The sequence below is a fragment of the Aggregatibacter sp. HK296 genome (assembly GCF_980469475.1).
The window spans coordinates 57,304-114,130 of the sequence record NZ_OZ413142.1; the positions used below are offsets into that span (position 1 = coordinate 57,304).

59 protein-coding genes, 4 tRNA genes and 4 pseudogenes (2 of these 67 running past the window's edge) are annotated in these 56,827 nt (G+C 43.0%); 43 read left to right on the top strand and 24 right to left on the bottom strand.

The window, feature by feature from the left end:
- The 3 genes in view from AC30SH_RS00320 to AC30SH_RS00330 are tightly spaced (at most 18 nt apart) and all read left to right on the top strand, a layout consistent with a single transcriptional unit that may run on beyond the window.
- Positions 1-115, top strand: partial view of an amino acid ABC transporter permease gene (locus AC30SH_RS00320; RefSeq protein WP_489581944.1) — the end only. 554 nt of this gene lie to the left of the window's left edge; the window shows 115 of its 669 coding nt (coding positions 555-669); its start codon lies off the left edge, out of view; its stop codon occupies positions 113-115.
- A gap of 18 nt (positions 116-133) precedes the next feature.
- On the top strand, positions 134-898 hold the full coding sequence (locus AC30SH_RS00325) for an amino acid ABC transporter ATP-binding protein (RefSeq protein ID WP_005699182.1): 765 nt from the start codon (positions 134-136) through the stop codon (positions 896-898).
- Positions 882-1,739 carry a cysteine ABC transporter substrate-binding protein gene (locus tag AC30SH_RS00330; RefSeq protein WP_479747212.1) on the top strand — a complete coding sequence of 286 codons (858 nt, stop codon included), beginning with the start codon at positions 882-884 and terminating at the stop codon, positions 1,737-1,739. The genes AC30SH_RS00325 and AC30SH_RS00330 overlap by 17 nt, the downstream gene beginning before the upstream one ends.
- Positions 1,740-1,877: 138 nt before the next feature.
- Here the strand turns inward: AC30SH_RS00330 and AC30SH_RS00335 are convergent.
- Positions 1,878-2,192: pseudogene (locus tag AC30SH_RS00335) on the bottom strand (pyrimidine dimer DNA glycosylase/endonuclease V); the annotation flags it as partial.
- Between the two features lie 266 nt (positions 2,193-2,458).
- Here AC30SH_RS00335 and AC30SH_RS00340 point away from each other — a divergent pair.
- The 10 genes and pseudogenes from AC30SH_RS00340 to AC30SH_RS00385 all read left to right on the top strand — a co-directional run.
- Entirely contained in the window at positions 2,459-2,857 is a 399-nt protein-coding gene (locus tag AC30SH_RS00340; protein WP_212510149.1) for a hypothetical protein, read from the top strand.
- A 295-nt stretch (positions 2,858-3,152) separates the two neighbouring features.
- On the top strand, positions 3,153-3,395 hold the full coding sequence (locus tag AC30SH_RS00345) for a DUF6636 domain-containing protein (protein WP_489581945.1): 243 nt from the start codon (positions 3,153-3,155) through the stop codon (positions 3,393-3,395).
- 88 nt (positions 3,396-3,483) lie between these two features.
- Complete coding sequence (locus tag AC30SH_RS00350) at positions 3,484-4,044, top strand: DUF4189 domain-containing protein (protein ID WP_489581946.1); 561 nt, start codon at positions 3,484-3,486, stop codon at positions 4,042-4,044.
- 129 nt (positions 4,045-4,173) lie between these two features.
- On the top strand, positions 4,174-5,172 hold the full coding sequence (locus AC30SH_RS00355; protein ID WP_489581947.1) for a DUF4424 family protein: 999 nt from the start codon (positions 4,174-4,176) through the stop codon (positions 5,170-5,172).
- 202 nt (positions 5,173-5,374) lie between these two features.
- Positions 5,375-5,779 (top strand): DUF4189 domain-containing protein, encoded by a 405-nt coding sequence (locus tag AC30SH_RS00360; protein ID WP_489581948.1) that lies wholly within the window; start codon positions 5,375-5,377, stop codon positions 5,777-5,779.
- Between the two features lie 195 nt (positions 5,780-5,974).
- Positions 5,975-6,265: pseudogene (locus AC30SH_RS00365) on the top strand (YqhA family protein); the annotation flags it as partial.
- Positions 6,266-6,482: 217 nt separating this feature from the next.
- Positions 6,483-7,301, top strand: a complete 819-nt coding sequence (locus AC30SH_RS00370) for a DUF4189 domain-containing protein (RefSeq protein WP_006719837.1) — start codon at positions 6,483-6,485, stop codon at positions 7,299-7,301.
- 87 nt (positions 7,302-7,388) lie between these two features.
- A complete protein-coding gene (locus AC30SH_RS00375; protein WP_489581949.1) occupies positions 7,389-7,754 on the top strand; it encodes a transposase in 366 nt (121 codons plus the stop codon).
- A gap of 236 nt (positions 7,755-7,990) precedes the next feature.
- Positions 7,991-8,206 (top strand): annotated as a pseudogene (locus AC30SH_RS00380) (DDE-type integrase/transposase/recombinase); the annotation flags it as partial.
- Positions 8,207-8,221: 15 nt separating this feature from the next.
- Positions 8,222-8,404, top strand: a pseudogene (locus AC30SH_RS00385) (IS3 family transposase); the annotation flags it as partial.
- Between the two features lie 51 nt (positions 8,405-8,455).
- Here AC30SH_RS00385 and AC30SH_RS00390 read toward each other — a convergent pair.
- Positions 8,456-9,073: a MarC family protein gene (locus AC30SH_RS00390; protein WP_048749193.1), complete on the bottom strand. Its 618-nt coding sequence runs from the start codon at positions 9,071-9,073 to the stop codon at positions 8,456-8,458.
- A 78-nt stretch (positions 9,074-9,151) separates the two neighbouring features.
- Here AC30SH_RS00390 and AC30SH_RS00395 point away from each other — a divergent pair, with 78 nt between their 5' ends.
- The 4 genes from AC30SH_RS00395 (at position 9,152) to AC30SH_RS00410 (ending at position 13,265) form a co-directional block, all read left to right on the top strand.
- Positions 9,152-11,077, top strand: coding sequence for an ABC transporter ATP-binding protein (locus AC30SH_RS00395; protein ID WP_489581950.1), 1,926 nt, complete (start codon positions 9,152-9,154; stop codon positions 11,075-11,077).
- A 130-nt stretch (positions 11,078-11,207) separates the two neighbouring features.
- Entirely contained in the window at positions 11,208-12,260 is a 1,053-nt protein-coding gene (gene recA / locus AC30SH_RS00400; RefSeq protein WP_314115857.1) for a recombinase RecA, read from the top strand.
- Positions 12,261-12,341: 81 nt separating this feature from the next.
- Positions 12,342-12,800 carry a recombination regulator RecX gene (recX, locus tag AC30SH_RS00405; protein ID WP_489581951.1) on the top strand — a complete coding sequence of 153 codons (459 nt, stop codon included), beginning with the start codon at positions 12,342-12,344 and terminating at the stop codon, positions 12,798-12,800.
- Positions 12,801-12,875: 75 nt separating this feature from the next.
- Positions 12,876-13,265, top strand: coding sequence for a RidA family protein (locus AC30SH_RS00410; RefSeq protein WP_048749199.1), 390 nt, complete (start codon positions 12,876-12,878; stop codon positions 13,263-13,265).
- Positions 13,266-13,336: 71 nt separating this feature from the next.
- Here the strand turns inward: AC30SH_RS00410 and lysA are convergent, their stop codons facing one another.
- Together lysA and lptM are read right to left on the bottom strand one after the other, a co-directional pair.
- Complete coding sequence (lysA, locus tag AC30SH_RS00415; protein WP_048749201.1) at positions 13,337-14,587, bottom strand: diaminopimelate decarboxylase; 1,251 nt, start codon at positions 14,585-14,587, stop codon at positions 13,337-13,339.
- An 18-nt stretch (positions 14,588-14,605) separates the two neighbouring features.
- Positions 14,606-14,725 carry an LPS translocon maturation chaperone LptM gene (gene lptM / locus AC30SH_RS00420; RefSeq protein WP_006719816.1) on the bottom strand — a complete coding sequence of 40 codons (120 nt, stop codon included), beginning with the start codon at positions 14,723-14,725 and terminating at the stop codon, positions 14,606-14,608.
- A gap of 121 nt (positions 14,726-14,846) precedes the next feature.
- Here lptM and cyaY point away from each other — a divergent pair, with 121 nt between their 5' ends.
- From cyaY to gyrB, 3 genes are all read left to right on the top strand, one after another.
- Positions 14,847-15,155 (top strand): iron donor protein CyaY, encoded by a 309-nt coding sequence (gene cyaY, locus AC30SH_RS00425; protein ID WP_021615942.1) that lies wholly within the window; start codon positions 14,847-14,849, stop codon positions 15,153-15,155.
- Positions 15,155-17,044, top strand: coding sequence for a DNA helicase RecQ (recQ, locus tag AC30SH_RS00430; protein WP_048749203.1), 1,890 nt, complete (start codon positions 15,155-15,157; stop codon positions 17,042-17,044). The genes cyaY and recQ overlap by 1 nt, the downstream gene beginning before the upstream one ends.
- Positions 17,045-17,140: 96 nt before the next feature.
- Positions 17,141-19,561: a DNA topoisomerase (ATP-hydrolyzing) subunit B gene (gene gyrB, locus AC30SH_RS00435; protein WP_048749205.1), complete on the top strand. Its 2,421-nt coding sequence runs from the start codon at positions 17,141-17,143 to the stop codon at positions 19,559-19,561.
- A gap of 55 nt (positions 19,562-19,616) precedes the next feature.
- Here gyrB and coaA read toward each other — a convergent pair whose 3' ends face one another.
- A complete protein-coding gene (coaA, locus tag AC30SH_RS00440) occupies positions 19,617-20,546 on the bottom strand; it encodes a type I pantothenate kinase (protein ID WP_048749206.1) in 930 nt (309 codons plus the stop codon).
- 241 nt (positions 20,547-20,787) lie between these two features.
- On the opposite strand from coaA, the gene AC30SH_RS00445 reads away from it, so the two are divergent.
- The 5 genes from AC30SH_RS00445 to tuf all read left to right on the top strand — a co-directional run bounded on the left by AC30SH_RS00445 (position 20,788) and on the right by tuf (position 22,446).
- Positions 20,788-20,863 (top strand) — tRNA-Thr (locus AC30SH_RS00445).
- 29 nt (positions 20,864-20,892) lie between these two features.
- Positions 20,893-20,977, top strand: a tRNA-Tyr gene (locus AC30SH_RS00450).
- Positions 20,978-21,014: 37 nt separating this feature from the next.
- Positions 21,015-21,089: transfer RNA gene (locus AC30SH_RS00455), tRNA-Gly, on the top strand.
- A gap of 3 nt (positions 21,090-21,092) precedes the next feature.
- Positions 21,093-21,168: transfer RNA gene (locus AC30SH_RS00460), tRNA-Thr, on the top strand.
- A 93-nt stretch (positions 21,169-21,261) separates the two neighbouring features.
- Positions 21,262-22,446: an elongation factor Tu gene (tuf, locus tag AC30SH_RS00465; protein WP_109092129.1), complete on the top strand. Its 1,185-nt coding sequence runs from the start codon at positions 21,262-21,264 to the stop codon at positions 22,444-22,446.
- 144 nt (positions 22,447-22,590) lie between these two features.
- On the opposite strand, the gene gpt is transcribed toward tuf, so the two are convergent.
- On the bottom strand, positions 22,591-23,055 hold the full coding sequence (gene gpt, locus AC30SH_RS00470) for a xanthine phosphoribosyltransferase (protein ID WP_032998038.1): 465 nt from the start codon (positions 23,053-23,055) through the stop codon (positions 22,591-22,593).
- A 113-nt stretch (positions 23,056-23,168) separates the two neighbouring features.
- Between gpt and AC30SH_RS00475 the strand changes: the two genes are divergently transcribed.
- Positions 23,169-24,629, top strand: coding sequence for an aminoacyl-histidine dipeptidase (locus AC30SH_RS00475; RefSeq protein WP_048750785.1), 1,461 nt, complete (start codon positions 23,169-23,171; stop codon positions 24,627-24,629).
- A 70-nt stretch (positions 24,630-24,699) separates the two neighbouring features.
- Here AC30SH_RS00475 and rpoH read toward each other — a convergent pair whose 3' ends face one another.
- From rpoH to narQ, 5 genes are all read right to left on the bottom strand, one after another.
- Positions 24,700-25,548 carry an RNA polymerase sigma factor RpoH gene (rpoH, locus tag AC30SH_RS00480; protein WP_489581952.1) on the bottom strand — a complete coding sequence of 283 codons (849 nt, stop codon included), beginning with the start codon at positions 25,546-25,548 and terminating at the stop codon, positions 24,700-24,702.
- Between the two features lie 141 nt (positions 25,549-25,689).
- Positions 25,690-26,643: a dicarboxylate transporter/tellurite-resistance protein TehA gene (tehA, locus tag AC30SH_RS00485; RefSeq protein ID WP_212510103.1), complete on the bottom strand. Its 954-nt coding sequence runs from the start codon at positions 26,641-26,643 to the stop codon at positions 25,690-25,692.
- Positions 26,643-26,951 (bottom strand): DUF2322 family protein, encoded by a 309-nt coding sequence (locus tag AC30SH_RS00490; RefSeq protein WP_212510102.1) that lies wholly within the window; start codon positions 26,949-26,951, stop codon positions 26,643-26,645. The genes tehA and AC30SH_RS00490 overlap by 1 nt, the downstream gene beginning before the upstream one ends.
- Before the next feature lie 13 nt (positions 26,952-26,964).
- Complete coding sequence (gene murB, locus AC30SH_RS00495; protein WP_212510101.1) at positions 26,965-27,990, bottom strand: UDP-N-acetylmuramate dehydrogenase; 1,026 nt, start codon at positions 27,988-27,990, stop codon at positions 26,965-26,967.
- A gap of 13 nt (positions 27,991-28,003) precedes the next feature.
- Positions 28,004-29,707 (bottom strand): nitrate/nitrite two-component system sensor histidine kinase NarQ, encoded by a 1,704-nt coding sequence (narQ, locus tag AC30SH_RS00500; protein WP_212510100.1) that lies wholly within the window; start codon positions 29,705-29,707, stop codon positions 28,004-28,006.
- Positions 29,708-29,926: 219 nt separating this feature from the next.
- Between narQ and napF the strand changes: the two genes are divergently transcribed.
- Genes napF through AC30SH_RS00535 form a run of 7 tightly spaced genes read left to right on the top strand, consistent with a single transcriptional unit; the run spans position 29,927 to position 36,145 of the window.
- A complete protein-coding gene (gene napF / locus AC30SH_RS00505) occupies positions 29,927-30,457 on the top strand; it encodes a ferredoxin-type protein NapF (RefSeq protein WP_109104117.1) in 531 nt (176 codons plus the stop codon).
- Positions 30,450-30,734, top strand: a complete 285-nt coding sequence (locus AC30SH_RS00510) for a chaperone NapD (RefSeq protein ID WP_006719794.1) — start codon at positions 30,450-30,452, stop codon at positions 30,732-30,734. The genes napF and AC30SH_RS00510 overlap by 8 nt, the downstream gene beginning before the upstream one ends.
- Before the next feature lie 31 nt (positions 30,735-30,765).
- Positions 30,766-33,246, top strand: a complete 2,481-nt coding sequence (gene napA / locus AC30SH_RS00515; RefSeq protein WP_489581953.1) for a nitrate reductase catalytic subunit NapA — start codon at positions 30,766-30,768, stop codon at positions 33,244-33,246.
- Between the two features lie 49 nt (positions 33,247-33,295).
- A complete protein-coding gene (napG, locus tag AC30SH_RS00520) occupies positions 33,296-34,129 on the top strand; it encodes a ferredoxin-type protein NapG (protein WP_109104115.1) in 834 nt (277 codons plus the stop codon).
- On the top strand, positions 34,129-35,010 hold the full coding sequence (gene napH / locus AC30SH_RS00525) for a quinol dehydrogenase ferredoxin subunit NapH (RefSeq protein WP_048750794.1): 882 nt from the start codon (positions 34,129-34,131) through the stop codon (positions 35,008-35,010). The genes napG and napH overlap by 1 nt, the downstream gene beginning before the upstream one ends.
- Before the next feature lie 37 nt (positions 35,011-35,047).
- Positions 35,048-35,497, top strand: coding sequence for a nitrate reductase cytochrome c-type subunit (locus AC30SH_RS00530; protein WP_109104114.1), 450 nt, complete (start codon positions 35,048-35,050; stop codon positions 35,495-35,497).
- Positions 35,498-35,509: 12 nt separating this feature from the next.
- Positions 35,510-36,145 carry a NapC/NirT family cytochrome c gene (locus tag AC30SH_RS00535; RefSeq protein WP_109104113.1) on the top strand — a complete coding sequence of 212 codons (636 nt, stop codon included), beginning with the start codon at positions 35,510-35,512 and terminating at the stop codon, positions 36,143-36,145.
- Between the two features lie 84 nt (positions 36,146-36,229).
- Here the strand turns inward: AC30SH_RS00535 and gss are convergent, their stop codons facing one another.
- The 6 genes from gss to oxyR form a co-directional block, all read right to left on the bottom strand.
- Positions 36,230-38,125, bottom strand: a complete 1,896-nt coding sequence (gene gss / locus AC30SH_RS00540) for a bifunctional glutathionylspermidine amidase/synthase (RefSeq protein ID WP_212510098.1) — start codon at positions 38,123-38,125, stop codon at positions 36,230-36,232.
- Positions 38,126-38,226: 101 nt separating this feature from the next.
- Complete coding sequence (waaF, locus tag AC30SH_RS00545) at positions 38,227-39,270, bottom strand: lipopolysaccharide heptosyltransferase II (RefSeq protein WP_212510097.1); 1,044 nt, start codon at positions 39,268-39,270, stop codon at positions 38,227-38,229.
- An 84-nt stretch (positions 39,271-39,354) separates the two neighbouring features.
- Positions 39,355-40,278 carry an ADP-glyceromanno-heptose 6-epimerase gene (gene rfaD, locus AC30SH_RS00550; RefSeq protein ID WP_212510096.1) on the bottom strand — a complete coding sequence of 308 codons (924 nt, stop codon included), beginning with the start codon at positions 40,276-40,278 and terminating at the stop codon, positions 39,355-39,357.
- Between the two features lie 175 nt (positions 40,279-40,453).
- Complete coding sequence (locus AC30SH_RS00555; protein ID WP_212510766.1) at positions 40,454-40,954, bottom strand: protein disulfide oxidoreductase; 501 nt, start codon at positions 40,952-40,954, stop codon at positions 40,454-40,456.
- Positions 40,950-41,570: an HTH-type transcriptional repressor FabR gene (gene fabR / locus AC30SH_RS00560; RefSeq protein ID WP_006719775.1), complete on the bottom strand. Its 621-nt coding sequence runs from the start codon at positions 41,568-41,570 to the stop codon at positions 40,950-40,952. The genes AC30SH_RS00555 and fabR overlap by 5 nt, the downstream gene beginning before the upstream one ends.
- A 12-nt stretch (positions 41,571-41,582) precedes the next feature.
- Positions 41,583-42,479 (bottom strand): DNA-binding transcriptional regulator OxyR, encoded by an 897-nt coding sequence (oxyR, locus tag AC30SH_RS00565; RefSeq protein WP_109128741.1) that lies wholly within the window; start codon positions 42,477-42,479, stop codon positions 41,583-41,585.
- A gap of 154 nt (positions 42,480-42,633) precedes the next feature.
- On the opposite strand from oxyR, the gene pgdx reads away from it, so the two are divergent.
- A complete protein-coding gene (gene pgdx / locus AC30SH_RS00570) occupies positions 42,634-43,362 on the top strand; it encodes a hybrid peroxiredoxin PGdx (RefSeq protein ID WP_212510095.1) in 729 nt (242 codons plus the stop codon).
- 58 nt (positions 43,363-43,420) lie between these two features.
- Here pgdx and AC30SH_RS00575 read toward each other — a convergent pair whose 3' ends face one another.
- On the bottom strand, positions 43,421-43,642 hold the full coding sequence (locus AC30SH_RS00575; RefSeq protein ID WP_212510094.1) for a SlyX family protein: 222 nt from the start codon (positions 43,640-43,642) through the stop codon (positions 43,421-43,423).
- An 89-nt stretch (positions 43,643-43,731) separates the two neighbouring features.
- On the opposite strand from AC30SH_RS00575, the gene AC30SH_RS00580 reads away from it, so the two are divergent.
- From AC30SH_RS00580 to AC30SH_RS00600, 5 genes are all read left to right on the top strand, one after another.
- Positions 43,732-44,460 (top strand): FKBP-type peptidyl-prolyl cis-trans isomerase, encoded by a 729-nt coding sequence (locus AC30SH_RS00580; RefSeq protein ID WP_212510093.1) that lies wholly within the window; start codon positions 43,732-43,734, stop codon positions 44,458-44,460.
- A 77-nt stretch (positions 44,461-44,537) separates the two neighbouring features.
- Positions 44,538-45,206 (top strand): helix-turn-helix transcriptional regulator, encoded by a 669-nt coding sequence (locus AC30SH_RS00585; RefSeq protein ID WP_212510092.1) that lies wholly within the window; start codon positions 44,538-44,540, stop codon positions 45,204-45,206.
- A 2-nt stretch (positions 45,207-45,208) separates the two neighbouring features.
- On the top strand, positions 45,209-45,586 hold the full coding sequence (gene tusD, locus AC30SH_RS00590) for a sulfurtransferase complex subunit TusD (protein WP_212510091.1): 378 nt from the start codon (positions 45,209-45,211) through the stop codon (positions 45,584-45,586).
- Complete coding sequence (tusC, locus tag AC30SH_RS00595; protein WP_212510090.1) at positions 45,583-45,945, top strand: sulfurtransferase complex subunit TusC; 363 nt, start codon at positions 45,583-45,585, stop codon at positions 45,943-45,945. Before tusD ends, tusC begins: the two co-directional genes overlap by 4 nt.
- A gap of 2 nt (positions 45,946-45,947) precedes the next feature.
- On the top strand, positions 45,948-46,235 hold the full coding sequence (locus AC30SH_RS00600; protein ID WP_212510089.1) for a DsrH/TusB family sulfur relay protein: 288 nt from the start codon (positions 45,948-45,950) through the stop codon (positions 46,233-46,235).
- A gap of 8 nt (positions 46,236-46,243) precedes the next feature.
- Here the strand turns inward: AC30SH_RS00600 and AC30SH_RS00605 are convergent, their stop codons facing one another.
- The 6 genes from AC30SH_RS00605 to AC30SH_RS00630 all read right to left on the bottom strand — a co-directional run bounded on the left by AC30SH_RS00605 (position 46,244) and on the right by AC30SH_RS00630 (position 51,922).
- Positions 46,244-47,011: an amino acid ABC transporter ATP-binding protein gene (locus AC30SH_RS00605; protein WP_212510088.1), complete on the bottom strand. Its 768-nt coding sequence runs from the start codon at positions 47,009-47,011 to the stop codon at positions 46,244-46,246.
- A 9-nt stretch (positions 47,012-47,020) separates the two neighbouring features.
- Positions 47,021-47,743 carry an amino acid ABC transporter permease gene (locus tag AC30SH_RS00610; protein WP_315027748.1) on the bottom strand — a complete coding sequence of 241 codons (723 nt, stop codon included), beginning with the start codon at positions 47,741-47,743 and terminating at the stop codon, positions 47,021-47,023.
- Positions 47,727-48,506, bottom strand: a complete 780-nt coding sequence (locus AC30SH_RS00615) for an amino acid ABC transporter substrate-binding protein (protein WP_212510086.1) — start codon at positions 48,504-48,506, stop codon at positions 47,727-47,729. Before AC30SH_RS00615 ends, AC30SH_RS00610 begins: the two co-directional genes overlap by 17 nt.
- Positions 48,507-48,637: 131 nt before the next feature.
- Positions 48,638-49,933, bottom strand: a complete 1,296-nt coding sequence (locus AC30SH_RS00620; protein ID WP_489581954.1) for an NAD(P)/FAD-dependent oxidoreductase — start codon at positions 49,931-49,933, stop codon at positions 48,638-48,640.
- Positions 49,934-50,020: 87 nt separating this feature from the next.
- Positions 50,021-50,416: a pyrimidine dimer DNA glycosylase/endonuclease V gene (locus AC30SH_RS00625; protein ID WP_212510084.1), complete on the bottom strand. Its 396-nt coding sequence runs from the start codon at positions 50,414-50,416 to the stop codon at positions 50,021-50,023.
- 141 nt (positions 50,417-50,557) lie between these two features.
- Positions 50,558-51,922, bottom strand: a complete 1,365-nt coding sequence (locus AC30SH_RS00630; protein ID WP_315027752.1) for a patatin-like phospholipase family protein — start codon at positions 51,920-51,922, stop codon at positions 50,558-50,560.
- A 317-nt stretch (positions 51,923-52,239) separates the two neighbouring features.
- On the opposite strand from AC30SH_RS00630, the gene AC30SH_RS00635 reads away from it, so the two are divergent.
- From AC30SH_RS00635 to AC30SH_RS00650, 4 genes are all read left to right on the top strand, one after another.
- Positions 52,240-53,286: an extracellular solute-binding protein gene (locus AC30SH_RS00635; protein ID WP_315027754.1), complete on the top strand. Its 1,047-nt coding sequence runs from the start codon at positions 52,240-52,242 to the stop codon at positions 53,284-53,286.
- A gap of 275 nt (positions 53,287-53,561) precedes the next feature.
- Positions 53,562-54,515 (top strand): transaldolase, encoded by a 954-nt coding sequence (gene tal, locus AC30SH_RS00640; protein WP_489581955.1) that lies wholly within the window; start codon positions 53,562-53,564, stop codon positions 54,513-54,515.
- Positions 54,516-54,644: 129 nt separating this feature from the next.
- Positions 54,645-56,642, top strand: coding sequence for a transketolase (tkt, locus tag AC30SH_RS00645; protein WP_489581956.1), 1,998 nt, complete (start codon positions 54,645-54,647; stop codon positions 56,640-56,642).
- Positions 56,643-56,823: 181 nt separating this feature from the next.
- On the top strand, positions 56,824-56,827 hold the 5' portion of the coding sequence (locus tag AC30SH_RS00650; RefSeq protein WP_489581957.1) for a DNA-3-methyladenine glycosylase I. Its footprint extends 557 nt past the window's final position; the window shows 4 of its 561 coding nt (coding positions 1-4); it begins with the start codon at positions 56,824-56,826; its stop codon lies off the right edge, out of view.

Here is a 56,827-nt window from a genome sequence, read left to right on the forward strand (position 1 = left end):
TAGTAATCAATCGGCGGCGCTTTGGATTTACGGTGTCATTTTCGGTTTATATTTTGTGATTTGTTACCCGCTATCCTTATTTTCCCGTTATTTAGAAACCCGTTGGGAAAGTTAATTTTAATTAGGAAAACACATGGCGTTATTAGAAATTAAAAACCTCGTCAAAAATTACGGTGATGTAGAAGCACTCAAAGGCATCAATCTTTCTATAGAGAAAGGCGAAGTTGTCGTTATTTTAGGTCCATCGGGTTGTGGTAAAAGTACTTTTTTACGCTGCCTAAATGGATTAGAAGAAATAAAGAGCGGTCAGATTTTGCTTCAAAATGCTGGAGAGTTAGGTAAAGACATTCCTTGGGTCAAAGCACGTCAACGCATTGGGATGGTATTCCAAAGTTATGAACTCTTCGCTCATTTATCAGTAATTGACAATATTTTACTCGGTCCTTTAAAAGTACAAAAACGCGATCGCGCAGAAGCTGAAAAACAAGCCGATGAGTTACTTAAACGTGTAGGTCTATATGACCGAAAAAATGCCTATCCGCGTGAATTATCAGGTGGGCAAAAACAGCGAATTGCTATTGTGCGTTCACTTTGCATGAACCCTGAAATTATTCTGTTCGATGAAGTCACTGCTGCCCTTGACCCTGAAATGGTACGCGAAGTACTTGATGTGATTTTAGGTCTCGCTAAAGATGGTATGACGATGCTCATCGTTACCCATGAAATGAACTTCGCCCGTCAAGTAGCTAACCGCATTGTGTTTATGGATAAAGGGCAAATCATTGAACAGGCAAAACCGGAAGATTTCTTCACGAATCCAACCACGGATCGTGCGAAAACATTCTTAAATATCTTAAATTATGAACCGAGAGGGACAAACTATGAAGAAAACATTTAAAACATTGACCGCACTTTTAGCCACTGCCACCTTAGCATTTGGCTTAACCGCGTGTAATGATAAAGAACTAGCTAAAGACGGAGCAAAAACAATCTCAAGCCTTGAGCAAATACAAAAAGATGGCAAAGTGCGCATTGGTGTATTTAGCGATAAACCACCATTTGGTTATGTGGATGCGCAAGGTAAAAGCCAAGGCTTTGATGTCGAAATTGGTAAAGAGATCGGTAAAGACTTATTAGGTGACGAAAACAAAGTAGAGTTTGTTTTAGTGGATGCCGCAAACCGTGCTGAATACTTACTTTCTAAGAAAGTTGATATTATCTTAGCTAACTTTACTGTGACACCTGCTCGTAAAGAAGTGGTAGATTTTGCTAATCCATATATGAAAGTGGCACTCGGTGTCGTTTCAAAAGATGGCTCAGTCATTACTGATCTTGAACAATTAAAAGGCAAAACTTTAATTGTAGATAAAGGTACCACGGCTGATATTTTCTTTACCAAAAACTATCCAGATGTGAAGTTATTGAAATTCGAACAAAATACAGAAACCTTTGAAGCCTTACGTGATGGCCGTGGTGATGCCTTATCTAACGACAATACCTTCTTATTCGCTTGGGCAAAACAAAATCCAGGTTATACCGTAGGCGTAAAAAACTTTGGTGATCAAGATGTTATTGCACCAGCTGTTCGCAAAGATGCACCTGAATTGTTAAATTGGTTAAATAACGAAATCCAAACCTTAGGCAAAGATGGTCGTTTAAAACAAGCTTACGAAAAAACTTTATTGCCAGTTTATGGGGATACCGTAAACGAAAGCGATATCGTGGTTGAATATAAATAATTTAACCCAATTCACTTCCCCTGTAATTTCCCCACAGGGGAAGTGAAAACTCCTTTATTTTTGACCACTCTTTGGAAGATGTGGTGTAAATCTCGCCTTTAATGGCATTCTTTCCTGAATACGTTCCCGATTAATCTATAACGCCGCCTCTGTGGCTTCATAGTCCAACCATAAACTTGGATCATCAGGTAACATTTCATTCCAAATATATTGTACGTTAAAGCCTCGCGCCTTACATTCCGCATGCAATGCATCATACCGTTTCTTTAAAAACGCCAATTTATTAAAGAAAAAACGCACATGCCCTTCACCTAATTTATATTCCGTAGGCTGTCCTTTCAAATGAAATTTACCTTTCGCCACGGCATTAGGAATGCGGGTTAATTCACGATGTTCAGCTAAAAGATGCTGATCACAAAGCTCCTCAGGTGGAACAAGATTAATTCGAGTCATAAGTCATACCAAATAAAAAGGAACATAGTACGGGGCGTAAAGGTATTTGTCTATGATTTACTTATCTCTTTAAAAGAATAAATATTCAAGCATTTCAAAAAAGATATTTATCTGAGCATTTTAATAAAGTATTGATCTATTCAAAATAAACAGTACGATCGTCCTAACCTTAACAACTTATTATGGTCCACAAGAGCAATATTCATAATTTAAAGTGAATAAAGAAGATACCATAAAAAATATTTCATACTTTTGAGACATTCCAAATGAGAATCCTACTCTTTTTAACGCATTTCGCCATGCTGTTATTTAGTGCTTATTTATGGCACAAATTTGGCGTGCATTGGTTGCAAGTTAGTGGTTATGATTTAACGTTAAACGACCCTGTAGCTAATAGTCTAAATCATTCTATTAATATCTATTTTAGACTTATTGCCATTACTAGTTTCAGCTATCTCTTTTTTGCTATTTTTCAACGTTTTTATCGCAGCTTTGCGATGTTGCTATGGATGGCGAAAGTTGGAGTATTCGGGAAATATTTATTTGATTTGAATGCGCTACAAGGCACCAATTATGATGGTATGTTCCAAACCTCATCGGTTTATATTTATTTTTTATGCCCATTATTGTTAAGTTTGTTATCCTACCTTTATTGTAAGAAATAAAACAAGTAAACTCATAACTTAGCAATTCAAAAGGGTTTGCAAGCGGTTAAATTTTGTAGAAATTTTACCAATTTCGCCATTCAACAAGGAATTCAACATGAAAAAATTATTTGTATTCGCTTTATGTACTTTCTCTGTTTCTAGCTTTGCCTTAACCCCGCAAATAGAAACAGCATAAAACTCAGACTCTTTTATCAGTTTCCGCACTGCTAATGATGCTATTTATTGCTCTGGCGATATTCCTGACCTAAACCCCAAAGTTGAATGTGTTACTAAAATCAAAGGAAAACCGATTTTGCCGCGTCCGAAAGATTGTGAATTAGAATGGGGCGAGCTATTTTCTGTTGGCGCTACAGGAAAAGCCTCACTTGTTTGTGCCAGTGATACCCCCGCTGTACCATACTCTCAGATCTTAAAAGACGGCGAAACAATTAAAGGCAAAGGTTGGCAATGTACTGCGTCTGGTGATTCAGTTACTTGCTCAAACCAAGAAAAACACGGTTTTAAAATTAGCCAAGCAAAACAAAAATTATTTTAGTTTGTAGCGTATTTGAAAAATACACAATACGTTAATTGCCTTACCACAAGAGCGGTCAAATTTTTCTCACTTTTTACAAGGAATAAAAATGAAAAAATATTGGTTAATCCCATTGATGATACTTATTGGATCCCCCTATGCCAATAGCTGTGGCGGGCAATTTGATCCTGCCAGTGGAACCTGCCGAATTATTGGTCCTGACGGAAAAATGATCCTGTATAACTCAGCTCCACCTCAAAGTGGATATTCCGGAGGGTATTCAAGTGATGACTACTCAAACGCCCCTAGCCAACCCATCCCTTCTTACGCTGCAATCGCTGTGAATAGAAATACTGGTGATTGGGGATGGTCAACAGGTACTTTGACTGAATTTTCTGCTATCGAAGATGCCAAAAATAACTGTGAAAAAGCAGGAAATGGCCCATGTGAAGCTACGGCAACACAACTCAATGGTTGTCTTGCAATGGCATCATCTAGAGGCAAAAATGGTAGCTGGTCTTATTTCTTATCAAATTCGGGAACTTGCGGCTCAGTTGAAAAAGAAGCACTATCAAACTGTCGAGCAAGCAAAGCTAAAAACTGTAAAATTGAAATCCGCCAGCTTGATTCTGAGTATCAATACTTGGTTGAACCGCTATTAAGAAACTAGCTTATAGGGAGACATTCACGCACGGCTGTTATACACACTCGTGCGTGAATTGTAAAAGCTCATACTACTTTAATCTTCTTGCTACAAGAGCGGTCAAATTTTTCTCACTTTTTACAAGGAACACCAATCATGAAAAAGTCTCTTCTCTTAACGATTCTTTGTCTTCCATTTATGGCTCAAGCTAACGACAGTACGGGAACCGTCTCTACTGGTGGTGTGGAATATATTAAGAATGAGCACATTGCGATGCAAAAAGAAAACCTATTTATCAGCCAAGATAAAATTAAGGTGGAATATGAATATCGCAATCTGACCGATAAAGACATTACTGAGACGGTGCTATTCCCATTACCGGAAGTCATACTGCACGATTACGGTGATTTTGCTCACACCCAAAGTTTAATCAATTCGTTTAAGATTTATGTGAATGGCAAAGAAATCAAACCGACAACTCATGTACGCGCGTTCTTTTATGAAACCAAAAATGCAGATGATGCAGAGAAAAGAGAATTTATTTCTCACGATGTCACAGAGATTCTTCGTGCCTGTGGTTTAACTGAAGAAGAGTTAATGGAGCCTTGGTTACGTAAATCTGATTCTGCAGATGAGAAAATCTTGAAATGTCAGGATCCACGTCTTGCTAAATATTCATACAAAGACTCTGAGGATAGCGAAGATATCACTTGGGGCGGACAAATTATTTATAGCTGGCAACAAACCTTTAAAGCCAATTCGATTACTCAAATTCAGCACGAATATGCCCCTCTAGTCGGGGGTGGTATGGGACTTCCTGAGCTCGTGAATTATAAAAAGTTTGCCGATACCTTTTGTATTGATCCATCATTTAAAAAATCAGTAAAAGCAAAATCTAATCAAGGGATATACTACTGTGAGCTAGGTTATATTCTCAAAACTGGAGCAAACTGGGCAAAACCTATTGCGGATTTTACGCTTACCATTGAAAGACCAAAAGATCAGATTATTTCTTTCTGTTGGAAAGGTAAAGGCGAGGTGAAAAAAGTGCTGCAAAATGACAAAGTTGTGCAATATCAAGTAAAAGAAAAAGACTTCTTACCACAACATGATTTAGATGTGCTATATGGTGTAGATGCAAGGTTTGTTGAGTAGAAACTTATTACTAAACGATATGCTTTTACCATAAAGAGAAGATAAACCTCACAGAATTTTTCACAAGGAATCCAAAATGAAAAAATACTGGCTAATTCCATTAATGATGCTTGCTTTCACCTCCTATGCGAATAGCTGTGGTGGGCAATTTGATCCAGCAACTGGAACGTGTCGAATTATTGGTCCTGATGGAAGGATGATTATGTATAATTCAGCCCCTCCGCAAGGGGGATATTCAAATGCGCAAGTAGGGCCACCCGTAGGTTCTGACTACTATGCTGCCATTGCCATCAATAAAGCCACTGGAGATTGGGGATGGTCAACCGGTTTTTTAGGCGAATCTACGGCTATCATGGATGCAAGATTACACTGTGAAAAAGCAGAACGAGGAGAATGCGAAGGAGCAGCAACACAATTAAATGGCTGTCTTGCTATGGCATCGTCAAAAGATAAAAACGGGAATTGGACTTACTTCTTCTCTCGTTCTGGCATCTGTGGCACAGTTGAACAAGAAGCGTTATTAAATTGCCAAGCCAGCAAAGCTAAAAACTGCCAAATTGAAATTCGTCAATTAGACGCGCATTATAAATACTATATGTATCAATAAACGCTGAAAATCAATGTAGGGCGTATCAAATACGCCCTAACAAAAGGATTATTATGAAAAAATTACTTACATTGGCTTTATGTGCTTTATCCGTTTCAGTTTCTGCAAAAACCCCCACGATGGCGCAAGCGTCCTCGCTTGTGCCTATCAACTAAAAGTGCGGTCAAAAAATTCAAAGAATTTTGAATATTGGCTCTGCCGATGGTTATGAGTAAAATTCACAATATTTTTATTAAACAGCACCAGCGTGGACGCTGGCGCTATCATTGGGGCCATGTGAATGCGACCGTGCTGAAAGTTAAACTTTCTATGTCAATTATCAGCATTTCGTCTATTCACTTATTGCAAACCTTTGTGAATGCCTCAAAAATTCCTGAAAAAACAATTATGTGGGAAGTAATTATTCATTTTGCTTTCTTGATTTCAGCAATTGCGATGGCTTATACCGACAAAATTCTGTACAGTACAAGCCACAAAAACCATTAATACACAAAGTGCGGTCAAAATTGACCGCACTTTTTTTATTTAAACCTATAAAAATATTCACTTTATACTTACAATAAAAGCTGATAACCTGAGCAAATTACTATATTATTATCACGTATCTTTATCTTTTAATAAGGAAATATATCTCATGTTATCTCATAAGATTAAGCTAGTTTGTCTAGTTGCGTTCACACTCTTTTTAACAAGTTGCTCAACAATGTATAACCCATTAGACACTTTATACTGGCATGGTAAAGAAGACTATGAGTTTTTTGCTCGAAAACGTTTGCCAGATGAATCTTATCAATGCTTTAAAGACAATGAAAGAAGTTATATTCACGCTTATCGACTTGCTCTTTATGATTTACAAACCTATGAAGTTGGCAGAAACTCTAGAACAATCTTTCTAACAACAGAAAAAGTATATACTGGTGGTCATACATGGACTTATGTATTTACGGATGCAAGCCATAAAATCACATCTATTAGAGATGCCACAGGGTTTGGAGACATTGAAAAAGAATTTGGTTGTGGTGAGTATCAAGAAGCAGTAAAAATTGCTACACCAGAAGAACTAAAAAAACGCAAAATTAAACCTAGATTATGGGCTGCAATTGTTCGCACTCCAGAAATAAATCAAATGATGTGGGCTTCTGATGCAGCTTATAGTACTCTTGAGCAAGCCAAACAAGATTCACTAAAACAATGTCAAGAGTATGGTGGCAAAGACTGCCAATTAGTGATTGGTATAAGTAATATGTGTTTAGGGTTAGCTAGTGGTCGAGATAGTAGAGGTATGAGAGATTACTTCGGAAATAGCATTATTCCTGAGCACGCTAAAGAAATGGCGGTTGAAAATTGCCAAGCGAAAGGGGGCTCATCTTGTAAGCCTAGCCCAGCCCCTTCGCTTTGCGCCCTACCGTGTGATATGCTTAGAGATAAAACTTGTAACTTTGATAGTCCTCAAGTCATCATACCAGGAATTAAAGGCGGAAAAGCATTTAACGTAGCATTAGATGGTAATGTACTTAAATAGTAAATAATATTTTCAAAGTGCGGTCAAATCTGACCGCACTTTTGATCTGCACCTCAAAACCTGGACACCTAATTTGAGGTGCAGATTATGTCCTACCCTTATCAATTTCGTTTGAAAATTATCAAACTCGTCACCGAACAGGATTATGGTATCCGTGAGGTGGCTAAACTTCATAAAATTTCCCACGCTCTCGTCATTTATTGGCTAAAAGCATTTCGGGAAAGAGGGCTTGATGGCGTAAAATCGCCTCATACAAACCTTCAAACCCCGAAAATAGTGAAGTCAAAGATGAAAAAGAAAGACATTGAAATCCCGGAAACCACAGACTTTTCACCTAAAGCGTTTAGAAAGTTACAACGAGAGCTCGCCTTGGCTCGTGCGGAGATTGCTTACCTAAAGGAGTTGGAGGCGCTCGACCGTCAAAAACAACGACAGAAAAAGAAAAATCATTGAAAGATTGAAGCCAGACTATGTGTTAAATAATTTACTTCATGTGGCTAAAATGCCTCGCTCAAGCTTTTACTATAAAGAGATTAAGCGAAATTATCACGAGGTAAAAGAGACTATCTTATCGCTGTACAAAAAGAACAGAAAACGAGATGGTTATCGCCCCGTGACATTTAAATTACGCCAAATGGGTAACGGATGTAACGGAATTTCATGTTGGGCAAGAAAAGCTTTATTTTTCACCGTTGATGGACTTGGCTAACCGAGAAATTATTGCCTATAACTTTGCAACACGCCCGAAGTTTTCATTGGTGAAAGGTATGCTAGAACAAGGGCTTAGTCGGCTTAAACCGACAGAATGCCCGATTATTCATAGCGACCAAGGCGTATTGTATGGCTCGGCGGAATGGGTAAAGATGTTGGAAGGTAAAGCGGTTCAAAGTATGAGCCACCGATGAAATTGCTACGACAATGCGGTGATTAAAAGTTTTTTTGCGATACTAAAATCAGAGTGTTTTTATTCACGGAGCTATCATTCAATCGCTGAATTACAGGCTGAAATTGAAGAATATTTGGTGTATTACAATCAAGAACGAATTAAACTTGATTTAAAAGGATTAAGCCCAGTGCAATACCGAGCTCAATATTTAAGTTAACTAACCTGTCCAACTTTTTGGGGGCAGATCACTTTGTAGAAAATAAATCGATTAACTCATTTGCGTAAAGAAATCACGAATGCCCACCAACATATTGTTAATAGCAACCGCGGCTAAAATTAACCCCATCACCCGACTAATCACCGCCGCACCGGTGTTACCAATCCAGCGTTGAATGCGGTTGGCGGCGAGGAATAAAAGATAGGTGATCAACAATACAGAAAGCATGATTAAGGTTGTCATGGTTTGATCGAACAGGCTGAAACGATGGTTGTCGGTGAGTAACACAATTGCCATCATCGCGCCGGGCGAGGCAATAGACGGTACGGCTAACGGATAGACAGCCAGTTCGTTAAGATTGGATGAAAGTTTAATTTCTTGTTCCGGTTTGCCTTCACCGAAAATCATGGTCAAAGCGAACAGCAATAACACCAAACCACCGGCAATTTGGAAGGCGGTGAGGGGAATTTGCATGGCTTCTAACAAGGCTTGTCCGGCGATGAGGAAGAAAATCAAAATACCGGCGGAAATCATGACTGCTTTTAACGCGATTTTGCGGCGATCTTCCACTGAAAGGCCCACTGTTTTGGTTAAATAAACGGGAATAGAACCGATTGGATCGATGACCGCCCACAGCACCACAAATTGAACGACGAGAGAATCAAACATTGGCAACTCCGAGAAAAAAGTGGAAAATAACGCGTCTTTTTACAAATCAATATCTTATATTAAATTCATTATAAACCAATGCTTTTTTTCACAAATTTAACCCTAAAACGGGGCTTGACTACGCTCCTCGAAAACGCCAATGCCACCATTAATCCGGGACAAAAAGTCGGCCTGGTTGGCAAAAACGGTTGCGGCAAATCTTCCTTATTTGCGTTGCTTAAAAATGAAATGAGCGCCGAAGGTGGCGAGGTGTCTTTCCCGTCAACTTGGGCGTTGGCGTGGGTGAATCAAGAAACGCCCGCACTGGATTGTCGCGCCATTGATTATGTGATTCAGGGCGACCGTGAATACAGCCGTCTGCAACAGGCATTGCAACAAGCGAACGCGGACAATGACGGTAATGCGATTGCCACGTTGCATAATCAACTTGATGCCATTGATGCTTGGACGATTGAAGCACGCGCCGGCGAATTATTGCACGGTTTGGGATTTTCTCAGGCGGAATTGGAACAGCCGGTGAAGGCATTTTCCGGTGGTTGGCGGATGCGGTTGAATTTGGCCCAAGCCTTGATTTGTCGCTCTGATTTATTATTGCTCGATGAACCGACCAACCACTTGGATTTGGATGCCGTGATTTGGTTGGAGCGTTGGTTAAAACAATATCCGGGTACATTAATTCTAATTTCGCACGATCGTGACTTTTTAGATCCGATTGTCGGCAAAATTCTGCATATTGAACAACAAAAACTCAATGAATACACGGGCGATTATTCTTCCTTTGAATTGCAACGGGCAACGAAATTAGCGCAACAAAATGCCATGTATCGCCAGCAACAACTGAAAATTGATCACTTGCAGCGTTATATCGACCGTTTCAAAGCCAAAGCCACCAAAGCCAAACAGGCGCAAAGTCGCATAAAGGCATTGGAACGCATGGAAAAAATTGCGCCGGCGTATGTGGATAATCCGTTTCATTTTGAATTTCGTGAACCGCTCTCCCTGCCAAGTCCTCTATTAATGATGGAAAACGCTTCTGCCGGTTATGGTTCGGGTGAAAGTGCGGTGGAAATTTTAAGTAAAATTAAACTGAATTTGGTGCCCGGCTCGCGTATCGGGCTGCTCGGTAAAAATGGCGCAGGGAAATCTACCTTAATTAAATTATTGGCAGGCGAAATCCCCCCGACCGGTGGCACGATTCAATTGGCGAAAGGCGTACAATTAGGCTATTTCGCCCAGCATCAATTAGACACGTTGCGCGCGGATGAAAGCGCCTTGTGGCATTTACAAAAAATTGCGCCTCAACAAACAGAACAACAACTGCGCGATTATTTGGGTGGATTTGCTTTTCATGGCGACAAAGTGAATCAGCCGGTGGCGTCTTTTTCTGGTGGTGAAAAAGCGCGTTTGGTGCTGGCGCTTATTGTGTGGCAACGTCCTAATTTACTGTTGCTGGATGAACCGACCAACCACTTGGATTTGGATATGCGTCAGGCACTGACTGAAGCGTTGGTGGATTATCAAGGTTCTTTGGTGTTGGTGTCGCACGATCGCCATTTGTTGCGCAATACTGTAGATGAATTCTATTTGGTGCATGACAAGCAAGTGGAAGAATTTAAAGGTGATTTGGCGGATTATCAGAAGTGGCTGAACGAGCAGAATGCACAACCAGCAGAGATAAAAGCACAAAATGAGCCGAGTGAAAATGAAAATTCTGCTGCCAACCGTAAAGAGCAAAAACGTAAAGAAGCGGAACTTCGCCAACAACTTGCGCCATTACGCAAACAGGCAACGGAGCGAGAAACTCAAATGGAAAAATTGGGAGCTAAATTGCAACAGATTGAAACGGAGTTGGCGGATCCGAGTTTGTATGACGCAGAAATGAAAGCAAAATTGACCGCACTTTTAGCCGAGCAGGTGCAGGTGAAAAAGCAGTTGGAAGAGGTTGAAGTTGACTGGTTAGCACTGCAAGAAAGCATAGAAGACATCATGTCTCAAGCAGAATAAACGGCAAAATAATCTTGTTTTGGAAGCAACATCACATAAATTTTAAAAAGATCAAAATTTCACTTGATACTGTATATTGATACAGTTATTATAAGCGCGAATTTTGATAATGATTTTCCCGAGGTAAAAAATGGCAACTCAAGAAGAAAAACAAAAAGCGCTCGAAGCCGCGTTAGGTCAAATCGAAAAACAATTTGGTAAAGGCGCCATCATGAAATTAGGCGACAGCCAAAAATTGGATATTGAAGCGATTTCCACCGGCTCCTTCGGTCTTGACTTAGCGTTAGGGATCGGCGGTTTGCCAATGGGACGTATCGTTGAAATTTTTGGCCCGGAATCTTCCGGTAAAACCACCTTAACGCTTTCTGTGATCGCTGAAGCGCAAAAAGCAGGTAAAACCTGTGCCTTTATCGATGCAGAACATGCCTTAGACCCAATTTATGCCTCTAAACTGGGCGTTGATGTGAAAGAGTTGTTGGTTTCTCAACCGGACAACGGTGAGCAAGCGTTAGAAATCTGTGATGCCTTAGTACGTTCCGGTGCGGTGGATGTGATTATTGTTGACTCCGTTGCAGCTTTAACGCCGAAAGCAGAAATTGAAGGCGACATGGGCGATTCTCATGTGGGCTTGCAAGCACGTCTCATGTCTCAAGCGTTGCGTAAATTGACCGGACAAATTAAAAATGCCAACTGTTTAGTGATTTTCATCAACCAAATCCGCATGAAGATCGGGGTGATGTTTGGTAACCCGGAAACCACTACCGGTGGTAACGCACTGAAATTCTATGCCTCTGTACGTTTAGATATTCGTCGTGTCGGGTCAATCAAAGAAGGCGATGAAGTGATTGGTAACGAAACCCGCGTGAAAGTGGTGAAAAACAAAGTCGCACCACCGTTCCGTCAAGTGGATTTCCAAATTCTGTACGGTGAAGGCATTTCTAAAGAAAGCGAATTGATTGATCTTGGTGTAAAACACAAGCTCATCAGCAAAGCCGGTGCATGGTATGCTTATGAAAACGAGAAAATCGGTCAAGGTAAAACCAATGCAATGAAATGGTTAAAAGACAATCCGGAGCAAGCGAAATTAATTGAAAGCACTTTGCGTGATGAATTGTTAGCGCATCCTGAAACAGCCATTACCGCCGATGTTGAAGATGAAGCAGGTGAAGCTGACTTCGAATAAGATGAGTGATGTCAAAAAGTGCGGTCAAAAATGACCGCACTTTTTATATCGGTTTTTAACCATAATAACAAGTAACACAATATGTCCTCCCTTGCCTTAACTTATGTGATGAATTTACTTTCTCGCCGTGAATACAGCGAATTTGAACTGCGTTGTAAAATGCAGGAAAAAGCCTTTTCCGAGGAAGAAATTGACCAAGCCATTGCCCATTGCCAGCAAAAAAACTGGCAAAGTGATCAACGTTTTACCGAAAGTTATTTGAACAGCCGTTCTCAACGAGGCTATGGTGTGAATAGAATCAAACAAGAATTGCGTCAATTAAAAGGGATTGAAAGCGCAACCATTGAAGCGGTTGTCCGTGAATGCGATATTGATTGGTCGGCATTGGCGTTAAATGTGTTACGCAAAAAGTTTCCTGATTATAAGGAAAAGCAACCGCCGAAAATGCGCCAAAAAATTTGGCAATACATGCTGTCACATGGGTTTCATCAAGAGGATTTTGCGGATTATGTGGGTTCTGACCCGAGCAAGTTTGATTAGCGTTGTATAGTAACTGACATGTTATCGATTTCAACGTAGAATAACCTCTCACAAAATCATTAGTTAGGAGAAAAAATGACGAAAGTAGTTCATACAGAGAAGGCACCGGCCGCGATTGGGCCTTATGTACAAGCCGTTGATTTAGGCAATTTAGTGCTGACTTCCGGACAAATTCCGGTCAATCCGGTAACCGGTGAAGTGCCGAAAGACATTGTGGCACAAGCTCGTCAGTCTTTGGAAAATGTGAAAGCGATCATTGAACAAGCCGGACTCACTGTTGCTGATATTGTGAAAACAACGGTATTCGTGAAAGATTTAAATGATTTTGCGGCAGTCAATGGCGAATATGAGCGTTTCTTCAAAGAAAATCATCACCCGAGTTTCCCTGCACGTTCTTGTGTGGAAGTCGCCCGTCTGCCGAAAGATGTTGGCTTAGAAATTGAGGCTATTGCCGTAAGGGCGTAGTTTTGTTCACAGATGTGTTTATAAAAAATCCCGCAAGTCAGTTTGCGGGATTTTTTATGTTTCACCTTGCGTTACGGCAATAAATTTTCTAATTGCCATAATTCGTTTAAAGCCTCGCGACGGCGGATAAGATAAGCTTTATCGCCATCCACCATCACTTCCGCCGTTCTTGGGCGAGAGTTATAGTTAGAAGACATACTTGCGCCGTAGGCACCGGCAGATCGTTGGGCTAAATAATCCCCTTCCGCAATGGCAAGTTTGCGTTGTTTGCCGAGGAAATCGGAGGTTTCGCAAATTGGGCCAACCACATCATAGATTTTTTCTTCACGCGCTAAAGTGCGGTCGATTTCGAGAATGTTCATGTAGGCTTGATACAATGCCGGGCGAATCATGTCGTTCATGCCGGCATCCACAATGGCAAAATTGCGACTTTCGTTGGATTTTAAATACTCTACTTTGGTTACCAAAATCCCCGCGTTGGCGGTAATGGCGCGCCCCGGTTCGACGATGATTTCTAGCTCACTGAATGCACTTAACTTTTCCCATAATGCTTTGGCATATTCTGTCGGATGTGGCGGTGTTTCGTCCGTATAAGTCACCCCCAAGCCACCGCCTAAGTCTAAGTGTTTTAAACGAATGCCATCTTGTTTTAATTGTTCCATGAGGACAATTAAGCGATCTACCGCATCTAAAAAGGGTTGTAATTCCGTGAGTTGTGAGCCGATATGGCAATCCATGCCGACGATTTTAATATTCGGTAAGGTGGCGGCTACTTTATAGACTTCACGAGCCTGTTCTACACTCACGCCGAATTTATTTTCTTTTAACCCTGTGGAAATGTAGGGGTGCGTGTGGGCGTCCACGTCCGGATTTACGCGTAACGAAATTGGTGCGATTTTGCCCATTTCACCGGCGATTTGGTTAATACGCAATAATTCTGCTTCCGATTCCACGTTAAAACAACGAATATTGACTTCTAAGGCACGAGCGATTTCTTGGCGGGATTTTGCGACTCCTGAAAAGACCACTTTGGCCGCGTCACCGCCGGCGGCAAGGACGCGTTCCAATTCCCCTTGGGACACAATGTCAAAGCCTGATCCTAATTTTGCCATCACGTTTAAAATCGCAATATTTGGGTTGGATTTCACCGCAAAACACACCAAGTGCGGATGCTCGCCGAAAGCGTTATTAAATGCGTGCCAATGGCGTTCAAGGGTGGCTCGAGAATAAACATACAACGGCGTACCAAATTGTTCGGCCAATTGTTTGACCGGCAGATTTTCCGCCATGAGTTGATTGTTTTTATATTGGAAAAAGTCCATAAGGTCGCCTATAAAAAGTTATTTGGTTGTTTTCTGAGCGCTGTCTTGTTCGGGGAAATACAACGGACCTTTTACGCCGCAGCCGGTACTTAGCGCGCACAATGTCACGAGTAAAAATACGGAAATAAGTTTTTTCATTGGTTGTTCCTTGTGCTCAAATTTGACTGTTCTTTTTACCACTAAATCCGGCTTTGTGCTATCACAACGCACAGAAAATCTTTATAATTTCCGCCCTACTGTTATTTATTGGAGTGATTTTATGAATATCGTCGAGTTTCATCAGAAAATCGAGCAAATTTGGGATGAAATTGAAGAGCAACTGGAAGCGCAAGATTGTGATGCCGATTGTGAACGCCAAGGTTCCGTGTTCACGATTACGCTTGGCGATCGCAGTCAAATTGTGATCAACAAACAAGAACCGTTGTTGGAATTATGGTTGGCGAGCCACAATGGCGGTTTCCATTTTGCCTATAAAAATGAACGTTGGGTCAGCAACGATGGCTTAGATTTTTGGCAAGCCCTAACCGAAGCGCTTGCTAAACATGGTGAGCAGGTGCAGCTCGGTTAATGAATCACCTGACCTCATACGAACCGATGAAAAGTGCGGTGGATTTTCTCGATAAATCGTCGGCAAAATCCACCGCACTTTATGCGATGGCAAAGAATGTGTTGCATTCGGTGTTCGGCTATCAAGCTTTCCGCAAAGGGCAAGAGGAAATTATCCAGGCGACGCTGAATGGGCAAGACTGTTTGGTCATTATGGCGACAGGCACGGGGAAATCATTGTGCTACCAAATTCCTGCGTTATGTTTTGATGGGATGACCTTGGTAGTATCGCCGTTGATTTCACTGATGAAAGACCAAGTGGATCAACTGCGTGCTAGCGGCGTAGAAGCGGATTATTTAAACTCCTCGCAAACCTTTGAAGAACAGCAACAGGTGCAAAATAGGGCGATTTCCGGCCAGTTAAAATTATTGTATTTGTCCCCGGAAAAAGTCATGACCAACAGCTTTTTCCAATTTATTTCTTTATGTCAGGTGAGCTTTATCGCCATTGATGAGGCGCACTGCATTTCCCAATGGGGGCACGATTTTCGCCCTGAATATACCCAACTTGGCGGCTTAAAAGGCAGCTTCCCGAACGTCCCGATTATGGCACTCACTGCCACTGCAGACCCTACAACGCAACAAGATATTCTGCAAAATCTCCGCCTAAATCGACCGCACTTTCATGTAGGGAGTTTTGATCGCCCGAATATTCGCTACACCTTAGTGGAAAAATTTAAGCCGATGGAACAGCTGTGTCGTTTCGTGGTGGCACAAAAAGGCAAAAGTGGCATTGTGTATTGCAACAGTCGCAACAAAGTGGAACGCATTGCGGAGACCCTGTGCAACAAAGGTGTGCGGGCAGCGGCTTATCATGCGGGCATGGAAAATAGCTTGCGGGAAAAGGTACAACGGGATTTTCAGCGGGACAACATCCAAGTGGTGGTGGCGACGATCGCCTTCGGTATGGGGATTAATAAATCCAACGTACGCTTTGTGGCGCATTTCGATTTACCGCGTAGCATTGAATCCTACTATCAAGAAACCGGCCGTGCAGGGCGGGATGATTTGCCGGCAGAAGCGGTGCTATTTTACGATCCGGCGGATTATGTGTGGTTGAACAAAATGCTCATGGAAAAGCCGGAAACGCCACAACGCCAAGTTGAACAGCATAAATTGCAAGCCATCGGTGAATTTGCCGAGAGTCAAACCTGTCGCCGTTTGGTCTTATTGAATTATTTCGGTGAACATCGTCAAACCGCCTGTCAAAATTGCGATATTTGTCTTGATCCACCGAAAAAATACGATGGGTTGTTGGACGCGCAAAAAATTATGTCGGCAATTTATCGTACTGGTCAATCTTATGGTGCCCATTATGTCATTGCTGTCTTGCGTGGCATGAATAATCAGAAAATTCGCGATCAGCAACACGACCAACTGAGTGTGTATGGCATCGGCAAAGAACACAGCACGGAATATTGGCAGTCAGTATTACGCCAGTTAATTCATTTGGGCTTTGTGCGCCAAATCATTGGCGAGTATGGCAATACGTTACAGCTCACAGAAAACGCCAAGCCGATTTTGCGGGGAGAGATGCCGTTGGAATTGGCAACGCCACGCCTGTCATCTATCGTCACTACGGCCATGATGCACAAAAGTGCGGTCGGTTCTTACGACAAAGATTTATTTGCACGTTTGCGCTTCTTGCGTAAGCAAATTGCCGATAAAGAAAACATTCCCCCGTATATCGTGTTTAACGATGCGACTTTACAAGAAATGGCGCAATACCAACCGGTCAGCAACATTGAGATGTTGCAAATTAACGGTGTCGGTACGATTAAATTGGAACGTTTCGGACAAGCGTTTCTGTCTTTAATCCGCGAACATAAAAATGCCCGCGCAACCGAATAAGTCTAAGTACCGTTTAAGTGCAGTTATGTTTAGCTAATTGCGCAAAATTTTGCTATAATCCCGCCCAATTTTTTACGAATTACACAGAGAAGAATTATGTCAACAACTACTCCAGAAACTTATGGTGCAAACAGTATTAAAGTGCTGAAAGGGCTTGATGCGGTGCGTAAACGTCCCGGCATGTATATCGGTGACACAGACGATGGAACGGGTTTACACCATATGGTTTTTGAGGTGGTGGATAACGCCATTGATGAAGCCTTGGCAGGTTATTGCAGTGACATTATCGTGACTATTCACTCCGACAATTCCGTTTCTGTGCAAGATGACGGGCGCGGTATTCCAGTAGATATTCACCCGGAAGAAGGCGTTTCTGCTGCAGAAGTCATTATGACGGTCTTGCATGCGGGCGGTAAATTTGACGATAACTCCTATAAAGTCTCCGGTGGTTTGCACGGTGTGGGCGTGTCTGTGGTCAATGCGTTGTCCGATAAATTGCAACTGACTATTCGTCGTCAAGGCAAAGTGCATGAGCAATTTTACAGCCTTGGCGATCCACAAGCGCCGTTAGCCGTGATTGGCGAAACCACCCAAACCGGAACCACCGTGCGTTTCTGGCCGAGTTCGACCATCTTCACAAATATTGAATTTGAATACGATATTTTAGCTAAACGCCTAAGGGAGTTATCTTTCTTAAACTCCGGTGTTTCTATCCGTTTAATTGACGAACGTACCGACAAACAAGACCATTTTCACTACGAAGGCGGTATTCAAGCGTTTGTGGAATATATCAATCGTGGTAAAACGCCGATCCACCCGAAACCGTTCTATTTCTCTGCAGAAAAAGACGGCATTGGCGTGGAAATTGCGTTGCAATGGAACGATGGTTATGCAGAAAACATTTACTGCTTTACCAATAACATTCCACAACGCGATGGTGGTACGCACTTGGCAGGTTTCCGTGGCGCGATGACCCGTACGTTGAATAACTACATGGAAAACGAAGGCTACACCAAGAAATCCAAAGTGGCGACTTCCGGTGATGATGCCCGTGAAGGCTTGGTGGCCGTGATTTCCGTGAAGGTACCTGATCCAAAATTCTCTTCTCAAACAAAAGACAAATTGGTTTCCTCCGAAGTGAAAAGTGCGGTGGAATCTTTGATGAACGAGTATTTGCAAACCTATTTGTTGGAAAATCCAAACGATGTGAAAATCATCGTGACCAAAATTATTGATGCGGCACGTGCACGTGAAGCCGCACGCAAAGCCCGTGAAATGACCCGTCGTAAAGGCGCATTAGACTTAGGCGGCTTGCCAGGTAAATTGGCGGATTGTCAGGAGCGTGATCCGGCGTTATCCGAACTTTATATCGTGGAGGGTGACTCTGCGGGCGGTTCGGCAAAACAAGGGCGTAATCGTAAAAACCAAGCGATTCTGCCGTTAAAAGGGAAAATCCTGAACGTGGAAAAAGCCCGCTTTGATAAAATGTTATCTTCTGCGGAAGTGGGTACATTGATTACGGCGCTAGGTTGCGGTATCGGTCGTGACGAATATAACCCGGATAAATTGCGTTATCACAGCATTATTATCATGACCGATGCGGACGTGGATGGTTCACACATTCGTACGTTGTTATTAACCTTCTTCTATCGTCAAATGCCGGAGCTGATTGAACGTGGTTATGTGTATATTGCCCAGCCACCGTTGTATAAAGTGAAAAAAGGTAAACAAGAGCAATACATTAAAGACGATGAAGCCATGGCAGAATTTGAATTGGCGATTGCGTTGGAAAATGCGGCGCTTTATGTGAATGACAACGCGCCGGGTATGCAAGGTGTGGCGTTACAAAATCTCGCTTCCGAATATCTTGCAGTACAAAAAATGACGACCCGCTTGAGCCGTTATTATCCGGAAAGCGTGTTGAAAGAATTGATTTATCAACCGGCGTTGACCACAGCGTTAATGCAACAGGAAAGTGCGGTCAATTCTTGGGCTGATTCTTTGGTTGCTTCTTTAAATAGAAAAGAAACCGACGGCAGACATTATAGCTATCGTTTGCAATTCAATGCTGAACGAAACGTACATGAAGTGGTGTTAACAGTGAGAACACACGGGATTGATACGGATTATTTCTTGAACTTCCAATTTGTGACCGGTAATGAATATGCGCGTTTAATTACGTTGGGTGAAAAATTGGTCGGCTTATTAGAAGAAAATGCCTATGTTATGCGTGGTGAACGTAAAGTTGCAGTCGCTTCTTTTGAACAGGCAATTGAATGGTTGATGAAAGAATCTCGTCGTGGTTTGATGATTCAACGCTATAAAGGGTTAGGTGAAATGAACCCGGAACAGCTTTGGGAAACGACAATGGATCCAAACACTCGCCGCATGTTGAAAGTGTCTATCAAAGATGCGGTGGCGGCAGATCAGTTATTCACCACCTTGATGGGAGATGAAGTTGAGCCTCGCCGTGAGTTCATTGAGAGTAATGCGTTAAGAGCGAATTTGGATATTTAAAATCCATTTAAAAAAAGCACCGCACTTTGAATAATAAAGTGCGGTGCTTTTTTTGTTATTTTCTTAAGGTGACCAATTCGACTTCATGGTTTGCGCCTTTCTTTAGAATTAAATCGGCGCGTTCTCGCGTTGGTAAAATATTTTCCTTCAGGTTCAATCCGTTAATTTCATCCCAAATTTTCCCTGCCGTGGTAACCGCTTCTTGTTCAGAGAGATTCGCATAATGTTTGAAATATGAGTTTGGATCGGTAAAAGCACTTTGGCGGAACTTCAGAAAACGGTGAATATACCATTCTTTTAATAAGTCTTCTTCCGCATCAACATAAATAGAGAAGTCGACAAAATCAGACACAAACAGCTCATTGGCTTGATTTCTGTTAGGTTGCAAGACGTTTAACCCTTCTAAAATCAGAATGTCTGGTTGATTGATGACATTAAATTGATCAGGAATAATGTCATAGGTTAGATGAGAATAAATTGGCGCAGTAACATTTGGCTTGCCGGATTTTATATCTGCTAAAAAACGAATCAGTTTTGGCGTGTTGTAAGAAATCGGAAAGCCTTTTTTATGCAATAAATTGTGTTCTTGAAGATAGGCTAACGGGTGTAGGAAACCATCTGTCGTAATCAAATCGACTTTACGTTGTTGTGGCCAATGGCTTAAGAGCGATTGCAGAATCCGGGCAGAGGTGCTTTTCCCTACCGCTACGCTACCTGCAATACTAATAATGTAGGGCACTTTCGCGTTTTGTCCGCCAAGAAAACGGCGCAACACATTTTGGCGACGAATGTTTTCATCTATATAGTAGTTAATCAAACGGACTAACGGCAAATAGATGGTACGAACTTCGTCAAGGGAAAGTTCTTCATTTATCCCAAGCAGAGGTTTGAGATCCTGTTCGGTTAATGTTAACGGAACCGATTTACGCAATTCTGCCCAACGTTGCCGATCAAATGATAAAAATGGCGTAAGTTGTTCCGACATAGAAGGAGAAACCGAAAAGTCCACGTGCTGAATTACTCTTTTTTAGCCAATGATAGGTTGCAAAATATACCCTATAAATAAGAGATTGAGCAGTAAAATTTTTGCATAATCAGCTAAATTCACCGACGTTAGAGGGTTTTTGCTTGATAATTAAACGAATAACCAAAAAAAACTTTATTTACTAAAAAAAAACTTGTCAGGCATAAAAAAATCCCTATAATACGCCTCACTTGTTTACGACGCCGACTTAGCTCAGTAGGTAGAGCAACTGACTTGTAATCAGTAGGTCATCAGTTCGATTCCGATAGTCGGCACCATTTCTCGTATTCAAGTTCCAACTTAGAGTGGAGGGATTCCCGAGCGGCCAAAGGGAGCAGACTGTAAATCTGCCGGCTCAGCCTTCGAAGGTTCGAATCCTTCTCCCTCCACCATTTCTAAGCGACCGATGGGACAGATGAATTAAGAACGGCGGGCATCGTATAATGGCTATTACCTTAGCCTTCCAAGCTAATGACGCGGGTTCGATTCCCGCTGCCCGCTCCAAGCGCTGATATAGCTCAGTTGGTAGAGCGCACCCTTGGTAAGGGTGAGGTCGGCAGTTCGAATCTGCCTATCAGCACCACTTCTTAATAATCTCTCCATTACAAATTTTAATACTTTGGTTAGTCTGGTAAATTGAACCATCGATAACCGTGTTTGTTTAGAGGGACTCTCAATGTCTAAAGAAAAATTTGAACGTACAAAACCGCACGTTAACGTGGGTACAATCGGCCACGTTGACCATGGTAAAACCACTTTAACTGCAGCTATCACAACCGTATTAGCAAAACACTACGGTGGTGCAGCTCGTGCATTCGACCAAATCGATAACGCGCCAGAAGAAAAAGCGCGTGGTATCACCATCAATACATCCCACGTTGAATACGACACGCCAACACGTCACTACGCACACGTTGACTGTCCGGGACACGCCGACTATGTTAAAAACATGATTACCGGTGCGGCGCAAATGGATGGTGCTATCTTAGTCGTAGCAGCAACTGATGGTCCTATGCCACAAACTCGTGAGCACATCTTATTAGGTCGCCAAGTAGGTGTTCCTTACATCATCGTATTCTTAAACAAATGCGACATGGTAGATGACGAAGAGTTATTAGAATTAGTTGAAATGGAAGTTCGTGAACTTCTTTCTCAATATGACTTCCCGGGTGACGATACACCAATCGTACGTGGTTCTGCATTACAAGCGTTAAACGGCGTAGCAGAATGGGAAGAAAAAATCCTTGAATTAGCAAGCCACTTAGATTCTTACATTCCTGAGCCTGAGCGTGCTATCGACCAACCGTTCCTTCTTCCAATTGAAGACGTGTTCTCAATCTCCGGTCGTGGTACTGTGGTAACTGGTCGTGTGGAGCGTGGTATCATCCGTACCGGTGATGAAGTTGAAATCGTTGGTATCAAACCAACTGCAAAAACAACTGTAACCGGTGTTGAAATGTTCCGTAAATTACTTGACGAAGGTCGTGCAGGTGAAAACATCGGTGCATTATTACGTGGTACTAAACGTGAAGAAATCGAACGTGGTCAAGTATTGGCTAAACCGGGTTCAATCACTCCACACACTGATTTCGAATCTGAAGTGTACGTATTATCCAAAGAAGAAGGTGGTCGTCATACTCCATTCTTCAAAGGTTACCGTCCACAATTCTATTTCCGTACAACTGACGTAACCGGTACAATCGAGTTACCAGAAGGCGTGGAAATGGTTATGCCTGGCGATAACATCAAAATGACCGTATCCTTAATCCACCCAATCGCGATGGACCAAGGTTTACGTTTCGCTATCCGTGAAGGTGGCCGTACAGTAGGTGCTGGCGTGGTAGCTAAAATTATCAAATAATTGATAATAAACCTGATTAGAAAGGCGTATCGAATGATACGCCTTTTTGTTTTCATCATGTTGATAAAACGACTCTGCTGAAAACACAATAAAAAATGACCGCACTTTCACGAAATAAAGTGCGGTCATTTTTTCTATTATTTTTTATTTTCTAGCAAGCGGTGGAACGAAACAAATGCCCATATCCCAAGGTTGTTCGATCCATGTGTTTTGTGGAATATCAACCACATAATCATCAACTAATTCTGCGCCGGCGGGTTTGGCGAAAACAGTAACGAAATGAGCATTCGGGTACATCTCACGAATGGCGCGTGCAGTGTTTCCGGTATCTACTAAATCGTCAATGACGATAAATCCTTCTCCACCGTTTTCTAATTGAGCTGCATGTAAAACCTGCAATTCACCTTGTTTATCGTGGTTATAGCTGGCGATACAAATGGTTTCTACATGACGAATACCTAACTCACGGGCAAGTACTGCGCCAGGAAATAAGCCGCCACGGCTGACTGCGACAATACCCTTCCATTGGGAAGCTGGAAGTAAACGTTCAGATAATTTGCGTGCGTGCATATGGAACATATCCCACGTCACAACATATTTTTCACTCATAAACACACCTTTTAAAAATTTTACGGGCATCGCCCAGGAAATAAAAATTGCGTTAGGATAACCCGAAACGGCATTTTATGCTATTATTTTCCCTAATTTTTTAAGGAGGAACTATGTCAGAAATACAACAATTAAGTCCGAATTTATTATGGAAATGGTTTGATCAAATTTGTGCAATCCCACATCCATCCTACCAAGAAAATGAACTTGCGGAATTCATCATCAACTGGGCAAAAGGGAAAGGTTTTTACGCGGAACGGGATGATGTAGGCAATGTATTAATCCGTAAACCGGCAACAAAAGGCATGGAAAATCGTCAAAAAGTTGCTTTACAGGCGCATTTGGATATGGTGCCGCAAGCGAATGAAGGTAGCTCACATAATTTTGCCACTGATCCTATCCGTCCTTATATTGATGGTGAATGGGTTCGTGCTACAGACACGACCTTGGGGGCAGACAACGGTATTGGGATGGCATCGACGTTAGCCATTTTAGACAGTGATGATATCGCCCATCCTGATTTAGAAGTGTTACTCACCATGACAGAAGAACGTGGCATGGAAGGGGCTATCGGATTGCGTCCAAACTGGCTACAAAGCGACATTATGATTAACACCGACACAGAAGAAAACGCAGAAATTTATGTGGGTTGCGCCGGTGGTGAAAATGCGAATGTGACATTGCCGGTGGAATATCAAGACAACGCTTTCTCTCACAGTTATCAAATTATTCTTAAAGGTTTGCGTGGCGGACATTCCGGTTGCGATATCCATACTGGACGTGCCAATGCGATTAAAGTGCTTGCGCGTTTCTTAGCAAAACTCACCCAAAATCAACCGCACTTTGATTTCCTTTTAAGTGATATTCGCGGGGGTTCTATTCGTAATGCTATTCCGCGTGAAGCGTTTGCAACGTTGAACTTCAACGGTGATGTGGCTCAACTAAAAAGTGCGGTGGAAAATTTTGCTGTTTTATTAAAAGCTGAGCTGGCACTAATTGAACCGAATCTTACTTTTGATTTGCAGCCTGCTGATAAATCTGAGAGAACCTTTACTGCGGCTAGCACACAACGTGTGATTCATTTCTTGAACGTGCTACCTAATGGTGTGATTCGTAATAGTGACGTGTTAGAAAACACCGTGGAAACATCCCTCAGTGTTGGCGTATTAAAAACAGAAGAGAATCAAATTAAAGCCACGATTCTAGTACGCTCGCTCATTGATAGCGGCAAAGAATATGTTGCTGAGATGTTGACATCGCTTGCTTCATTAAGTGGCGCTTGCGCTGAATTCTCCGGTTCTTATCCGGGCTGGGAGCCACAGGCACATTCACCAATTGTTGATTTAACTCATAAAATCTATGCGGACGTCTTGGGCTATGAGCCAACAATCAAAGTGATTCACGCTGGTCTGGAATGTGGTTTATTGAAGAAAATCTATCCAAATATGGATATGGTTTCCATCGGGCCAACAATCAAAAATGCACACTCACCAGATGAGAAAGTTCATATTCCGGCAGTACAAATTTATTGGTCTTTGATCACGAAATTATTAGCAGAAATTCCGGCGAAATAACTTCATTGGAAAAAGAAAAACCCGCTCTCGATGGAGCGGGTTTTCTCTTTTTATACGCTTCAAAAATGCATTAAAAACTGACCGCACTTTTTAGTTTTTTCAGTGCGTTAGTCTCTAGCTGACGAACACGTTCCGCAGAGATGTTGTATTTTTCGGCCAGGTCTTGCAAGGTCGCTTTGGTTTCATCTAACCAACGGGCTTTGATGATGTCTTGGCTACGTGCATCAAGATTATTTAATACTACTGCAAGTTGATCTGTGGCTTGCGCTTCATAGTTTTCGTTTTCTAACTCGGCAGCAAAATTGGAGCCTTTGTCTTCCAAGTATAACGCCGGTGCATAGGTTTCTTCATCATGATCGTCTGTTGGTAAATCAAAGGCAACATCCGCCCCTGTCATGCGAGATTCCATTTCCACCACATCTTGAGGAGAAACGCCTAACTCATTCGCCACCATGTCCACTTCGTTTTCATTAAACCAACCTAAGCGTTGTTTTGTTTTGCGTAGATTAAAGAACAACTTACGTTGCGCTTTGGTCGTCGCGACTTTCACAATACGCCAGTTACGCAAAACGTATTCGTGAATTTCTGCTTTGATCCAATGCACGGCGAAAGACACTAAGCGAACGCCTACTTCCGGGTTAAAACGCTTAACTGCTTTCATTAAACCGATATTGCCTTCTTGAATTAAATCCGCTTGCGGCAAGCCATAACCGGAATAACCACGGGCAACATGGATAACGAAGCGCAAGTGAGATAACACGAGTTTTTTTGCTGCTTCAATATCTTCGTTGTAATACAAACGTTCCGCGAGTTCCTTTTCCTCTTCCGCCGTTAACATTGGGTATTCATTCGCTGCGCGAATATAGGCTTCTAAGCTTCCTTGGGGAACTAACATCATGGTTTGAGTTTCTTTATCCATCATCTTCCTTCTTATTAAAGTCACCAGGCTTGATTGAGAGAGCCCAGTTATAACACAATTCATGAGAATTTCAATCGGTTTTAGCGATTGGAATTCGTCTTTTCATCGTTTATATGACCAATTTTTTGCCTGAAAGTTCTTTTATTTTACTAAAAAACGACCGCGCATCATGAGGTAAATTGTCCCTAAAATCAATAGGCCAATCATCGTTGAAGCAAACCAAAATAGGGATAGGCCAATAACGCTTAGGATAGGGTCTGATGTACCTTGATAAATATGCAATCCCACGTTTGCCATGGATGCTAGTCCAAACGAGAATGCCCAAAATGAAACCGTGAAACCATTTTGGAATAGCCAAGGCAATAAACGGATTAAGAACAACAGTTGCAATACACCATAACCGACGAATAGCTTCACCAATAAATCCACCTCACCACCATTTAACGTTAAGTAAGTTGAACAACCCACAAATGCCGGTGCAAGTTGAATCCCCATCGCTGGACGGACGGCAGGTGCAATGGGCTCTAAATTGCGTAAGCGCTGCAAAATTGCGGGTTCAAGGCTTAGCCATGAAAACACACCGGCACCAAAAAAGAGCATTCCCAACTCGTTATACCCCAAATAGCCTAATGCTGTGCCGCTGACAAAATTAGTTGCTACGGTTGGTAAATACATAATCGGTGTTGCGGCTTCTGCTTTGTGAATGCCGCGCCATAACCCAGCAACTCGGAAAGTGGCGAAACCTAACTGCCCTATGATCCCTAATGCAATTAATCCTATGGATAATGGGAAGGCATATGGCAAGACAGCCAAGCCAATTAAAATGGTGGTGATGGGAATTAAACTGATAAAACAGCCCAGAATTAAGTGATGTAATTCTTCTTTGGCTTGTTGAGGGAAATGTAACCATTTCACTCCATAAGCCACAATAAATATCAACCAAATGATAGTCGCTAAACCTAGCAAGGTTTCGCTAACAATCGAAGGCAGTCCTACAGTATGCGTGCCATAACGCCAAGCCAAGCCTAACGCGGATAAGCCTAAAACAATACTGAAATAATTGACAGGAATAGGAAATGGTTTTTGCTGTTCCATTAGTGAGCCTCAATGTGATAATACAAGTCTTGTTCAATCACGAGCAGTAATAAATCAATATTCGGATGTTTACCCGGAAATTGACGAGCATCTTCCGTATGCTCAGCGAAGAGTTGCAAGCCTTTCTGTGCAGAAGTGCGGTCTAATTTTCCGTTAAATTCCTCTGCAAGCGCGTTATATACTCGTAATGAACCTAATTTTCCAGGTGCAGCCGGAATTTGGTGAACCTGTTTGCCGTTTTCTAAAATTTTGATTTCATTTAAATGGTCAATTGTGGGCAATGTGGCTAAAATTTCGTTAAATGTCATGGTGTTCCTGTAATTAACTGATGGTTTGTTGGCTATCCACTTCACCGTACTTGCCGATAAAACGTACTTCCGGTTGTAATTGAATGTCGAAGCGAAGTGCTACCAAATGATAAATGTGATGCGCCAATTCAACGACATCAGATGCGGTGGCATTGCCTTTGTTTATAAGAACCAAGGCTTGTTGTTGATGTACCGCTGCGCCGCCGATTTGGTAGCCTTTCAAGTTGCATTGGTCGATAAGCCAGCCTGCGGCTAATTTTATTCTGCCGTCCGCTTGTGGGAAATGCGGAATCGTCGCGTATTCTTGTTGTAGACGCTCAAATTGTTGGGCTGAAACAACAGGATTTTTGAAGAAACTGCCGGCGTTACCAAATTGTTTCGGATCGGGTAATTTACTTTGGCGAACGGCACAAATTTCTGAAAAAATGCCGGCGGAACTGACCGCACTTTTATCTAGGTTTACCAAGTTGCCGTATTTCAATACCGGTTTCCAATCTTTTGCCAGTTTTAATCCGACGGCTGTCACCACATAACCTTTTACATATTTATGTTTGAATACACTTTCCCGATAACCAAATTCACATTCGATATTGGTTAAACGGAATTGCTCGCCGGAGGCTAAGTTTAATACCTCTACATAGTCGCACACATCTTTAAATTCGACGCCATAGGCACCGATATTTTGGATGGGGGCGGAACCGGCGCAACCCGGGATTAAGGCGAGATTTTCCAAGCCGTAAATGCCTTGTTCGATGCTCCATTGCACCAAATCATGCCATACTTCGCCACCATTAACGTGCAGATAATGGAAATGCTGGTCTTCTTTGTGTTGAATGCCGAGTAGGCGGTTAATGAGCACGACACCGGCAAAATCCTCGACAAATAACACATTGCTACCCTGCCCTAAAAACAACACAGGCAGATTTTCTTGTTGGCACTCGTCCCATACCTGTTTCAGTTGAGGAATAGAGGCAATTTCAATGATTTTTTCGGCATGCGCCGGAATAGCAAAGGTATGAAACGATTGTAAATTCTGCATAATTTCCTCTGAATTAAGATGATACGTGCGCCAATGTGACTTTCACTTCTGTGCCGCCACTTGCTTGATTGGTAATGGCGAGCTTGGCGTTGAGTTGCGCGCTACGCTCATGCATGATGTTAAGTCCGTAATGTCCATCCGGTTCTTCTAAACTTGGAATGCCGATGCCGTTATCACGCACAATGAGCTCTTGTTCGCCATCTTCACTGGTACGAGCGATGACTTCAATGAGTGTTGCTTGTGAGTGTTTAATGGCATTGAGTACCGCCTCGCGTACGATTTGCAAGGCATTGACTAATTGTTGTGCATTAAAACTTTGCGAAGGCAAAGAACAATCTACGCTCATTTGAATATCTGTTTGATTGCGTAAGGAATCAATCACTTGTTCTAATGCGAGTTTCAAATTGGCTTCCTGAATGGTTAAGCGGAAAGTAGCCAATAGTTCGCGCAACTGGCTGTAACCATCACTTAAGGCTTGCTCAAACTGTTTAATGATCATCAAACTTTTGTGTTTAGAACCTGGTTCGTCTTTATTTAAGTTATGCTTAAGTAGAGTCAGTTGAATTTGTAAAAATGCCAAAACTTGCGCCAACGAATCATGTAATTCACGCGCAATAATAGAACGTTCCTCCATGAGCAATAGCTGTTCTTGTTGACGTTGTGTGCGTTGGAAATACAAGGAGCGGCTTAGCATTTGCGCTAAGTTTTGCATGGTGCGTAAATCCGGGCAAGGAAGCCCTGCTTGCCAATACAACACCGCCAAGGTTTCTCCTTCAATGGTCACTTCTGTTTGTTGTAATTCCAAGTTGTCATTTTTCTCACCTAAGCAAATGTGCCAATGTGCCATATCCAATACATCTAGCTCCAGATAGCGCAAATGTTCGCTGAGCATGATGTTTTGTAAGACTAACTGCAAAATTTTACTGTCAATTTTATTGGTTGTGACAAGTTGTGAACAGTGATACAGCGTGCTTAAAGAGTGGTTAGTTTGTTGTAATTTTTGGGTTTTTTCATTTACCGTCGCCTCCAAGCCGGAATATAACTTGCTTAAATCCGAAGCCATTTTGGTGAAAGTACGCGCTAAATGACCTAATTCATCTTCTTTTTGAAGATCTAAAGGAATATGATTAAATTGCCCCATTTGTACTTGAATACTGGCGCGAGTCAGTTGCTCCAATGGTGTCACGACGGCTTTGCGAGTATACCAATTTACATAAGACACCATGGCGACGATGAGTAGCATCGAAACAATAATGACGCAGAGTGCCCAAATCCATCTTTCTTCCGCTGAATGTTGTAAGGCGAACACGAACTGATCCACTTGCGCTACATAATTAGCAATGTTTTGTTGATACTCAGAAAAGTTGCCTTCTCGTGCAAGACATTCCATGCCTTCCCAGCGTTTAATCAAATTGCGATAGGCATCTTTTACTTCTTGTGAGGCGAAAGGATGATAATTAATTTCTATCAGGGATTTTGAATGCAAACTGACGCGATATTGACGTAGGCTTGTTTCCACCATTTGGGGATTATGTTCGATTTCATAGAGTAAGCGGTAACTCTGCATCCGTAATGAACCAGACACGTTAATTGCTTCTGCATAGGAACGATTACCTTCCATTAGTGTTAAACTAAATGCGCTGATAATGCCAACAAAGATAATAATTACGATGAGATAGTTGGCTATGCGGGTAGAAACAGAATGCTTGATTTTCACAATAAAAAACCTTGGTGGAAAATGTGCCGCTAGTTTAACAAAAAGTGCGGTCTCTTTTATAAGAGTTTTTTAGGGAGAATGAGAGCAAACCAATAATAGAGTTTGATCTAAAACAAATTGAAGGCAGAAGGCGAGGGAAATACTTATTTATAGTTATGTTAATTGGCTATGAAGGAATTAACATACAGGATCTAAAAATAGATTAATAGGTAAAGACGAATGACAACGCCTGATGTTTCACGGCGCCATTTTTTACGTGGTTCTTTCTTGTCATCGTTACAGACAGAACAACAAAAAATCCAAGGTTTTAATGGTATTCGACCACCTTGGAGCAAAGATAACCAAGTATTTATTCAGCATTGCACCCGTTGTGACGACTGTATTGAAGTGTGTGAAACACATATTTTGATTAAGGGGGAAGGCGGTTTTCCGCAAGTGCAATTTAGCCAAGGTGAATGTACTTTTTGCCATAAATGCGTGGATGTTTGCAAACAACCGATTTTCCGTTTAATAGAAGAGAAACCTTGGGAACATAAAGTAGAAATTACCTCTTTATGCTTAACGCAACAGAAAATCGAGTGTCGTAGCTGTCAAGATAACTGTCCGGTAAATGCCATTCGATTCCGCTTACAAATAGGCGGTGTGGCACAGCCGATGGTAAACGTGGATAACTGTAATGGGTGTGGCGCCTGTTTAAACAGTTGTCCGGTGAATGCAATAAAAATTACATATCCTAACAACAATGAATGAAACTGAAGTTTTAACCATGGAAGAAGCGAAAGACTGGCACGTCGTCGGTTTGGTGGTGCAAGGAAAACCCCAAAAAATACCCGCGATTCGTACCGCACTTTTAGCGATTCCAAACACAGAAGTGCCAACCTTTGACGAAAAGATTGGTAAGATTGTTGCTGTTATGCAATCTCACGATCAGCATATTTTGCTTAACAACATGGAATCTGTGAAAGATATTGACGGTGTTATTACCGTTTCGCTGATTTATCATCAACAAGATGAACAGCCTGAATAACTCAAAAATCATATAGTGGGGGGAAAACACTATGAATTTAAGTCGTAGAGACTTTATGAAAGCCAATGCTGCCATGGCTGCAGCAACGGCTGCCGGATTAGCGATTCCGGTGAAAAATGTAGAAGCTGCCGAATCCGAAATTAAATGGGATAAAGCGGTTTGTCGTTTCTGTGGTACAGGTTGTGCCGTATTGGTAGGAACTAAAGATGGTCGCGTTGTAGCATCACAAGGTGACCCGGATGCAGAAGTAAACCGTGGTTTAAACTGTATTAAAGGTTATTTCTTACCGAAAATCATGTACGGTAAAGACCGCTTAACTCAGCCGATGCTACGTATGAAAGACGGCAAATACGATAAGAACGGCGATTTCACACCAGTTAGTTGGGATGTCGCATTTAAAACCATGGCAGACAAATTCAAAGCTGCTGTGAAAGAATTAGGTCCAAACGGTGTGGGAATGTTCAGTTCCGGTCAAACCACCATCTTTGAAGGTTATGCCAAAGCCAAACTTTGGAAAGCCGGTTTCCGTTCTAACAATATTGACCCGAATGCGCGCCACTGTATGGCGTCCGCAGCGGTTGCGTTTATGCGTACCTTTGGTATGGATGAACCGATGGGTTGTTATAATGATATTGAGAATGCTGAAGCCTTTGTGCTTTGGGGTTCCAACATGGCGGAAATGCACCCAATTTTGTGGTCTCGTATTACCGACCGTCGCTTATCCAACCCAGATGTGAAAGTCGCCGTACTTTCAACCTATGAACACCGTAGTTTTGAATTGGCGGATTACAGCTTAATTTTCAAACCGCAGACCGACTTGGTAATTTTGAACTACATTATTAATTATCTAATCCAAAACGATGCAATTAACTGGGATTTCGTCAATAAGCACACTAAATTTAAACGTGGTGAAACCGATATCGGTTACGGCTTGCGTGATAATCACCCATTGCAAAAAGCGGCAAAAAATCCGAACAGCGGCAAAATGTATGACAGTAACTTTGAGGAATTAAAAGCCCTAGTTGCTGAATACACCTTAGATAAAGCCCACGAAATGTCCGGCGTACCAAAAGATGTGTTGGAAAACCTGGCGAAATTATATGCTGATCCAAAACGTAAAGTGGTTTCTTATTGGACCATGGGTTTCAACCAACACACTCGCGGTGTGTGGGCAAACCACTTAATCTATAACATCCATCTATTAACCGGAAAAATTTCTATTCCGGGTTGTGGACCATTCTCCTTAACCGGTCAACCGTCTGCTTGTGGTACAGCGCGTGAAGTGGGTACATTTATCCATCGTTTACCGGCCGACTTAGTGGTGACTAATCCAAAACACCGTGAAATCGCAGAGAAAATTTGGAAATTGCCTGCTGGACTTATTACGGATGTGTTAGGTTTCCATGCCGTTGCTCAAAGCCGTGCATTAAAAGACGGCAAAATGCGCGTATTGTGGCAAATGTGTACCAATAATATGCAAGGCGGTCCGAATATCAACGAGGAAACCTTCCCGGGCTGGCGTAACCCGGATAACTTTATCGTGGTTTCCGACCCATACCCAACTGTTTCCTGCTTAGCAGCTGACTTAATGCTTCCAACCGCCATGTGGGTAGAAAAAGAAGGCGCTTATGGTAACGCAGAGCGTCGTACCCAATTCTGGCGTCAACAAGTGAAAGCACCGGGTGAAGCGAAGTCTGACGTATGGCAATTAGTGGAGTTCTCTAAATATTTCACCACTGATGAAATGTGGCCGGCAGAAATTTTAGAGAAAAATCCGGAATATAAAGGCAAAACTTTATATGAGGTGTTATATCGCAACGGTAATGTTGATAAATTCCCATTAAATGATCTTGCTGAAGGTCAATTAAACGATGAATCTCATCATTTTGGTTTCTATTTACATAAAGGCTTGTTTGAAGAATACGCATCATTCGGTCGTGGTCATGGTCATGACTTAGCGCCGTTCGATATGTATCACAAGGCACGTGGTTTGCGTTGGCCGGTTGTGGACGGTAAAGAAACCTTATGGCGTTACCGTGAAGGCTTTGACCCGTATGTGAAAGAAGGTGAAGGCGTGGCGTTCTACGGTTACCCGGATAAAAAAGCGATTATTCTTGCTGTGCCTTATGAACCACCTGCAGAGTCACCGGATGCTGAATACGATTTATGGTTATGTACCGGCCGTGTATTAGAACACTGGCACACAGGCACAATGACCCGTCGTGTACCGGAATTGCATCGTTCCTTCCCGAACAACGTTGTTTGGATGCACCCGAACGATGCGCAAAAACGCGGATTACGTCATGGTGACAAGATCAAAATCGCCTCACGTCGTGGTGAAATGATTTCTTACTTAGATACCCGTGGTCGTAATAAAGTACCGGAAGGCTTGGTTTATACCACTTTCTTTGACGCAGGACAGTTAGCCAATAAATTAACATTGGATGCAACTGACCCGATTTCCAAAGAAACCGACTTCAAGAAATGTGCGGTAAAAGTGGAAAAAGCTTAAAAAAACGGTGAGAAAAAAGACCGCACTTTACCGTGCGGTCACTAAGACAATGAAAAAACCAACAGTAACACCTGAGCGCCGAAAATTCCTCAAAGAAGCAACCCGTACTGCGGGCGGTTTAGTTGGGCTCGGCCTTTTATTAGGTTTACAACAAAAACAAAGCTTAGCCCGTGAAGGTGTGGCGTTACGTCCACCGTTTGCTATTGAGGATGACGAGAAGTTTGCGGCTGCCTGTATTCGTTGTGGTCAATGTGTGCAAGCTTGCCCATATGATATGTTGCATTTGGCATCCTTACTTTCTCCAATGGAAGCCGGTACGCCATACTTTATTGCACGAGATAAACCTTGTGAAATGTGCCCCGATATTCCTTGCGCTCACGCTTGTCCAAGTGGTGCGTTAGATCGCCATGCACAGGATATTAACGAATCCCGCATGGGGCTTTCTGTATTGCTAGACCACGAAACCTGCCTTAACTGGCAAGGTTTGCGTTGTGATGTATGTTATCGTGTTTGTCCTTTAATCGATAAGGCGATTACGTTAGAAAGTCATCGTAACGAACGTACCGGTAAGCATGCTGTGTTTATTCCGACCGTGCATTCTGATGCTTGTACCGGTTGTGGTAAATGTGAGAAAGCTTGCGTATTGGATGAGGCGGCAATCAAAGTATTACCGATGTCTCTTGCTAAAGGTATGTTGGGCAAACATTATCGTTTAGGTTGGGAAGAAAAATCGAAAGCAGGACATTCTCTTGCACCGGACGATTTGATTTCTATGCCGACCCGATTACCGGAGGGAATATCAACACCTGCAGGTGCTATTCCTGCAACAGGTGTTGAACAAATTCCAGAGCCTGTTTTGGCACCGGTATTAGGAGGTAAGTAATGGCTAATGCACCAAAATTTGCCGGACGAGAAGCCAGAGAAAAACTGGGCTGGTGGCATGCTAATCGTTTCCTATTTTGGCGACGTGTAAGTCAGCTAAGTATTTTGTTGATGTTTTTAAGCGGACCTTATTTGGGTGTTTGGATTTTAAAAGGCAATTATAGCGGAAGTATACTTTTCGATATTATTCCGTTTAGTGATCCGTTAATTACCTTAGAAAGTCTGGCTTCCGGCCATTTACCGGGTATTCTGACTCTCAGCGGCGCATTGATTATCTTTATAACCTATGCGTTGTTAGGTAGTAAGGTTTTCTGTGGTTGGGTTTGTCCGTTAAATGTCGTCACCGATTGTGCGGCTTGGATTCGCCGTAAGTTGGGTATTCGTCAAACGGCAAAAATTCCACGCAGTTTACGCTATGCTATCTTAGTCATGATTTTAGCCGGTAGTGCGGTAAGTGGTTTGTTACTATGGGAATGGGTGAACCCGGTTGCTGCATTAGGAAGAGCTTTAATTTATAGCTTTGGTGCAACAGCGTGGTTAATCTTAGTTGTTTTCTTCTTTGATTTATTCATTGTCGAACACGGATGGTGCGGACACCTTTGCCCAATCGGCGCAACCTATGGTGTTATCGGTGCGAAAAGTCTGCTTCGGATCAAAGTGATTGACCGAGCAAGATGCGATAATTGCATGGATTGCTATAATGTTTGTCCGGAACCACAAGTGTTACGTTCTCCATTACACGGTAAAAATAACGAAAGCCTGCTTGTGCTTTCTCAAGATTGTATCAGTTGCGGACGTTGTATCGATGTTTGCGCTGAAAAAGTATTCACCTTTAGCCATAGGTTTAATAACGATATTCCTGTCGTCAATTTAAACCAATAAAAATAAAAAATTTCCATCATTCGGGGGAGTGATTAAAATGACTAGAAAAAACCTCTTTGCTTTTAGCGGTGCTGTATTCGCGGCATTGTTTGCGACTTCTGTCATGGCAGAACAATCAAACAGCGGTGCCGGAGACTTTTTCAATAATTCACCGGAAAGTGTTGCACCGGCATTCCACGATGCACCGAAACAAAGTGAATTACCCGCATTAAATTATGTTAACCAACCACCAATGGTGCCACATAGCGTAAAAAACTATCAAATCACCAAAAATGTTAACCAATGCTTGAACTGTCACAGCGTTGAAGCCTCTCGTGTTACCGGTGCAACTCGTATCAGCCCAACACACTTTGCTGACCGCGATGGCAATATCGGTTCCAGTTCATCTCCACGCCGTTATTTCTGTTTGCAATGTCACGTTTCTCAATCTGATGTTGAGCCAATCGTGCCAAACGAATTCAAACCAATGAAAGGTTACGGTAAGTAATAAGGGGCGATTATGTCAGATAAAAAACCAAATATTCTAATGCGACTTTGGCGTTGGTTTAGGGCGCCTAGCCGTATCGCGGTAGGAACCATTATTGTTCTATCCTTCATCGGCGGAATTTTATCTTGGGTGGGCTTCAACTACGGTTTAGAACAAACTAATACGGAACAATTCTGTTCCGGTTGCCATACAAATGACGCATACCCGGAATACTTACACAGCGTGCACTATCAAACTCGTACAGGCGTAGGCGCTAGTTGCCCGGATTGCCACGTCCCTCATGAATTTGGTCCAAAAATGTGGCGAAAAATGGTCGCAGCTAAAGAGGTTTACGCACATTATATGGGCTTAACCGATACGCTTGAGAAATTTAACGCACGTCGTCCGCACATGGCGGAAAATGAATGGGCGCGTATGAAAGCTAACAATTCTCAAGAATGTCGTAACTGCCATAAAATGGATCGCATGGACTTCTCTCAACAAAAAACCGTGGCGCAAAAAATGCATAAATTTGCGCAAGAAAACGGTAAAACCTGTATTGACTGCCATAAAGGTATTGCACACAACTTACCGGATATGAGTAAAGTTGCTCCGGGTTGGTTGCAAGGTGCTGAGGTTGAGCCGGCTGAGTCAAAGGACAAAAAATAAACCGGTTGAAAACGCTACGTTTTCTCACCGCACTTTAAAATAAAATAGGCACCTTCAAGGTGCCTATTTTGATCTCTCCTAAATCTATTTTACTTTCTGTGCAAATGTCTTATCACTTAAGATGCGTAACGGCTGCATATCGCTGTTACCTACAATGACTCGGGTTGAATCGGAACGCAAACAACTGCCGGCATAATGTCCACCTACGGTGAAAGTACACACCTGCACATACTGCTCTTCGACTTTAGGCAAGCACCATAACTGTTGATAAATGTTCTCTTGTTTACCAAAACGCCCATTTGTACTGTCTAATACGGTTTTACATTCGCCAATAAGTTTCACATTATCACCGCGTCGACCGGCAATTGGTTTTTGTGCATAGCCGTTGGCAATTAATGCTGGCGTGAGCTCAAACTCCGCCTCCAACAAATAACGATGATTAGGAAACAATGACCACAACACCGGTAAAATAGCTTTGTTACTTGGAATAGCCGTCCACAAGGGTTCATAAACCAATACTTCCGGGCGAAGTAATACATCAATTAACCGCACTTTATCTTCCGGATAACCGGTACGAATCGGTGGGGCAACCTCGCGACCCGTGGCATCCTCGCGTAATTGTTCCAACACGGTTTCCCACGCCCAGGTTTTCCATACGCTTTGGACTCTCTGATTTTCATCATCTAATAACTGCCCACGAATATCCCAATGTAGCCCTTCTGTGCCGTGAATAATCTTTGTGTTAAAACCGGCTTGGATTAGTGCATCACGCATAAATAGGGCGTGGTAATCTTCTTCGGCATCGTAGTCCTGCATAATATGTACGAGTGGTGTAGCACGGCTGTGTTTCCAACTGTCCGCTAACGCATTACGTAATCCTTCGCTCGGGTCATGCCCTGCTGTGATGCCAGCTTGTTTTGCCCATTGTGGCAAAATTGCGCCTGCTTCAGCATGACAAGATGCGGAATCGGCATTGTATTCATACACCTTCAAACCGCGCTCATCGAGACAGAAATCTAACCGCCCAGTGATGGTTTGATAACGACGATTTTGCCAAGATAATCGCAGGCGAGGCCAAAGCAGTTTTGGGATGTTGAAATATTGCAATAAGTTATCGTCTTTAAGCACTTTGTCGGTGGCGTGTAAATACATGAGGTGTAATTCATTCGTGGCGCGAATCAGTTCATGCTGTGCACTTTCTGAAAGCACAAAATAACGATATTGATCACCATGATTCACAATATGCCCTTGCATTGCTTTAACGTAAGCTGTCTCTAGTGGTTTTGTTTGATCAAGCCAGTTCGCTGAAAACTGCCCTTGGTTCTCAATGTGTTCCGCATAAATGTTGAGTTTATTCGGTTCCGGCATAGGTTGTGGCAGGCTGAATTCCTCGTTGTCCGTTTGAATCATCCAACCAAGGATTTTTGTATCATCAAAGGTATCATGTAAGCGATAGCCGCTCTCTGTAATCGTCATCGGCAATTCACGGGTCCATTGTTGACCACTCGGTAGGCGGGAGTGAATCACATTTTGTTCCGCGATGCGTACTTTATCTGTCAGCACCTCGGTGATAATAGCCACATGGCCGGTATGTTTGAACTCGCCACCTTCCTGCCAGATTAGCAACGCACCACATTCCGGGGCTCGCTTGCCACCATTGGCAAAGGCTTGTAGTGGTAACAACGCGTCATTAACTACTTGGCGTAGAAAACGCAAAGAAAAAATTTCGTACGCCATGCCAACATCGGTGAACACCATGCCGTAATTGAGATAAAGATAGCGACGGGCGAATTCTACACATTGCCATTTATAGCCCATGTATTCGCCGCCGAGGTAGCTACGAAAGGCCGCATCGTCAGGGTATTCCTGCGCATCTGCTGTGTTGTAGTCTGAAGAGTAAATGGCAACGCCACCGGGTGCATAACCCAACAGGCTGCCGAAGGGATCATGTGTTGCGATATTAGGAGAACGATCCGGCATAACAACTCCGAAAGAGTAGATTAAAGCCGTAGTATAGATCTTTTACTTTTGCCCCCCAACGAATTTATCAAAAAAATCACCGCACTTTGGCGGTGATTTAACTATTTATTCAGTAATGCGGTGAGTTTTTCAAATACGCTTTGTGGCGTAATATCGATCAAACTTTGATGATATCCTTCAGCACTGTCGGTGCTTTTACGCACTTTAATCAAATCGCCTTCAATTAAACGGATGATTTCTGCTTTATCGGATAGTGGAGGCGTGTACGTTGGGCTAGTTGGGCCGTAAAGCGCCACTAACGGGCGATCAGTAGCTGCCGCAATGTGCATTAAACCACTGTCATTACTCACGATCGCCGTACAGTGAGCAATTAAATCTACCGCCTGATTCAGATTGGTTTGTCCCGCTAAATTTAAACAAAACGGTTGCAACTCGGCAGGCAATGCATTGCGAATTTGTTCACCGGCTTCTACGTCTTTCGGCGAACCAAACAATTCTACGGCATAGCCTTTTTCAATCAGCATTTCCGCTAATTTCGCGTAATGATAATGCGGCCAACGTTTTGCCGGGCCAAATTCTGCCCCTGGACAAAAACCAATAATCGGGCGATTGCCTAAAAGTGCGGTCTGTTTTTCAAATGTTTTTAAGGTTTCTGCCTGCTGGGGTGACTCAACGGTTAAGTAAGGTTTTAAGACAGGAATATCTGTTGCCTTCGGCACCGCATTTTTTTCAAACGCCAATGCCACATAACGTTGTACCATCATTGGGTAATCCCGTTTATTGTTACGTAAGTCATTGAGTAAAAAATAACGACTTTCCCCTTTCCAACCACGACGCACGGCAATTTTCGCAAATAAAGGGATAAACGCGGATTTTAAAGAGTTCGGCAAAACAATCGCCATGTCATACTGATGACGTAACGCTTTGCCTAAACGATAACGTTCACATAGCGCAAATTTGCCGTGTCCGAGCGGCATTTCAATGGCGTTACGCACTTCCGGCATGCGTGCCAGCAGCGGTTTACACCAATTCGGTGCCATCACATCAATTTGGCAATTGGGATATTGCCGTTTGAGTTGCTGATACAAACTGTGCGACATCATCATATCGCCGACCCAAGAGGGACCGATAATTAGGATATTCATGTTTTGCCTTATGCTAAAAGTGCGGTTAAAAAACGTCATGAATTTTAACCGCACTTTCTTTTTGTTTTGAATGGGGAGGTGTAATTATTTATTCAACCACGCCATATATTCCGCCACGCCTTCTGCCACGGTTTTAAACGGTTTGTCGTAGCCGGTGGCACGGAGTTTGGTTAAATCCGCTTGGGTGTATTCTTGGTAGCGGGATTTTAAATGTTCCGGGAATGGGATGGTTTCTACTTCGCCTTTGCCGTGGAATTTAATCACCGCTTTCGCTACTTCAGCAAAAGATTCCGCGTTTCCGGTACCACAGTTGAAAATACCGGAAATGCCATTTTGCCAACACCAAATGTTTACGGCAGCAACATCGCCCACATAGACGAAATCACGGCGGAAGTTCTCACTGCCGGCAAATAATTTTGGATTTTCACCTTTCAGGATTTGGTTGTTTAAATGGAAGGCTACGCTTGCCATGGAACCTTTGTGGCCTTCACGTGGACCGTACACGTTGAAATAACGGAAGCCGCACACCGGTGATTGCACTTCAGGTAAAATGGCGCGTACATATTGGTCGAATAAGAATTTGGAATAGCCGTACACGTTCAATGGGCCTTCAAATTCGCGTTCTTCGCGGAATTTGGTTTTGTCGCCGTAAGTGGCGGCACTGGACGCGTAGAGGAACGGGATTTGGCGATCTAAGCAATAATGCAACAACTCTTTGGAGTATTCGTAGTTGTTATGCATGATGTATTTGCCGTCCCATTCGGTGGTCGCAGAACATGCGCCTTCGTGGAAAACGGCATCGATATCGCCTAAATCATCGCCGGCGATAATGGAGGCGATGAAATCCTCTTTGTCACAATAATCGGCGATGTCCAAATCCACCAAATTAATGAATTTTGTACCGTCTTTTAAGTTATCTACCACTAAAATGTCTTTACGGCCCATGTCGTTTAATGCTTTGACGATATTGCTACCAATAAAGCCTGCACCACCGGTTACGATAATCATAGTTCTGTCCTCTTACTAGATATGAAAGTTGTCGCTCATTGTAATTGATTTGCTCACCAAGGTAAAAGCATTCACCATCAAGTTAGGCTTGATTGTTCGCCGATTGATGCTGTTGGCAAAGTCAATATTCAAAAAATGTTGGTTTTTGTGTGATGGGTTTTAAATATGTTTTTTCTTATAAAAACGTCGCCAAAAACAACCGTACTTTTAGTCCCCAATAACTTGTCCAACCGGTCGTCGCCAAATCCATTTTGCCGTGACGCAAAATGATAATAGTGGGGGTAACACCCACATCCCATTGTGTGGCTAATTTTCCTTGCGGATCGTTAACCGTGGTAAAACCATATTGATGTTCCATCAGATAATTCGCCACATCTTGTGCAGAACCTGAACGCAATGCAACGGAAACCACAGGATAGCCTTCTTTTGCCAGATCATTAATTGCCGTTGAGGTGTAACGACAATAACTGCACCAGGTTCCCCAAAAATAAAGTAGCGTTGGCTTGTCTTGATCCAGTTGTGGCAGAAAAAACGGGTTGCCTTGTAAATCGTATAACGCCGTGGCGTTGAGATTATCCGGTACAGTCGGTTTGCGAATAAAATCTAAGATACTGCTCATGATCAGTAAAGTGACCAATAAAGAAACGGCATTTTTCAGTAATTTTTTGATATTAATCGATGTCATGGCGGTCTTTGGCTTCGTGTTTGGTGCCTTTAGCTAACATTCTGAGCTGTAAAATCAACCGCTCTTTTAACTGTTCCCGTTCTGTTTTACTCATGTCTAAGGCGTTAGCGCCGGCAGTAAAGACAATGGTTACCATGCCTTCCGCCTGCACGTAGGCAATGTATTGGGAATAGTTGTTTTTATGAGCGATGTATTCTGCCAGTTCGTCGATGAAATGTTTGATTTCACGGGCGGCTGCGGTACGGAAGGATTGAGATGTACCGGAGCTTTCGCGCAATAACAGGCGGAATACGTTCGGGCTGTTATTGATGAATTCAAAGAAGGTTTCCACCGAAATCACAATGACGCTGCCGCCGTTGGCGATGCGCTTACGTGCCTGTCGCATGAGTTGACGTAGGGTTAGTCCCGCTTCGTCAACCATGGTGAGACCTAATTCGTTCATATCGCGAAAATGTCGATAAAATGAGGTCGGCGCAATGCCGGCTTCGCGAGACACTTCCCGTAGGCTTAAATTGGAAAAACTTTTTTCCGCCGTCAACTGGTTGAACGCGGCATCAATGAGAGCTCGACGAGTTTTTTCTTTTTGTTGTGCGCGAATACCGACCATGCTTTTACTCCATTAATCTAAAAGCGGTTTAATCGAGTTAGAAACCGCTTCGGCAATGCGTTCATAACGTACACGCAATGGGGAACCCGGACGGTAAACTAAAATGACATCACGCGCCGGCTGTGGTGTATGACATGGCAGATATTTCACGCCGCCACGAGCGCCCTCACTAAGAACGGCAAGTTGTGGCATTAAGGTCATGCCGGCATTGGCCGCCACCATGTTACGCAAGGTTTCCAAACTGGTTGCTTGGTAATGTGAATTTTCTTTTGCACCGGCAGTGAAACAATAGCCAAGAGCCTGATTCCGCAAACAGTGCCCATCATCTAACATTAACATTTCACGATCTTTCAGCATGCTCATTGGAATGGTCTCTTCCTTCGCCCAAGGATGGGTTTCGGAAACGGCCAGTAGCATTTTTTCGTTAAATAGTGGCACTTCGATGAACGGTTCGGTTTCACGCACAGAGGCGACAATAGCACAATCGAGCCGGCCGGTTTCTAATTGTTCTAATAATTGATGGGTTTGTGCTTCGTACAAGAATAACTCGAGTTCAGGGAACGCTTGTTGTAACGCTGGAACAATGTGCGGCATTAAATAAGGTCCGATAGTTGGAATGACGCCGACGTGTAATGGCCCGGTCATTTCTTTGCCTTGGTTGCTCGCCATTTCTTTTAATAATTTTACTTCTCGTAAAATGGTTTTGGCTTGATCCACCAGCAATAAACCTGATTGAGTGAATAACACTTTACGACTGGTACGTTCCAATAAAATAATGCCGAGCTCATCTTCTAATTTACGAATTTGACCGCTTAAGGTAGGTTGACTGACATGACAAGAATCTGCCGCACGACGAAAATGCTTGTATTCAGCAAGCGCCACAAGGTATTCTAAATCGCGAATATTCATAGGTCCTCATTATAGAAAGTAGCAATTAAAAGGATAGAATTAATTGATTGTGACTATATCATAATTTTACCTATAATTCATCGTCATTTAGAGACTGTTTAGGTTTTGTACAGCAGTTTCTAATCCGTTCCACATCATTAATAGGAGAAAAATCATGTCCAATATGGAAGGTAAAAAAGTTCCTCAAGTGACATTCCGCACTCGCCAAGGCGACCAATGGGTTGATGTAACTTCATCCGAATTATTTAATAACAAAACTGTTATCGTTTTCTCTCTACCGGGTGCATTTACCCCAACTTGTTCTTCTTCCCACTTACCACGTTATAACGAATTAGCTCCAGTATTCAAAAAATACGGCGTTGATGACATTCTCGTGGTTTCTGTGAACGATACTTTCGTTATGAACGCATGGAAAGAAGACGAAAAAGCCGACAACATCACTTTCGTTCCGGATGGTAATGGCGAATTCACCGAAGGCATGGGTATGTTGGTAGGTAAAGAAGATTTAGGTTTCGGTAAACGTTCATGGCGTTATTCTATGCTTGTGAAAAACGGCGTAGTAGAAAAAATGTTCATCGAGCCAAATGAGCCGGGCGACCCGTTCAAAGTGTCCGATGCCGACACCATGTTGAAATACCTTGCACCACAACACCAAGTTCAAGAATCCATCGCGATCTTTACTAAACCTGGTTGTCCGTACTGTGCAAAAGCAAAACAAATGTTACATGACAAAGGCTTAAGCTTTGAAGAAATCGTATTAGGTCATGATGCTACTATCGTGAGCGTGCGTGCGGTTTCCGGTCGTGCGACCGTGCCACAAGTCTTCATCGGTGGTAAACACATCGGTGGTAGCGATGATTTAGAAGCGTATTTCGCGAAATAATCAGCCTATAGACTGAATAAAAAAGGGCGTCATGTTGACGTCCTTTTTGTTTTTTTAGTTAATAATGCGGTGGCAGGGTTTCTTCCGCTTGGCTGGCGATGTTAGAAGGTTGCATGTCTTTCATTTTATTCACCACATAACGGAGCTGAAGTTGCATTTTGTCTAAAATAAATTGCTGCTCGATTAACGCCTGATTCAATTCTTCAATCACCGTTTCCTGAAAGGTGACTTTCATTTCCAACTCGGCAATTCGCTGTTCTAAATGTTGTTGTATCGACATAATAATTTCCTAAATAAATGTTGTGAATTTGTTGAATCCGTTTTACCCTATCCAACGCATCTGTCACTTATTATAAAGGATTGAACACAATGTTAAAAATTCAAAAAGTCTCCGCTTTAGCGCTCATGTTAAGTGCGGTCATTTCCGGCAACGTTTTAGCAGCTGAACAAAACGATGCTAAATTCAAAGGAGAATCTTCTTATGCCGTCGGTGTGTTGTTTGGTACTGATTTACAAGGCCTTATCAATGCACAAAAAGGCGTTATCGACTATGACAACGCAAAAGTGGTGGCCGGGATTGCCGATGTATTAAACGGCAAAGTTAAGTTGGAAGACAACAAAGACATCGCGACTGCTTTGCAAGGCATTGATGCTAAATTAAAAGCAGAGAGTGAAAAACGTGCCGCTGCAGTGGCACAGAAAGCCGAAGAGGAAGGCAATAAATTTGCCGCAGAATTTGCTAAAAAAGATGGCGTGAAGAAAACCGCTTCCGGTTTGTTATATCGTGTAGAAAAAGCCGGTTCCGGCAATGCGATCAATGCGACAGATGTCGTAAAAGTACACTATACCGGCAAATTACCTGACGGTACGGTGTTTGATAGTTCCGTACAACGTGGTACCCCAGCGGAATTCCCATTGAACCAAGTGATTAAAGGTTGGACGGAAGGTCTGCAATTAGTGAAAAAAGGCGGTAAAATCGAATTGGTGTTACCACCGGATTTAGCTTATGGCAAAGACGGTGCCGGTGCGAGCATTCCACCAAATTCAACACTTTATTTTGACGTCGAAGTCTTAGACGTGACTCCTGCGAAAAAATAACTAAAAAACGACCGCGCTTTTCGGTGTTGAACTGATAAGTGCGGTTATTTGTCTGAATCAACTCAACACGCTCTTTCATGCTCACAGATAAACGCCCTTTTACCGACGAAGATCGCACGATTTTACATTCCTATATTGCCGTGGTTGACGGTGTCAGTGCGCTCATCGGGCAACATTGTGAAATCGTTCTACATTCTTTTGAGGATTTAGAACACTCCGCTATTTACATCGCTAACGGACATAACACCAACCGCCAAGTGGGCTCGCCCATGACGGATCTTGCGTTGCGTTCATTGCACAATATGAAATCGGAAAGCGTCAGCAAACCGTATTTTACCCGCGCTAAGAAAAGCAGTGGTTTGATGAAGTCAGTGACTATCGCGATTCGTAACAGCGCAAAACGTATCATTGGTCTGCTTTGCATCAACATCAATCTAGATGTGCCCATGTCGCAATTCTTGCAAAACTTTATTCCGGCATCGGATCACAGTGAAACCTCTGCGGTGAACTTTGCCAGTTCAGTGGAAGAACTGGTGGTGCAAACCGTCGAAAAAACCATTGAGGAAGTGACTTCCGACCGTATGGTGGCAAATAATAATAAAAACCGCCAAATTGTCGTTTCGTTGTATGAGAAAGGCATTTTTGACATTAAAGATGCCATCAACTTGGTGGCGGAACGCCTCAACATTTCCCGTCATACCGTGTATTTATATATCCGCCAAATCAAACAGGATCAGGACGAGTAATCATGGATTATATATTGGTGGTTAAACAGCCGGTTTATGGGAGCCAAGGCGCTTTTCTTGCGTATCAGTTAGCCCAAGAACTGGTTCACAAACATCACATCCGACAAATCTTTTTCTATCAAGACGGTGTCAGCAATGGCAACGCCTTGGTGTATCCCGCCAATGATGAATTCAATTTAGTCAAAGCATGGCAAGCCTTTTCTCGTCAGTTTAATGTGCCGTTACATTTATGTGTTGCCGCAGCGCAACGCCGTGGCGTGGTGGACAGCGAGTCGGCGGCGGATAAAAGTGCGGTCAGTTTGGCGGACGTTTTTCAACTTGCCGGCTTAGGTGAGTTTAGCCAAGCCTTGCTTCAAGCCGATCGGGTGATAACCGTATGAGTAAACTTGCCTTTATTTTTCGACATGCGCCTTATGGCACGGCCAATACACGGGAAGGGTTAGATGCGCTGCTTGCCGCTACGGCATTTTGTGTGGAAGAAGACATTGCGGTGTTTTTCCTAGATGACGGCGTGTTGAACTTGCAAAAACAGCAACAAGCGGAAGCCGTGTTGCAAAAAGACACGGCAAGTGCATTGAAATTATTGGATTTATACGATATCGAACAGCGCTATGTGTGTGCTGATTCACTGCAACAATTTCAGCTGACATCGTCGGATTTCGTCTTGGATTGTGATGTACTACCGCGTCAACAGTTGTTACAAATCCTACAACAAAGTGAAAAAATTCTGACTTTCTGATTATGCTTTATACTTTTTCTCAAGCCCATTATTCACAAACGGAACTGGAACATTATTTGCTAAATGCCACGGCGCAGGATGCGGTGGTGTTATGGCAGGATGGCGTGTTGCTGGCGTTAAAACAGGCAGATGTGTTGGCGCGTTGTCATGCTCCCTGTTTTGCCTTCGAGAACGATATTTTGGCGAGAAATTTAACCGCACTTCTGCCAAATGATGCAAAAGTGCGGTCCATTTCGTTAGCGGATTTTGTCGCGCTCAGCGAACAGTATTTCCCACAAATTGCCCTATAAAGAACGGGTTAAATTTCATATTCCACGCAAACGGGAATTTTTGCCTGCAACAAGAATTGCTTAGTACGTTCATGTTGTGGATTTTCAAAAAATTCGCGCGCGCTGTTTTGTTCCACCACATTCCCGTCAGCCATCAAAATGACTCGATCCGCCACATCGCGGGCAAATTGCATTTCATGGGTCACGATAATCATCGTCCAGCCTTCTTGTACTAAGAGTTTTAGGGTTTGTAGCACTTCGCCCACTAATTCCGGATCTAACGCCGAGGTGGGTTCGTCCAGTAGAATAATATCCGGTTGAATCGCCAACGCGCGGGCAATGCCTACCCGTTGTTGCTGACCACCGGAAAGTTGTGATGGATACAAGTGCATTTTGTCTTTTAAACCCACTTTGGTGAGCAATTCCACGGCGTGTTGTTCCGCTTCTGCCTTGCTTTTCTTTTGCACCACGACCATCCCTTCCATTACATTTTCCAGTGCGGTGCGATGGGGGAACAAATTGTATTGCTGAAACACCATAGATGAGCGACGACGTAATTTGAGTTCGTCCGCTTTGCTGATTTTCTTGGCAAAATCTAAGAAGAGGCTGCCGTCGGTAAAACGCAGTGTGCCCTGTTCAGCGCGTTCCAATAGGTTTAAACAGCGCAAAAAGGTGGTTTTGCCTGAGCCGGAAGGGCCGAGAATCGCCACGACTTCGCCTTTTTCAATGTGAAAATCGATCCCTTTGAGCACTGGATTGCCATTAAATGTTTTATGGATGTTGTTCACTTCTAACATGTGATTTCCTTAAGCCTTGAGATGACGGGATAGGCGTTGTTCCAAGCGGTCTTGTGCAAAGGATAAAATCAAACAAATGCACCAGTAAATCAGTGCGGCTTCGCTATAAATCATAATAAATTCATAGTTTTCTGCGGTGATGTTTTGTGCCACGCGAAACATTTCCGTCACTAACACTAACGACGCCAAAGAAGTATCTTTCACGTTGCTGATAAAGGTGTTTGCCAATGGCGGCACCGATACGCGTAAGGCTTGTGGCATGATGGTGCGAGTGAAGGTTTGATAATAATTCATGCCAATGGAATAGGAGGCTTCCCACTGTCCTTTCGGAATGGATAAAATCGCCGCGCGAATGGTTTCCGAGGCATAAGCGCCAATATTAATGGAAAAGGCGATAATCGCGGTGGGGAACGGATCGAGCTTAATGCCCACTTCAGGTAGCCCGTAGAAAATAATGAAAATCTGCACTAACATCGGCGTGCCGCGAATGGTGGAAACATAAATACGGCAAAGTATTTGCAATAAACGCATGCCGAGATTTGGCTTTTTCACAATGCGAATCAACGCCACAACTAACGCGATAGCGACTCCGGCAAAGAAAGAAATCACCGCCAGCGGAATGGTTTTATCAATGGCGGCTTCCAACATAGGCCAAAAAGAGCTGATGACCTCATCAGCTCTTTCTGCATTCATAAAGGGAAGTGACGCGAGGAAATTATTGAGTAATGTCATCACCGAACCATTTGATTGAAATTTGTTTCAAGGTGCCGTCTTTTCTTAACTCTTCCAATGCTTGGTTGATTTTTTCGATCAGCGGTTCTTCCCCTTTTAATACGGCGAAGCCGGAAGGCACTTTTTCGTCACGTTTTACGGCAATTTTTAAACCGGCATTTGGTTGCTTTTTGAAGTAATCCAAAACAGCCAAGTGATCGTTCACTGTTGTTTCGGCGCGATCTTGCGCAATTAGTTTCAACGCTTGTGCCAAACCGTCCACCACGATTAATTCTGCCCCGTTAGCTTTGGCGATTTTGCCGTAGTTACTGGTTAAGGATTGTGCCGCTTTTTTGCCTTTTAAATCTTCAAAGGTTTTAATGCTATCGTCACCTTCTTTGGTCACGATAACTGCGGTGGAATAGTTATACGGCGCAGTGTAAAGGTATTTTTTCAAACGTTCCGGGCTTGGGTTGGTTTGGTTGGCGATTAAGTCGAAACGTTTGGCGTTTAAACCTGCGTACATAGAATCCCATTGGGTTTCGTTAAATTGAATGGTTAACCCTAAACGTTGTGCTACGGCTTCAATGACTTCCACATCAAAACCGGTTAATTTGCCACTGTCATCGTGGAAGGTGAAAGGGGCATAAGTGCCTTCGGTGCCCACTAATAAGGTTTTGGTTTTTTCTACACGGTCAGAAATTTCACCCGCCATGGTTTGAGTGGTAATACCCAGTGCCAAACCGGATAACAGTAATACGTTTGCGAAAATGGATTTTTTCATCAGTTATTCCTCTCTTGCAAATTGACTTAATAAGACCAAAAGTGCGGTCAATTATTACAGTAAATTTATGCACGATAAAATAATCATTTTCTCTATCGTATAACCAAAAGAAATAAAATAATGGCGTCAGATTAACGGTATTTATCCAAGAAACGGTAATAGTTCACGCCGATTTTTAATGCCAGGTTCTTCACTAATTTGCCGCCGAATATTGAAGGCACTTTTAATTTAGTGAAGATAGCCAAGCGTTCGTCGTTACCTAAAATGGCTTCTGCGACAACACGTCCCGCCAAACCGGTGAGCGCCACGCCGTGGCCGGAATAGCCGTGGGCAAAATAGATATGCGGCGAAATGCGTCCGAAATGCGGATTGGAATTGATGGTCATGTCGATAGGGCCGCTCCAACCGTAATCAATTTTAACGTTTTCCAACTGTGGGAAAACGTGCAACATATTGTGTCGCATGACCTCAATCATGTTTTTCTCGGAACTGGAATCGCTACCGAACAATAAACGGTTGTCGGCGCTTAGGCGGTAATAATCCAGCAAATAATTGCTGTCGCACACAGACATACCGTTGTTGATCACGGAATCGGCGGTGGCTTGATCAAGCGGTTCGGTGGCGATGATAAAACTTTCTACCGGCAGAATTTTGCGTGCAATCCCGTGGTGAATGCTTTTCGGCAAGGCTGCGATGTAGGCATTGGTTGCCAGCACCACATCTTTGGCGATGACAGCGCTTTGATCGGTTATCACTTCAATTTCTGTCGCCTTTTCACGTAAATCCACCACAGGCGATTGCTCATAAATACGCACGCCCAAATCCAAACAAGCTTTTGCCAAACCTAAGCAATAATTGAGCGGATGCAAATGCCCAGAATTACTGTCATACAACGCACCACAATAAATTTTGCTGCCGAGATGTTGTTTCAGTTTTGCCTTGTCCCATAGCTGCATATTTTGATAGCCGAAAATCTCGTGGCTGGCTTTTTCAATGGCGATTAAATCCTCCATGCGCCGCTCGTTGAGCGCCAACGTTGCATAGCCTTTCTTCCAATCGCACTGAATGCCGTATTTCGCAATGCGTTCATCAATAATATCAATGGCTTCTAAGGACATTTGCCATAGCTTACGGGCAGTTTCTAAGCCTACTTGTTCGATATATTCATCGATGCCGTCTTCAAAACCGTTAATGGCTTGCCCACCACTACGCCCAGATGCGCCAAAGCCAACCCGCGCGCCTTCCAGCACGATTACGCTTTTGCCTTGTTCGGCAAGTTCTAATGCCGTGGATAAGCCGAAAAAGCCTGCACCGACAATGCACACGTCAGCCGATTCTTTTTGATTTAATGGCGGTAACTCGAAATGTTGGTTACGGGTGACAGAATAATAGGATTCAATATGTTCTTGATGTGAAAACGCTAGCATAAATAAACGCCTGTAATGAAAAGTGGGTGCATATTACTACGCAAGGGGGAGAAGTCAATATTTGAACAAACACACGAAAAAGTGCGGTTATTTTTCTACCTGAATTTTATATGGCGTAAATCTCGCCTTTGCCGGCATGCGTTCTTGAATACGTGCGCGGTTGAGCGCGAGGGCTGCTTCTGTGGGTTCGTAATCTTGCCATAACGTGGGATCTTGCGGCAACTCTTCATTCCAAATGTATTGCACGTTAAAGCCGCGCGCTTTGCATTCGGCATGCAGAAGATCGTAGCGTTTTTTCAAAAAAGCCATTTTGTTGAAGAAGAAACGAACGTGGCCTTCGCCGAGTTTGTACTCTGCTGGTTGTCCTTTTAAATGATATTTGCCTTTGGCGACGGCATTGGGAATGCGAGTGAGTTCGCGGTGTTCGGCGAGTAAATGTTGATCGCATAATTCGGCAGGTGGCACTAGGTTGATTCGGGTCATGCTTTTTCTATAAGGTTAAAAATGATGCATCATACTAGAAGAAATCGGCGATATCGTCCAATGACTTTTTTATTGGCATCCATAAAAGTATAAAGTGCGGTCAAAAATGGGTGTATTTTTTGACCGCACTTTGCGTTTTGTTTATTGCAACGCTTTCAATGCCTTGCGATATTCTTTTGATTGTTGCAATAAAATTTTAGCGGCTTCGCGCAGTTTATCCACGTCAGACTCCGGCAAATAGAAAGAGGTACCGATGTTGAGGACGTCATTTTTCAACTGTCCTTCCGGTAGATTTTTCAAACTCAAATTCACAAAATAAATTCTAATTTTTACGTCTTTTTTACGCTTAGCATAAGCGTTCCATTGTTCGGCAAATTTTTGTGAGTATTTCACCGTAGATTCCGTGGTTTTATCAATCGGTACATTAATGACCGTGTTCACCACTTCTTTGATGCCCGGTACGTCGGCAGATTTATCAATGTGGCTGGTGCGCTCGTTTTGTGCGTTGACGTTGACCACCACAATATTGCGTAAATTGTAGTGTTTAAGCTCAGCATATAATTTGCGCATGCTGAGTAAATTCGACACATCCAATAAACTGGCTAGGCCAAGATTGTCTGTTAAGCCGCCGTCAACCAGATGTAAATACGGTCTTTCCGCGCTGTTTTGGTAACGTGCAACACGTTTTTTCATGGCTTCAAAATTACTCAACAACAGACGATTTTTCGGTTGTGTCAGCATCAGCAAGTTTTTTTTGCTTTCCGCATGGCAGGTGCCGCCGTGATTGTTTTGTGTGATTGGCGAGAAAATTAGCGGCACGGCACTGGATGCAGCCACGGCGCGGGCGATTTCAACATCATTGAGATCCAAGCAAAGCCAATCGAAGAAATCTTGTGTAAAGGAAATTTTTTGTTCTGCGGTCATGTCGGTGGCATTAATGACGGCAAAGGGCCCTTTACGTTGTTCAAGGTCGGCAAATTTTTTCCCACCATACAATGCGAGATTGAGCTGCTCCTGTAACAAATCGCTACGTCCGAATTGTGGGGAGGTAAGGCGAGGGACGTTGCTTACAGAAAGGACTTCGTTAATGACTTTTTTCTGGAAATTCTTTTTCAAAAAGAACTCATTAAATTTCGGAATAATGTCTTGTCCTTCTAACGCAAAATACGCGGCAAGCACGGAGCCGCCTGAGACACCATACACCACGTCAATATTTTGTAACAAGGTATCGCCTTTTTCAGTTGGACGTACGCTGGCGTGTTGGAATTGTTCTAACACACCGTAACCCAAAGAAGCTGCCCGTGAGCCACCGCCGGAAAAGGCGACGATCACTAAATTTTCTTTTTGCAACGCCTGTTGCATCGCATTTTCCAGACGATAACCTTTTTCCGGTTCGATTTGCTCGATGGTTTTGGTGGGGTGATAAATAATGGAATGGCATGCGGTAAGTAAAGCAAGGCTGCCAGCAAGTAAGGTGAATTTGAAAGAAAAGTGAAGGTGTTTCATAACAATATCCCTTTGCTGTGATTGGATAATTTTTATTCTACAACGCTTATAAGCAAGGGGAAAGGGAGGTTGATCACACATCATGGATTTTGACGGTTGGTGATGCCATTGAGTCAGCCTAAGTGCGGTAAGAATCTGTAACGTTTTACATAAAAACAACCTGAAAATTCACCGCACTTTATGCTGTAAAATTTCGCCCGGTTTGCCCGAAAGCACGGGACAAGCGTTTAAAATCTGCTATACTGCCCGCTGAGTTTTTACTCAGTTCCTTTATGAAAATTAACCACTCGCTATGATTAGCTTTGGAGGACAATAAATTGAAAAATTTGTTTGCAAAAACGCTTAAAACCCTCGGCTTGACGCTGACTCTCCTTTCCACCACCGCCTTTGCGCAAGAAAAACTGTATGTTTATAACTGGACCGATTATGTTCCTTCCAGTCTTGTTGCTGAATTTACCAAAGAAACCGGTATTGAAGTGATTTATTCCACCTTTGAAAGCAACGAAGAAATGTATGCCAAACTCAAACTGATTTCTGATAACGCCGGTTATGACTTGGTATTCCCATCCAGCTATTATGTGAACAAAATGGCGAAAGACGGCATGTTGCAAAAGCTCGATCACAGTAAGTTAAGCAATTTCAAACAAATTCCCGACAATTTATTGCATAAAGACTTCGATCCGAACAACGAGTATTCCTTGCCGTATGTTTACGGCTTGACCGGGTTGGCGGTGAATTCCGAAGATATTGACCCAAGCAAAATCACCAGCTGGGCGGATTTATGGAATCCGGAATACAAAGGCAAAGTGTTGCTGACCAGTGATGCGCGTGAAGTATTTCATGTTGCGTTATTGTTAGATGGCAAATCGCCGAATACCACCAATGAAGAAGAGATTAAAGCGGCTTATGAGCGCTTGGTGAAACTGCTACCGAATGTGGCGGTGTTTAATTCCGACTCGCCGGAACTGCCTTATGTGCAAGGCGAGGTGTCATTAGGCATGATTTGGAATGGTTCCGGCTATTTGGCGCATAAAGAAAATGACAAAATTGCTTTTGTGTATCCGAAAGAAGGCGCGATTTTCTGGATGGATAATTACGCGATTCCAAAAAGCGCAAAAAATGTCGAAAATGCCTATAAATTCATCGATTTCCTATTGCGTCCTGAAAATGCCAAAGTGGTGTTGGAACGGTTGGGTTATTCCATGCCAAATAATGGGGTGAAAGCCTTGTTGGATCAGACTATGGCGGAAAATCCAACTTTATTCCCACCGGCAGCGGAAGTGGAAAAAGGCATTATCCAAAGCGATGTAGGCTCCGCGGTAGATATTTATGAAAAATATTGGAATCAATTAAAAACCAATTAATTTCTATTCTGCTAATAAATACATGAAAAACGACCCGCACTTTATATGTAAGTGCGGGTCGTTTTTTTACTTAAGCCATCAAATGATAAAAATCCACCGAATTAACATTTATTTTATAAGATGAAACCTATTGATTTCATTACGTAAGAACACGTCTTAAAAGTTGCTTTCTGGGCTAAGTGGGGGTATATTCCTAGTACTTTTTGGCTATGCGCAAAGATAGCTATCTTAACGATTCAACTCGTTTTTCCACCCTCCAAATAAAGGAATACATTATGACTAACCAGTTAGATTCTCTTCGCGAACTTACCGTTGTTGTTGCCGATACCGGTGACATTGATGCCATTCGTCAATATAAACCTGAAGATGCCACGACGAATCCATCTTTGATTCTGAGTGCAGCGGCGCTACCTCAATATGCGGCGTTGATTGATGAAGCAATTGCTTATGGTAAACAACAAAGTCAAGACAAAGCACAGCAACTTATTGATGCAGAAGATAAATTGGCAGTCAACATTGGTTTGGAAATCTTAAAATTAGTGCCGGGTCGCGTTTCTACGGAAGTGGATGCACGTCTTTCTTATGACACCGAGGCGACCGTTGCAAAAGCAAGAAAACTAATTGCGTTATATGAAGCGGCAGGCATTAATAAAAATCGTATTTTGATTAAAATCGCCTCTACATGGCAAGGTATCCGTGCTGCGGAAGTCCTAGAAAAAGAAGGCATCAACTGTAACCTCACCTTATTATTCTCCGAAGCGCAAGCACGCGCTTGTGCAGAAGCCGGTGTTTATTTGATCTCGCCATTTGTAGGCCGTATTTTAGACTGGTATAAAGCTAACACCGATAAAAAAGAATATGCGCCGGCAGAAGATCCGGGCGTGATTTCTGTGACCAAAATTTACAATTACTACAAACAATATGGCTATAAAACCGTGGTGATGGGCGCCAGTTTCCGTAACGTGGGCGAAATCATTGAATTAGCCGGTTGCGACCGTTTAACTATTGCTCCGCCACTATTAAAAGCCCTACACGAAACACCAAATGCAGTGGTGAGAAAACTGGGTTTCCAAGGCGAAGTGCAAGCCAAACCGCAACCATTAACCGAAGCTGAATTCTATTGGCAACATAACAGTGATGCCATGGCAGTGGAAAAACTGGCCGAGGGTATTCGTAAATTTGCCGTTGACCAAGGCAAATTAGAAGAGATGTTACTGTCTAAATGGTAATGGTTTATTAGTTATGTATTAAGCAAAAGTGCGGTGGACATTTTCCGTGTTTAAAAACGCTGAAAAATCTGACCGCACTTTTTTATGAGCACACCCTATTTTGTCAATTTATCTCAATCAGGAGGCACAATGTCAACTCGTCAACAACTCGCCAATGCCATTCGCTTTTTAAGTATGGATTCGGTGCAAAAAGCTAAATCCGGTCACCCGGGCGCACCGATGGGCATGGCGGATATCGCAGAAGTATTATGGCGTGATTTTTTACATCACAACCCAACTAACCCACAATGGGCTAACCGCGACCGTTTCGTGTTATCTAACGGCCATGGTTCCATGCTGATTTACAGCTTGTTGCATTTAAGCGGTTACGATGTATCTATTGAAGATTTAAAACAATTCCGTCAGTTACATTCCAAAACACCGGGACACCCAGAGTTTGGTTATACACCCGGTGTTGAAACCACTACAGGCCCACTAGGTCAAGGTATCACCAACGCAGTCGGTATGGCGATTGCAGAGAAAACGTTAGCGGGTCAATTTAACCGTGAAGGTCATAACATCGTGGATCACCACACCTATGTTTTCTTGGGCGATGGCTGTTTAATGGAAGGGATTTCCCACGAGGCTTGTTCTTTAGCAGGTACCTTGGGCTTAGGTAAATTAATTGCGTTCTACGATGACAATAACATTTCTATTGATGGTCATGTTGACGGTTGGTTTACCGATGATACACAAAAACGCTTTGAGGCTTACGGCTGGCAAGTAATTCCGGCAATCGACGGTCACAACCCGACACAAATTATTGAGGCGATTAAACAAGCGCAAGCGGAAACCAACAAACCGACCTTAATTATTTGTAAAACCATTATCGGTTTCGGTTCCCCGAATAAATCTAACTCTCACGATTGCCACGGCGCACCATTAGGTGATGAAGAAATCGCATTAACCCGTAAAGCACTAAACTGGAATTACGCACCGTTTGAGATCCCAGCCGATATTTATGCACAATGGGATGCAAAAGCGAAAGGCTCAGAGCTAGAAAAAGCATGGCATGAAAAATTTGCTGCTTATGCGAAAGCCTATCCGGAATTGGCTGCTGAATTTACCCGCCGCATGGAGAAAAACCTTCCGGCTGATTGGGCAAAAGAATCTCAGGCGTTTATTGAGCATTTACAAGCGAACCCGGCAAGCATTGCAAGCCGTAAAGCCTCACAAAATGCTATTGAAGCTTATGCAAAAGTGTTACCGGAATTACTTGGCGGTTCTGCCGACTTGGCAAGTTCCAACCTTACGCTTTGGTCCGGTTCTAAACCGATTCGCGCGACTCAAAACGTGGATGGTAACTACCTCAACTATGGCGTACGCGAGTTCGGTATGGCGGCAATCATGAACGGTATTGCGCTTCATGGCGGTTTCATTCCTTATGGCGCAACGTTCCTTATGTTCATGGAATACGCTCACAACGCGATTCGCATGGCAGCACTAATGAAACAACGCAGCTTATTCGTGTTCACCCATGATTCCATCGGTTTAGGCGAAGACGGTCCAACCCACCAACCGGTTGAACAAACCTCCGCATTGCGTTTAATTCCGAACTTGAACACATGGCGCCCTTGCGACCAAGTAGAATCTGCCATTGCTTGGAAAGCAGCGATTGAAAGAACCGATGGCCCAAGCGCATTAATTTTCACCCGTCAAAACTTGGCACAAATGGACCGCACTTCTGAGCAATTAGCTAACGTGGCGCGCGGTGCTTATGTATTAAAAGACTGCGCCGGCACGCCGGATCTGATTTTCATTGCGACCGGCTCTGAAGTGGAATTGGCGGTGAAAGCGGCAGAACAATTAACTGGAGAAGGCAAAAAAATCCGTGTGGTTTCAATGCCAAGTACGAACGTGTTCGACAAACAAGACGAGGCTTATCGCGAAGCCGTATTGCCAAGTGCGGTAACTAAACGTGTGGCTGTTGAAGCAGGCATTGCCGATTTCTGGTACAAATACGTCGGTTTCAACGGTCGTATCGTTGGTATGAACAGCTTCGGTGAATCCGCACCGGCAGACCAATTGTTCAAACTCTTTGGCTTCACGGTGGATAATGTGGTCGCTAAAGCGAAAGAAATTCTTTAATTTCTGACCGCACTTTAAACAAAAAAAACCACCTCTGTATGAGGTGGTTTTTTCTTATAATTCAAATCAATGAAATGAATGACCAGTCGTTTCTTTCAGAAGTTAGGTTTTATGCCTTTAAAAGAATGATTAGACCTTTTTTGAGAGGTAATATGAGGCAAAAGAAATAAAGGGAGGAGGTATGA

Bases quoted from the DNA above. Each gene is read 5' to 3' on its own strand.
- AC30SH_RS00325 (WP_005699182.1), top strand. From the start codon at position 134: ATGGCGTTATTAGAAATTAAAAACCTCGTCAAAAATTACGGTGATGTA.
- AC30SH_RS00330 (WP_479747212.1), top strand. From the start codon at position 882: ATGAAGAAAACATTTAAAACATTGACCGCACTTTTAGCCACTGCCACC.
- AC30SH_RS00340 (WP_212510149.1), top strand. From the start codon at position 2,459: ATGAGAATCCTACTCTTTTTAACGCATTTCGCCATGCTGTTATTTAGT.
- AC30SH_RS00350 (WP_489581946.1), top strand. From the start codon at position 3,484: ATGAAAAAATATTGGTTAATCCCATTGATGATACTTATTGGATCCCCC.
- AC30SH_RS00355 (WP_489581947.1), top strand. From the start codon at position 4,174: ATGAAAAAGTCTCTTCTCTTAACGATTCTTTGTCTTCCATTTATGGCT.
- AC30SH_RS00360 (WP_489581948.1), top strand. From the start codon at position 5,375: ATGTATAATTCAGCCCCTCCGCAAGGGGGATATTCAAATGCGCAAGTA.
- AC30SH_RS00370 (WP_006719837.1), top strand. From the start codon at position 6,483: ATGTATAACCCATTAGACACTTTATACTGGCATGGTAAAGAAGACTAT.
- AC30SH_RS00375 (WP_489581949.1), top strand. From the start codon at position 7,389: ATGTCCTACCCTTATCAATTTCGTTTGAAAATTATCAAACTCGTCACC.
- AC30SH_RS00390 (WP_048749193.1), bottom strand. From the start codon at position 9,073: ATGTTTGATTCTCTCGTCGTTCAATTTGTGGTGCTGTGGGCGGTCATC.
- AC30SH_RS00395 (WP_489581950.1), top strand. From the start codon at position 9,152: ATGCTTTTTTTCACAAATTTAACCCTAAAACGGGGCTTGACTACGCTC.
- recA (WP_314115857.1), top strand. From the start codon at position 11,208: ATGGCAACTCAAGAAGAAAAACAAAAAGCGCTCGAAGCCGCGTTAGGT.
- recX (WP_489581951.1), top strand. From the start codon at position 12,342: ATGTCCTCCCTTGCCTTAACTTATGTGATGAATTTACTTTCTCGCCGT.
- AC30SH_RS00410 (WP_048749199.1), top strand. From the start codon at position 12,876: ATGACGAAAGTAGTTCATACAGAGAAGGCACCGGCCGCGATTGGGCCT.
- lysA (WP_048749201.1), bottom strand. From the start codon at position 14,587: ATGGACTTTTTCCAATATAAAAACAATCAACTCATGGCGGAAAATCTG.
- lptM (WP_006719816.1), bottom strand. From the start codon at position 14,725: ATGAAAAAACTTATTTCCGTATTTTTACTCGTGACATTGTGCGCGCTA.
- cyaY (WP_021615942.1), top strand. From the start codon at position 14,847: ATGAATATCGTCGAGTTTCATCAGAAAATCGAGCAAATTTGGGATGAA.
- recQ (WP_048749203.1), top strand. From the start codon at position 15,155: ATGAATCACCTGACCTCATACGAACCGATGAAAAGTGCGGTGGATTTT.
- gyrB (WP_048749205.1), top strand. From the start codon at position 17,141: ATGTCAACAACTACTCCAGAAACTTATGGTGCAAACAGTATTAAAGTG.
- coaA (WP_048749206.1), bottom strand. From the start codon at position 20,546: ATGTCGGAACAACTTACGCCATTTTTATCATTTGATCGGCAACGTTGG.
- tuf (WP_109092129.1), top strand. From the start codon at position 21,262: ATGTCTAAAGAAAAATTTGAACGTACAAAACCGCACGTTAACGTGGGT.
- gpt (WP_032998038.1), bottom strand. From the start codon at position 23,055: ATGAGTGAAAAATATGTTGTGACGTGGGATATGTTCCATATGCACGCA.
- AC30SH_RS00475 (WP_048750785.1), top strand. From the start codon at position 23,169: ATGTCAGAAATACAACAATTAAGTCCGAATTTATTATGGAAATGGTTT.
- rpoH (WP_489581952.1), bottom strand. From the start codon at position 25,548: ATGGATAAAGAAACTCAAACCATGATGTTAGTTCCCCAAGGAAGCTTA.
- tehA (WP_212510103.1), bottom strand. From the start codon at position 26,643: ATGGAACAGCAAAAACCATTTCCTATTCCTGTCAATTATTTCAGTATT.
- AC30SH_RS00490 (WP_212510102.1), bottom strand. From the start codon at position 26,951: ATGACATTTAACGAAATTTTAGCCACATTGCCCACAATTGACCATTTA.
- murB (WP_212510101.1), bottom strand. From the start codon at position 27,990: ATGCAGAATTTACAATCGTTTCATACCTTTGCTATTCCGGCGCATGCC.
- napF (WP_109104117.1), top strand. From the start codon at position 29,927: ATGACAACGCCTGATGTTTCACGGCGCCATTTTTTACGTGGTTCTTTC.
- AC30SH_RS00510 (WP_006719794.1), top strand. From the start codon at position 30,450: ATGAATGAAACTGAAGTTTTAACCATGGAAGAAGCGAAAGACTGGCAC.
- napA (WP_489581953.1), top strand. From the start codon at position 30,766: ATGAATTTAAGTCGTAGAGACTTTATGAAAGCCAATGCTGCCATGGCT.
- napG (WP_109104115.1), top strand. From the start codon at position 33,296: ATGAAAAAACCAACAGTAACACCTGAGCGCCGAAAATTCCTCAAAGAA.
- napH (WP_048750794.1), top strand. From the start codon at position 34,129: ATGGCTAATGCACCAAAATTTGCCGGACGAGAAGCCAGAGAAAAACTG.
- AC30SH_RS00530 (WP_109104114.1), top strand. From the start codon at position 35,048: ATGACTAGAAAAAACCTCTTTGCTTTTAGCGGTGCTGTATTCGCGGCA.
- AC30SH_RS00535 (WP_109104113.1), top strand. From the start codon at position 35,510: ATGTCAGATAAAAAACCAAATATTCTAATGCGACTTTGGCGTTGGTTT.
- gss (WP_212510098.1), bottom strand. From the start codon at position 38,125: ATGCCGGATCGTTCTCCTAATATCGCAACACATGATCCCTTCGGCAGC.
- waaF (WP_212510097.1), bottom strand. From the start codon at position 39,270: ATGAATATCCTAATTATCGGTCCCTCTTGGGTCGGCGATATGATGATG.
- rfaD (WP_212510096.1), bottom strand. From the start codon at position 40,278: ATGATTATCGTAACCGGTGGTGCAGGCTTTATTGGTAGCAATATCGTC.
- fabR (WP_006719775.1), bottom strand. From the start codon at position 41,570: ATGGTCGGTATTCGCGCACAACAAAAAGAAAAAACTCGTCGAGCTCTC.
- oxyR (WP_109128741.1), bottom strand. From the start codon at position 42,479: ATGAATATTCGCGATTTAGAATACCTTGTGGCGCTTGCTGAATACAAG.
- pgdx (WP_212510095.1), top strand. From the start codon at position 42,634: ATGTCCAATATGGAAGGTAAAAAAGTTCCTCAAGTGACATTCCGCACT.
- AC30SH_RS00575 (WP_212510094.1), bottom strand. From the start codon at position 43,642: ATGTCGATACAACAACATTTAGAACAGCGAATTGCCGAGTTGGAAATG.
- AC30SH_RS00580 (WP_212510093.1), top strand. From the start codon at position 43,732: ATGTTAAAAATTCAAAAAGTCTCCGCTTTAGCGCTCATGTTAAGTGCG.
- AC30SH_RS00585 (WP_212510092.1), top strand. From the start codon at position 44,538: ATGCTCACAGATAAACGCCCTTTTACCGACGAAGATCGCACGATTTTA.
- tusD (WP_212510091.1), top strand. From the start codon at position 45,209: ATGGATTATATATTGGTGGTTAAACAGCCGGTTTATGGGAGCCAAGGC.
- tusC (WP_212510090.1), top strand. From the start codon at position 45,583: ATGAGTAAACTTGCCTTTATTTTTCGACATGCGCCTTATGGCACGGCC.
- AC30SH_RS00600 (WP_212510089.1), top strand. From the start codon at position 45,948: ATGCTTTATACTTTTTCTCAAGCCCATTATTCACAAACGGAACTGGAA.
- AC30SH_RS00605 (WP_212510088.1), bottom strand. From the start codon at position 47,011: ATGTTAGAAGTGAACAACATCCATAAAACATTTAATGGCAATCCAGTG.
- AC30SH_RS00610 (WP_315027748.1), bottom strand. From the start codon at position 47,743: ATGACATTACTCAATAATTTCCTCGCGTCACTTCCCTTTATGAATGCA.
- AC30SH_RS00615 (WP_212510086.1), bottom strand. From the start codon at position 48,506: ATGAAAAAATCCATTTTCGCAAACGTATTACTGTTATCCGGTTTGGCA.
- AC30SH_RS00620 (WP_489581954.1), bottom strand. From the start codon at position 49,933: ATGCTAGCGTTTTCACATCAAGAACATATTGAATCCTATTATTCTGTC.
- AC30SH_RS00625 (WP_212510084.1), bottom strand. From the start codon at position 50,416: ATGACCCGAATCAACCTAGTGCCACCTGCCGAATTATGCGATCAACAT.
- AC30SH_RS00630 (WP_315027752.1), bottom strand. From the start codon at position 51,922: ATGAAACACCTTCACTTTTCTTTCAAATTCACCTTACTTGCTGGCAGC.
- tal (WP_489581955.1), top strand. From the start codon at position 53,562: ATGACTAACCAGTTAGATTCTCTTCGCGAACTTACCGTTGTTGTTGCC.
- tkt (WP_489581956.1), top strand. From the start codon at position 54,645: ATGTCAACTCGTCAACAACTCGCCAATGCCATTCGCTTTTTAAGTATG.